Source organism: Actinophytocola sp. NPDC049390 (genome assembly GCF_044466355.1).
Classification (GTDB): domain Bacteria; phylum Actinomycetota; class Actinomycetes; order Mycobacteriales; family Pseudonocardiaceae; genus Actinophytocola.
On sequence record NZ_JBITMQ010000003.1, the window covers coordinates 1 to 56,415 of the forward strand.

The 56,415-nt window shown below is 68.9% G+C and carries 56 protein-coding genes and 2 tRNA genes (1 of these 58 only partly in view); 46 read left to right on the forward strand and 12 right to left on the reverse strand.

Annotation, left to right across the window (positions count from 1 at the left end; all coding sequences use genetic code 11):
* Positions 1-155: 155 nt before the first annotated feature.
* A complete protein-coding gene (locus ACIBVP_RS10925; RefSeq protein ID WP_396105873.1) occupies positions 156-2,570 on the forward strand; it encodes a hypothetical protein in 2,415 nt (804 codons plus the stop codon).
* Positions 2,571-2,658: 88 nt separating this feature from the next.
* Complete coding sequence (locus tag ACIBVP_RS10930; protein WP_396105874.1) at positions 2,659-3,144, forward strand: HD domain-containing protein; 486 nt, start codon at positions 2,659-2,661, stop codon at positions 3,142-3,144.
* On the opposite strand, the gene ACIBVP_RS10935 is transcribed toward ACIBVP_RS10930, so the two are convergent.
* Positions 3,135-3,605, reverse strand: coding sequence for an NUDIX hydrolase (locus tag ACIBVP_RS10935; protein ID WP_396105875.1), 471 nt, complete (start codon positions 3,603-3,605; stop codon positions 3,135-3,137). The two genes, ACIBVP_RS10930 and ACIBVP_RS10935, sit on opposite strands and share 10 nt — an antisense overlap.
* Before the next feature lie 9 nt (positions 3,606-3,614).
* Positions 3,615-4,358, reverse strand: a complete 744-nt coding sequence (locus ACIBVP_RS10940; protein ID WP_396105876.1) for a DUF5919 domain-containing protein — start codon at positions 4,356-4,358, stop codon at positions 3,615-3,617.
* Positions 4,359-4,513: 155 nt separating this feature from the next.
* Here ACIBVP_RS10940 and ACIBVP_RS10945 point away from each other — a divergent pair, with 155 nt between their 5' ends.
* From ACIBVP_RS10945 to ACIBVP_RS10990, 10 genes are all read left to right on the forward strand, one after another.
* Positions 4,514-4,930, forward strand: a complete 417-nt coding sequence (locus ACIBVP_RS10945) for a plasmid replication, integration and excision activator (RefSeq protein ID WP_396105877.1) — start codon at positions 4,514-4,516, stop codon at positions 4,928-4,930.
* 17 nt (positions 4,931-4,947) lie between these two features.
* The gene (locus tag ACIBVP_RS10950) at positions 4,948-5,157 is read left to right on the forward strand and encodes a hypothetical protein (RefSeq protein ID WP_396105878.1); all 210 of its coding nucleotides are present in this window, start codon (positions 4,948-4,950) and stop codon (positions 5,155-5,157) included.
* On the forward strand, positions 5,154-5,450 hold the full coding sequence (locus ACIBVP_RS10955) for a hypothetical protein (RefSeq protein ID WP_396105879.1): 297 nt from the start codon (positions 5,154-5,156) through the stop codon (positions 5,448-5,450). Before ACIBVP_RS10950 ends, ACIBVP_RS10955 begins: the two co-directional genes overlap by 4 nt.
* Positions 5,450-5,701, forward strand: coding sequence for an AMED_5909 family protein (locus tag ACIBVP_RS10960; protein WP_396105880.1), 252 nt, complete (start codon positions 5,450-5,452; stop codon positions 5,699-5,701). The genes ACIBVP_RS10955 and ACIBVP_RS10960 overlap by 1 nt, the downstream gene beginning before the upstream one ends.
* A gap of 79 nt (positions 5,702-5,780) precedes the next feature.
* Entirely contained in the window at positions 5,781-6,287 is a 507-nt protein-coding gene (locus tag ACIBVP_RS10965; protein ID WP_396105881.1) for a helix-turn-helix domain-containing protein, read from the forward strand.
* A 409-nt stretch (positions 6,288-6,696) separates the two neighbouring features.
* Positions 6,697-8,118: an FtsK/SpoIIIE domain-containing protein gene (locus tag ACIBVP_RS10970; protein ID WP_396105882.1), complete on the forward strand. Its 1,422-nt coding sequence runs from the start codon at positions 6,697-6,699 to the stop codon at positions 8,116-8,118.
* On the forward strand, positions 8,115-8,522 hold the full coding sequence (locus tag ACIBVP_RS10975) for a hypothetical protein (protein WP_396105883.1): 408 nt from the start codon (positions 8,115-8,117) through the stop codon (positions 8,520-8,522). The genes ACIBVP_RS10970 and ACIBVP_RS10975 overlap by 4 nt, the downstream gene beginning before the upstream one ends.
* Positions 8,519-10,111, forward strand: a complete 1,593-nt coding sequence (locus tag ACIBVP_RS10980) for a replication initiator (protein WP_396105884.1) — start codon at positions 8,519-8,521, stop codon at positions 10,109-10,111. The genes ACIBVP_RS10975 and ACIBVP_RS10980 overlap by 4 nt, the downstream gene beginning before the upstream one ends.
* 13 nt (positions 10,112-10,124) lie before the next feature.
* Entirely contained in the window at positions 10,125-10,340 is a 216-nt protein-coding gene (locus tag ACIBVP_RS10985; RefSeq protein ID WP_396105885.1) for a helix-turn-helix domain-containing protein, read from the forward strand.
* Positions 10,337-11,641, forward strand: a complete 1,305-nt coding sequence (locus ACIBVP_RS10990; RefSeq protein ID WP_396105886.1) for a tyrosine-type recombinase/integrase — start codon at positions 10,337-10,339, stop codon at positions 11,639-11,641. Before ACIBVP_RS10985 ends, ACIBVP_RS10990 begins: the two co-directional genes overlap by 4 nt.
* Here ACIBVP_RS10990 and ACIBVP_RS10995 read toward each other — a convergent pair.
* Positions 11,613-11,683 (reverse strand) — tRNA-Gly (locus ACIBVP_RS10995). The genes ACIBVP_RS10990 and ACIBVP_RS10995 overlap by 29 nt on opposite strands.
* 81 nt (positions 11,684-11,764) lie before the next feature.
* On the opposite strand from ACIBVP_RS10995, the gene ACIBVP_RS11000 reads away from it, so the two are divergent.
* The 5 genes from ACIBVP_RS11000 to clpX all read left to right on the forward strand — a co-directional run bounded on the left by ACIBVP_RS11000 (position 11,765) and on the right by clpX (position 16,281).
* Positions 11,765-11,838, forward strand: a tRNA-Pro gene (locus ACIBVP_RS11000).
* Positions 11,839-11,963: 125 nt separating this feature from the next.
* Positions 11,964-13,355, forward strand: coding sequence for a trigger factor (gene tig / locus ACIBVP_RS11005; RefSeq protein WP_396105887.1), 1,392 nt, complete (start codon positions 11,964-11,966; stop codon positions 13,353-13,355).
* Positions 13,356-13,465: 110 nt separating this feature from the next.
* Positions 13,466-14,083 carry an ATP-dependent Clp protease proteolytic subunit gene (locus ACIBVP_RS11010; protein ID WP_396105888.1) on the forward strand — a complete coding sequence of 206 codons (618 nt, stop codon included), beginning with the start codon at positions 13,466-13,468 and terminating at the stop codon, positions 14,081-14,083.
* A 32-nt stretch (positions 14,084-14,115) separates the two neighbouring features.
* Complete coding sequence (locus ACIBVP_RS11015) at positions 14,116-14,748, forward strand: ATP-dependent Clp protease proteolytic subunit (protein WP_396105889.1); 633 nt, start codon at positions 14,116-14,118, stop codon at positions 14,746-14,748.
* A gap of 231 nt (positions 14,749-14,979) precedes the next feature.
* Positions 14,980-16,281, forward strand: coding sequence for an ATP-dependent Clp protease ATP-binding subunit ClpX (clpX, locus tag ACIBVP_RS11020; RefSeq protein ID WP_396105890.1), 1,302 nt, complete (start codon positions 14,980-14,982; stop codon positions 16,279-16,281).
* A 54-nt stretch (positions 16,282-16,335) separates the two neighbouring features.
* Here clpX and ACIBVP_RS11025 read toward each other — a convergent pair whose 3' ends face one another.
* The gene (locus ACIBVP_RS11025; RefSeq protein WP_396105891.1) at positions 16,336-17,166 is read right to left on the reverse strand and encodes an alpha/beta fold hydrolase; all 831 of its coding nucleotides are present in this window, start codon (positions 17,164-17,166) and stop codon (positions 16,336-16,338) included.
* A gap of 30 nt (positions 17,167-17,196) precedes the next feature.
* Here ACIBVP_RS11025 and ACIBVP_RS11030 point away from each other — a divergent pair, with 30 nt between their 5' ends.
* A complete protein-coding gene (locus tag ACIBVP_RS11030) occupies positions 17,197-17,787 on the forward strand; it encodes an RBBP9/YdeN family alpha/beta hydrolase (RefSeq protein WP_396105892.1) in 591 nt (196 codons plus the stop codon).
* Here the strand turns inward: ACIBVP_RS11030 and fdhD are convergent.
* Complete coding sequence (gene fdhD / locus ACIBVP_RS11035; protein WP_396105893.1) at positions 17,774-18,601, reverse strand: formate dehydrogenase accessory sulfurtransferase FdhD; 828 nt, start codon at positions 18,599-18,601, stop codon at positions 17,774-17,776. The two genes, ACIBVP_RS11030 and fdhD, sit on opposite strands and share 14 nt — an antisense overlap.
* Before the next feature lie 85 nt (positions 18,602-18,686).
* Between fdhD and ACIBVP_RS11040 the strand changes: the two genes are divergently transcribed.
* From ACIBVP_RS11040 to ACIBVP_RS11050, 3 genes are all read left to right on the forward strand, one after another.
* Positions 18,687-19,256, forward strand: coding sequence for a helix-turn-helix domain-containing protein (locus ACIBVP_RS11040; protein WP_396105894.1), 570 nt, complete (start codon positions 18,687-18,689; stop codon positions 19,254-19,256).
* 65 nt (positions 19,257-19,321) lie between these two features.
* Positions 19,322-19,495 carry a hypothetical protein gene (locus ACIBVP_RS11045; RefSeq protein ID WP_396105895.1) on the forward strand — a complete coding sequence of 58 codons (174 nt, stop codon included), beginning with the start codon at positions 19,322-19,324 and terminating at the stop codon, positions 19,493-19,495.
* Between the two features lie 10 nt (positions 19,496-19,505).
* On the forward strand, positions 19,506-21,050 hold the full coding sequence (locus ACIBVP_RS11050; RefSeq protein WP_396105897.1) for a phytoene desaturase family protein: 1,545 nt from the start codon (positions 19,506-19,508) through the stop codon (positions 21,048-21,050).
* On the opposite strand, the gene ACIBVP_RS11055 is transcribed toward ACIBVP_RS11050, so the two are convergent.
* Complete coding sequence (locus ACIBVP_RS11055; protein ID WP_396105898.1) at positions 21,031-21,279, reverse strand: mycoredoxin; 249 nt, start codon at positions 21,277-21,279, stop codon at positions 21,031-21,033. The two genes, ACIBVP_RS11050 and ACIBVP_RS11055, sit on opposite strands and share 20 nt — an antisense overlap.
* Before the next feature lie 68 nt (positions 21,280-21,347).
* Positions 21,348-22,310, reverse strand: coding sequence for a hypothetical protein (locus tag ACIBVP_RS11060; RefSeq protein ID WP_396105899.1), 963 nt, complete (start codon positions 22,308-22,310; stop codon positions 21,348-21,350).
* A gap of 145 nt (positions 22,311-22,455) precedes the next feature.
* Between ACIBVP_RS11060 and ACIBVP_RS11065 the strand changes: the two genes are divergently transcribed.
* From ACIBVP_RS11065 to ACIBVP_RS11090, 6 genes are all read left to right on the forward strand, one after another.
* Positions 22,456-25,083: a valine--tRNA ligase gene (locus tag ACIBVP_RS11065; RefSeq protein ID WP_396105900.1), complete on the forward strand. Its 2,628-nt coding sequence runs from the start codon at positions 22,456-22,458 to the stop codon at positions 25,081-25,083.
* Positions 25,076-26,431 (forward strand): bifunctional folylpolyglutamate synthase/dihydrofolate synthase, encoded by a 1,356-nt coding sequence (locus tag ACIBVP_RS11070; RefSeq protein WP_396105901.1) that lies wholly within the window; start codon positions 25,076-25,078, stop codon positions 26,429-26,431. The genes ACIBVP_RS11065 and ACIBVP_RS11070 overlap by 8 nt, the downstream gene beginning before the upstream one ends.
* Positions 26,428-26,814, forward strand: coding sequence for a DUF4233 domain-containing protein (locus ACIBVP_RS11075; protein WP_396105902.1), 387 nt, complete (start codon positions 26,428-26,430; stop codon positions 26,812-26,814). Before ACIBVP_RS11070 ends, ACIBVP_RS11075 begins: the two co-directional genes overlap by 4 nt.
* A gap of 61 nt (positions 26,815-26,875) precedes the next feature.
* Positions 26,876-27,283: a nucleoside-diphosphate kinase gene (gene ndk, locus ACIBVP_RS11080; RefSeq protein ID WP_396105903.1), complete on the forward strand. Its 408-nt coding sequence runs from the start codon at positions 26,876-26,878 to the stop codon at positions 27,281-27,283.
* 103 nt (positions 27,284-27,386) lie between these two features.
* Positions 27,387-28,667: a hypothetical protein gene (locus ACIBVP_RS11085; RefSeq protein WP_396105904.1), complete on the forward strand. Its 1,281-nt coding sequence runs from the start codon at positions 27,387-27,389 to the stop codon at positions 28,665-28,667.
* 40 nt (positions 28,668-28,707) lie between these two features.
* The gene (locus tag ACIBVP_RS11090) at positions 28,708-29,637 is read left to right on the forward strand and encodes an ABC transporter ATP-binding protein (protein ID WP_396105905.1); all 930 of its coding nucleotides are present in this window, start codon (positions 28,708-28,710) and stop codon (positions 29,635-29,637) included.
* 72 nt (positions 29,638-29,709) lie between these two features.
* Here ACIBVP_RS11090 and ACIBVP_RS11095 read toward each other — a convergent pair whose 3' ends face one another.
* Positions 29,710-30,672: a hypothetical protein gene (locus ACIBVP_RS11095; RefSeq protein ID WP_396105906.1), complete on the reverse strand. Its 963-nt coding sequence runs from the start codon at positions 30,670-30,672 to the stop codon at positions 29,710-29,712.
* Between ACIBVP_RS11095 and ACIBVP_RS11100 the strand changes: the two genes are divergently transcribed.
* Together ACIBVP_RS11100 and ACIBVP_RS11105 are read left to right on the forward strand one after the other, a co-directional pair.
* Positions 30,660-31,460: an ABC transporter permease gene (locus ACIBVP_RS11100; protein ID WP_396105908.1), complete on the forward strand. Its 801-nt coding sequence runs from the start codon at positions 30,660-30,662 to the stop codon at positions 31,458-31,460. The two genes, ACIBVP_RS11095 and ACIBVP_RS11100, sit on opposite strands and share 13 nt — an antisense overlap.
* Before the next feature lie 41 nt (positions 31,461-31,501).
* Positions 31,502-32,269 carry an ABC transporter permease gene (locus tag ACIBVP_RS11105; protein ID WP_396106406.1) on the forward strand — a complete coding sequence of 256 codons (768 nt, stop codon included), beginning with the start codon at positions 31,502-31,504 and terminating at the stop codon, positions 32,267-32,269.
* Positions 32,270-32,295: 26 nt separating this feature from the next.
* Here ACIBVP_RS11105 and ACIBVP_RS11110 read toward each other — a convergent pair whose 3' ends face one another.
* Positions 32,296-32,706, reverse strand: coding sequence for a DoxX family protein (locus ACIBVP_RS11110; RefSeq protein ID WP_396105909.1), 411 nt, complete (start codon positions 32,704-32,706; stop codon positions 32,296-32,298).
* A gap of 156 nt (positions 32,707-32,862) precedes the next feature.
* On the opposite strand from ACIBVP_RS11110, the gene ACIBVP_RS11115 reads away from it, so the two are divergent.
* The gene (locus ACIBVP_RS11115; protein WP_396105910.1) at positions 32,863-34,785 is read left to right on the forward strand and encodes a TIGR03960 family B12-binding radical SAM protein; all 1,923 of its coding nucleotides are present in this window, start codon (positions 32,863-32,865) and stop codon (positions 34,783-34,785) included.
* Here the strand turns inward: ACIBVP_RS11115 and ACIBVP_RS11120 are convergent, their stop codons facing one another.
* Entirely contained in the window at positions 34,786-36,234 is a 1,449-nt protein-coding gene (locus ACIBVP_RS11120) for a S8 family peptidase (protein WP_396106408.1), read from the reverse strand.
* 293 nt (positions 36,235-36,527) lie between these two features.
* Here ACIBVP_RS11120 and ACIBVP_RS11125 point away from each other — a divergent pair, with 293 nt between their 5' ends.
* The 7 genes from ACIBVP_RS11125 (at position 36,528) to ACIBVP_RS11155 (ending at position 45,520) form a co-directional block, all read left to right on the forward strand.
* The gene (locus ACIBVP_RS11125; protein WP_396105911.1) at positions 36,528-37,277 is read left to right on the forward strand and encodes a TIGR03936 family radical SAM-associated protein; all 750 of its coding nucleotides are present in this window, start codon (positions 36,528-36,530) and stop codon (positions 37,275-37,277) included.
* A gap of 221 nt (positions 37,278-37,498) precedes the next feature.
* On the forward strand, positions 37,499-40,654 hold the full coding sequence (locus ACIBVP_RS11130) for a translation initiation factor IF-2 N-terminal domain-containing protein (RefSeq protein ID WP_396105912.1): 3,156 nt from the start codon (positions 37,499-37,501) through the stop codon (positions 40,652-40,654).
* 156 nt (positions 40,655-40,810) lie between these two features.
* A complete protein-coding gene (rplU, locus tag ACIBVP_RS11135; protein WP_396105913.1) occupies positions 40,811-41,122 on the forward strand; it encodes a 50S ribosomal protein L21 in 312 nt (103 codons plus the stop codon).
* Positions 41,123-41,135: 13 nt separating this feature from the next.
* Positions 41,136-41,393, forward strand: a complete 258-nt coding sequence (rpmA, locus tag ACIBVP_RS11140; protein WP_396105914.1) for a 50S ribosomal protein L27 — start codon at positions 41,136-41,138, stop codon at positions 41,391-41,393.
* Between the two features lie 87 nt (positions 41,394-41,480).
* Complete coding sequence (obgE, locus tag ACIBVP_RS11145) at positions 41,481-42,956, forward strand: GTPase ObgE (RefSeq protein ID WP_396105915.1); 1,476 nt, start codon at positions 41,481-41,483, stop codon at positions 42,954-42,956.
* An 8-nt stretch (positions 42,957-42,964) separates the two neighbouring features.
* Positions 42,965-44,074 carry a glutamate 5-kinase gene (proB, locus tag ACIBVP_RS11150; RefSeq protein WP_396106409.1) on the forward strand — a complete coding sequence of 370 codons (1,110 nt, stop codon included), beginning with the start codon at positions 42,965-42,967 and terminating at the stop codon, positions 44,072-44,074.
* Positions 44,075-44,197: 123 nt separating this feature from the next.
* On the forward strand, positions 44,198-45,520 hold the full coding sequence (locus ACIBVP_RS11155; RefSeq protein ID WP_396105916.1) for an FAD-dependent oxidoreductase: 1,323 nt from the start codon (positions 44,198-44,200) through the stop codon (positions 45,518-45,520).
* Between the two features lie 37 nt (positions 45,521-45,557).
* On the opposite strand, the gene ACIBVP_RS11160 is transcribed toward ACIBVP_RS11155, so the two are convergent.
* A complete protein-coding gene (locus ACIBVP_RS11160) occupies positions 45,558-46,010 on the reverse strand; it encodes a MarR family winged helix-turn-helix transcriptional regulator (RefSeq protein WP_396105917.1) in 453 nt (150 codons plus the stop codon).
* 156 nt (positions 46,011-46,166) lie between these two features.
* Here ACIBVP_RS11160 and ACIBVP_RS11165 point away from each other — a divergent pair, with 156 nt between their 5' ends.
* Complete coding sequence (locus ACIBVP_RS11165) at positions 46,167-46,739, forward strand: hypothetical protein (RefSeq protein WP_396105918.1); 573 nt, start codon at positions 46,167-46,169, stop codon at positions 46,737-46,739.
* Positions 46,740-46,930: 191 nt separating this feature from the next.
* On the opposite strand, the gene ACIBVP_RS11170 is transcribed toward ACIBVP_RS11165, so the two are convergent.
* Positions 46,931-49,033, reverse strand: coding sequence for a RecQ family ATP-dependent DNA helicase (locus ACIBVP_RS11170; protein WP_396105919.1), 2,103 nt, complete (start codon positions 49,031-49,033; stop codon positions 46,931-46,933).
* Between the two features lie 124 nt (positions 49,034-49,157).
* Here ACIBVP_RS11170 and nadD point away from each other — a divergent pair, with 124 nt between their 5' ends.
* The 8 genes from nadD to ACIBVP_RS11210 all read left to right on the forward strand — a co-directional run.
* On the forward strand, positions 49,158-49,748 hold the full coding sequence (gene nadD, locus ACIBVP_RS11175) for a nicotinate-nucleotide adenylyltransferase (protein WP_396105920.1): 591 nt from the start codon (positions 49,158-49,160) through the stop codon (positions 49,746-49,748).
* A 66-nt stretch (positions 49,749-49,814) separates the two neighbouring features.
* Positions 49,815-50,216: a ribosome silencing factor gene (gene rsfS / locus ACIBVP_RS11180; protein ID WP_396105921.1), complete on the forward strand. Its 402-nt coding sequence runs from the start codon at positions 49,815-49,817 to the stop codon at positions 50,214-50,216.
* A complete protein-coding gene (locus tag ACIBVP_RS11185; RefSeq protein ID WP_396105923.1) occupies positions 50,213-50,827 on the forward strand; it encodes a histidine phosphatase family protein in 615 nt (204 codons plus the stop codon). Before rsfS ends, ACIBVP_RS11185 begins: the two co-directional genes overlap by 4 nt.
* Before the next feature lie 6 nt (positions 50,828-50,833).
* Positions 50,834-51,553, forward strand: a complete 720-nt coding sequence (gene octT, locus ACIBVP_RS11190; protein ID WP_396105924.1) for a diglucosylglycerate octanoyltransferase — start codon at positions 50,834-50,836, stop codon at positions 51,551-51,553.
* A gap of 36 nt (positions 51,554-51,589) precedes the next feature.
* Positions 51,590-52,447, forward strand: a complete 858-nt coding sequence (locus tag ACIBVP_RS11195; protein ID WP_396105925.1) for a DegV family protein — start codon at positions 51,590-51,592, stop codon at positions 52,445-52,447.
* A gap of 141 nt (positions 52,448-52,588) precedes the next feature.
* Positions 52,589-53,416, forward strand: a complete 828-nt coding sequence (locus ACIBVP_RS11200; protein WP_396105926.1) for a helix-hairpin-helix domain-containing protein — start codon at positions 52,589-52,591, stop codon at positions 53,414-53,416.
* Positions 53,413-55,830: a DNA internalization-related competence protein ComEC/Rec2 gene (locus ACIBVP_RS11205; RefSeq protein ID WP_396105927.1), complete on the forward strand. Its 2,418-nt coding sequence runs from the start codon at positions 53,413-53,415 to the stop codon at positions 55,828-55,830. Before ACIBVP_RS11200 ends, ACIBVP_RS11205 begins: the two co-directional genes overlap by 4 nt.
* Positions 55,831-55,885: 55 nt before the next feature.
* On the forward strand, positions 55,886-56,415 hold the 5' portion of the coding sequence (locus ACIBVP_RS11210) for a hypothetical protein (RefSeq protein WP_396105928.1). The gene runs 37 nt beyond the window's last position; only the first 530 of its 567 coding nucleotides appear in the window; it begins with the start codon at positions 55,886-55,888; the stop codon falls past the right edge of the window.

Consider the following 56,415-nt stretch of genomic DNA (forward strand, 5'->3'; position numbering starts at 1 on the left):
GACCCACAGACCCAAGACGAGTGCCCTATGAAACCTAGGCCAACCGTCAACCATCACCTGGGATCGAACCGTCAAGCATCAGGTGGGACTAGACAACAGGCCAGACGGTGGCAAACCATGGCCGGACCGTTGCGGGTAGCACGCCGGGAGTCGTCGTGGACAATGAGCACGTGGATGCCTACACCACCGGACGTGCTCGGCTCGTTGAGCTGATCGAGTCGGCGCGCCCAGGAGTTCGCAATGAAGACACGACAAGGTTTCAGATCATCGACCAACTGCTTCTTTCGGTGTTGGGCTGGCAGCCGGAGGATATAGAGACCGAGTCGTACGAGGCGGGCGATTATGTTGACTACGCTATAGGGAAGCCAGCGACTCGAGCGATACTGGAAGCAAAACGCGAAGGCATCCACTTTGATTTCCCTGCGGGATCTGAGCAGAGTGAAAGTTGTGCCGTTAAGTCGCTAGTTGTGGTTGAATCGACCAAGCGCGCAGTAGAGCAGGTAATTCGATACTGTCAGACCAGGGGTGTCCCCGTAGCTATCCTGTGCAATGGAGCCCAGTTCATTGCATTTCTGGCTTCGAGGCAGGATGGAATATCGCCACTCGAAGGAAAGGCTGTTCTCTTCCACTCTCTCGAAGATATTCGTGACCGCTTCAGAGAGTTTTGGGATTTCTTTTCAAAAGATGGATTCGCGTTGTCGAACCTACAGCGTTTCCTGGCAAGTAAGCAATCGCGCAAGCTGCCGCCGGAGAAGTTGAGTCAAAGGATTTTGAACTACCCAGGATTTCGATCGCGGACTGGGCACGAGACCGATTTGAAGATCCTGGGCGAACTCTTCTTGCAAGATCTGCAGAACGAACGAGAGGTTAGTGACGAGTTCCTTCGCGATTGCTACACCCCAGCAGGCGCATTGCCGCAGTATGCGGCTGTAAGCAAAGAAATACTGCGGACTCGATACGAAGCATTGAAGTCGCACGTGAGTAGTACGGAGTCCGTCTATCAGCGAACTGGTGTTTCGGCTGTCCTCCGCGCGGACACAATCGCGGCAACATTATCTAGCAAGCCAGTTGTTTTGCTTGGAGACGTGGGCGTCGGCAAGACCATCTTCATTCGGCATCTTATTAGAATTGAAGCCGCGGAGATGTTGGACGACGCTATTGTTTTGTATGTTGACTTCGGGCGCGAGCCGACCTTTGCTGCCGGACTGGATCACTATGTCACGCAAAGGCTATTGGCACAGCTACGTGACGTCTATGAACTCGACTTATTTGAGAATAGATTAGTAAGGGCTGTCTACAATAGTGAGATAAACCGTTTCAAGCGTTCGCCGTCAGGTGTCCTCGCGGAGGACGATCCGCGGGAATTTCGTCGTCGTGAGCTAGACATGCTCGATGCACTCATGAACGACAGTGCGGAGCATGTTAGACGGTGCCTGGAGCATCTTAGAGCTACAGCGAAGCGGTTGGTTGTAATAGTTCTGGATAATGTTGACCAGCGGCCCGTCGAGTTTCAGGAGGCTGTATTCCTGATAGCTCAATCGTTTGCTCAGACGTGGCCTGCCGCCGTTTTCCTAGCGCTCAGGCCGACGACGTTTTATGAGTCCAAATCGTCGGGCTCCCTTGCTGCATATCAACCCCGCGTCTTTACGGTTACGCCAGCACGAAGTGACGAAGTTATACAACGGCGACTCCGGCATGCCCGTAAGCAACTTGCCGACAAAGGCCGACTCGATTCATTCCCGTCGGAACTCCATCTTAATGCGCCAAATCTCGTCAAGTACTTAGACGTTCTGATCGACGCCTTCCAAGACAATGCTGCGATTAAGGAGCTCTTCGAAAATCTCAGTGGGGGAAATCTGCGCATTGCCCTCGATCTGCTTGGAACATTCGTTGGAAGTGGGTATGTCTCCACAGCAAGGATTTTGGACGCCGATCGGTACGATATTCCGATGCACGAAGTCATTCGGGCGATAACATTCGGCGAATTTGATTACTACGACCCATCGAAGAGTGTAGTCGCAAACTTGTTCGATATCACTTCTGATGACGGCAGGGAGCACTTCCTTCTCCCGTCGTTACTTGTGCGAGCACAGCGATCGGGTGAGACTGCGGGAAGAAGCGGATATATTGAAATCGCTGAACTGTATGATCATGGCATTTCCCTAGGTTTTGATCACGAGGTTGTCGGCCAGCATCTGGAACGGGCGTTTAGTAAGAGGTTGCTGGAGTCGAAAGGCTATGGTCCGGGTGCCCCGTGTCGGATAACGACCGTAGGTGCGTACATGCATAAAGAAATGGTTCATAAGTTCTCGTATGTAGACGCTATGGTGGTGGATACTCCAGTTGTGTCGCTGCCAGAAAGGGTTGAGATTCGAGTCGTCTGGGCGATCCTTGATCGGCTGGATCGAGCTGCCGCCTTCCGATCTTACCTTGATTCGCAATGGAAATTAGTGGATCGGCAATCTTGCGAATTCGATTGGTCCTATCATAGTTTGCAGTTGCTGAGAGAAATAACCTTTGCGAGGACGCGAGCCGAGCGTGCGGCTGCCAATTATGATCGGGAGACTTGATCGTATGCCTGAGGGTCGGCGATTGAGTTGGGCGCGGAGTCAAGCATCCCTACTTCTTAGGGGCGAGTTGCCGCGCCGTTGGGAGCATGTGCAAGGCGTTGCGGAACGAGCACGGCTTGTTGGACCGCTGTTTTGTCGCGCCGACAATGAATTGTTAGAGGCCGTCGCCTTGCTTCATGACGTTGGATATTCGCCGAGCATCGTAAAAACAGGATTCCACCCGCTGGATGGTGCGATATATCTGCGGGATGCGGGAGCGGAGCCTCGACTATGTGCGTTGGTTGCCCACCATTCGTGCGCCTACCGCGAGGCAGAATTGCGCGGCTTTTCCACGGATCTTGCCGAATGGCTTGATGAGAAAACCTCGCTACGAGACGCGTTGTGGTGGGCCGACATGACCACATCGCCAAATGGAATAGCAGTCTCGTTTGAGGAAAGAATTCGCGAGATCGAGGAACGCTACGGATCGCTGAATCTGGTGACGACCTTTATTCGGCAAGCTGAGTCCGAATTGCGTGAAGCTGTTAACCGTACGGAGGCGCGGTTGCGAGCCGCGGGGGCCTTCTACGAGTAGTACAGCTCGGCTCGCTCTTTGAGACCGTGGTTGATGCGCAGCCGGATCGTCGGGTGGATGTTCAGTTCGTCCAGGTCATCGGGGGTCACCCAGAGGACTTCCTTGCTCTCATCGCTCGTGCGCAGCTCGCCGCCGGTGGGGTCGGCTCGGAAGCAGATCGAGAACTCCTGTCGGACCTCGCCGTCGCTGAACTCGATCACGTGCTCGGGGTCGCTGTAGATGCCGATCAGGCCCGTGACCTCGACCGCGATGCCCGTCTCCTCCATGACCTCGCGTTTCACGGTCTGTGTCAGCGTCTCGCCCAACTCCAGCGCGCCGCCGGGGATGGCGTACAGGTCGTTGTCGGTACGGCGGATCATCAGGATGCGGCCGTTGGCGTCGCGAACGAACGCGGTCACGGCCACGACGATGCTGTTAGCCGCGGGAGCGTCAGGGCTGCGGTAGTGATCGATGCGGGCCATGATCCCTGCCTACCAGTTCGGCGGCTTCGCCGTGTTCCACACGTTGTCGAAGCTCTCCGAGAACGTCTCGAACAGGTCGCCACCCGACAGACGGCGTAGGTGGAGTAGCGGGGAATGCGCGGCCATGAATCCGTAGACGTGGGTGTTGACCAGCATGTCGTCATCAAAGCGGTAAATCGAGTTGTAGAGCGTCGTCCCGTGGCAGCGGATCGTCACGCCTGGCACACCGTCCAGCGGCTTGAAAAACACCAGTGCGTTGCGGACCTTCGCCGCGAGGATGCCCTTGCCTAGGCCCTCCTCATCGCTGCGGCGGGCTACCGCGCGGCTCGCCGGGTCGCCGAGCAGGAGGCGGATCTTGACCCCTGCCTCGGCCTTGGCGCGGAGCTTCTTGATCAGCGCCGGGTTGTCGGTGAGGAACATCCCCGAGTAGTTCAGCAGCTCGATGTGCGTCTCCGCGCCCTCGATCAGGTGCTCCCACATGTCGGCAGGCATGTCGTAGCGGTGCGGGTACAGCTTCACCAGCTCTGAGCTGGCGATCTCGGCCTTCCGCTCCGGGGCGATCGCGTCCGGCCACAGGTAGGTCTCGGACTCGCGGACCAGCGTCGCGATAGTGCGCCGGTGGCGTGGGTACGGAGTTCGGCCCTTGGTGATCCAGCGCTCGACGGTCTTCGGGTCGACGGCGGTCGCCTTGGCCACCCTCTCAAGGTCAAGACCGCTTCTAAGTAAGGCATCACGGAGTCGTTCGTTGGCCATATCGCCGCGTTTCCCCAGGTGGTGTGACGAGTAGGGACGTCTTCAAGGTAGCAGAGACGTCCTTAGAAGTCCCGCCGTGCGGTGTGTACGTCCTCCTTTTCGGACGAAATTGGTAGGTGCCCGGAACAGGCCGGGCGCTGAACCAGGAGGCAGACATGCCACTCATCCCGACGCGGTTCCCGGTCGAGTTCGGGGAGGTGTTCCCGTTCGGTGCGTTCGTGCTCGGCGTGGAACCGTCCATGGCGTTCTCGGCCGACCCTGCCGCGCCGAAGCAGCAGGAGCGGGACAAGGAGACCGGTCAGCTCGTGTGGACCGTTCGCGCTCTGGATGCGAACGAAGAGGCCGCGAAGTTCGGTGCGGAGTTCAAGGTCAAGATCTCCGCTGATCATCAGCCGGTGCCGCCCGCGAAGCTCGCTGGGTTCCCGTTCGCCCCGGTCGAGTTCGATGGGCTGACCATCACCCCGTACGCGAACAACAAGGGCCGCATCGCCCACAGCTTCCGTGCGTCGGGCCTGCGGGCTCCGGCTGGTGCCGGTCGTGGCAAGCCCGCGGCCGACAAGTCGGCGGCGTGAGCGCGGGGAGGGTCGAGGTGCGGGACATCGTCCACGTTCATGTGACGGCCGACCTGCCGATACGGACACAGGCCCTGCCGTTCGCCGACCGGGTGGAGATCCGGTTCGGCAAGGCGTTCCCGGTCGCGCTGATCGTGGACCGTCCCGCCCTCGCCCAACTCGGCGCCGCGATCGCCACCGGGCAGGCCGCCCTGGATGAGGCAGACCAGAAAGGGCGGGCTGAGTGATGGGCTTCAACATCTCGTGCTCGCCGGGTCGGGACGCCGCTGCGGGCTTCGTGCAGGTGACTCCGCAGTTACCCGCGCTCGTGCTCTACCTCGACCCGGTCAACCTCGCGATCCAGTTGCCGTCGTTCCCCGGCGGTGACGTGGTGCTTGCGAGGTTCTGTCGTGAGCTGGCTCGTGAGGCTGCAAGGCTGGCCGCGGAGATCGACCCGGACGGGGAACCCGCGCCGCCGGAGCGTAGGCCCCGTCACCTGCTGGTCACCGGTGACGATGGTGACTCGGGTGGTGGGTACTGATGGCACCGCAGCGGGTTGCGCCGTCGTCGCTGTTCGACGCGCATGAGGAGCTGTGGCGGCGCAGGCCCAGTCATGACGCGGCTCCTGCGGAGTGGATGGCGTTTCACCGGCGCAGTGCGGAGGTGTACGCGGCGGCGGCGAAGGTCGACGTGCCGAATCGGGGTGAGGCGTCGCAGTATGCGGCGTTCGCGATCCGTCGGGCTCGGGAGATCGAGCACCGGCTGGCCCTCACGCTCGACTGTGAAGCCTGATTGGCTGACTGCGGCAGGGATGGCGGATGTGATGGCTACAGACGTGCCGATGAGCGCCCCGCGCCTGGACGGTGTTGACGTGACCGACGAGGCCACGGCTGGCGTGATCGCGCGGGCGTTGGGTGAGGAGTTGCGCCGGGCCCGCGAGGCTCGGGGTTGGTCGCGGGCTCAGTTCGTGAAGGGCCTGCCGTCCCAGATCGGCGACCGCACCCTGTTGGCCTATGAACATGGGCTGCGCCAGATCACGATGCTGCGGCTGCTGGAGCTGGCTGAGGGGCTGGGGGTGCCTGCGTCGGTGCTCGTGGCTCAGGCGATGCAGCGCGCCCGTCTGTATCTACAGAACCTGGTGTTGCGAGTGGATCTGCGGCAGTTGCTCCAGGACAACAACATGAACTACCGGCCGTTGTCCTCCTGGGCGCGCAACCGGCTCAACCGTGCCCCGGGCGGCGTGATCGAGGTAACGCCGTCGGGAGTGTGGGAGCTGGCCGCCGTGCTTGGTCGCACACCGCAGGAACTGTCCGCCTACTTCGCCAAGTTCACCCCTGACGACGCGACCGAAGGGGAGGTGGAAGCCGTTCCCGCATAGGGGAAACGACAGGCTGGCATACACGCCAGCGACAGAAATCTGATCAGACCGTGCACATGTGTTGTGCGGCGATGTCGCGCGCCTTTGTTGCGTGGCAACGAATTCGTAAAGACGCAGAAGCGGAACGCCTGGCTACCAACCTGTTTCCGCTCCTGCGCTGCTCACCCGGAAGGCAAGCAATGACAAGGCTAGAACCAACCCCTGTCACGGCACCAGTAGGGGTCACCCGAATGCGCTGCACCCGATGCAAGCGCTTCGCCCGGCTGTTGCCCGGCGAGACCCTGTGCGGTCGCTGCTCCGGAACTCTTCCGCTGGACTTCGGGCGGGGTGGTCGGTGATGGTGCGTGAATCGCGCTGGGTTGACCCAGCTCCGTTGGAGGTGTCGCGGCCTCGGTTGCCGTGGTGGACGATGCTGCCCGGCTGGGTCAAGCTCGTTCTGTCTCCGGTTGCGGCCCTGGTGCTGCTGTGCTGGCTGGGCTACCAGCTCGGCCGGGTCGTCTACCGCTATCCGCTCTCCCTGATCCTGCTGGTTGTCGCGTGGTGGTCGTACTCGGGTCTGGGACCGTGGTGGTTCTGCGCGCTCCTGGCCCTCCTGCTCGGTCTGCTCGCTCTCTGGTGGTGGAAGCACCGGGCCTCCTTCGAACGATTCGCCGTGCCGCGCGTCCGAACGGAGTGCCGCCGGTTCTTCGTTTACGCCTGGGAGTGGCGCTCAGTCATGCGGCTCTCGGAGCTGACCAAAGACAAGCGCGGACGGGAGTACCGACCCAAGCTCGGGCGGGTTCGTGCCGAGGGCTGGCGTGACCTCGTGCGAGTGCGGATGGTCAAGGGCCAGGCCCCCGAGCAGTGGGAGCTACACGCCTCCGGGCTGGCGCACGCCTTCAACGCCGAGTCCTGCCGTATCCGGGTCCGCAAGCCCGGTCGTCTGGAACTGGACTTCATTCACTCCGACCCGCTCGCCCGCTCCATCCCTGTGCCCGAGTTGGCCGAGGAGTCCGTGGTGGACCTGCGGCGCGTCACCGTCGGACGGACCGAGACCGGCAGGCCGCTGCGCCTTCAGCTCCTCGGCACACACGTTCTGACCGTCGGCGTCTCCGGTGCAGGCAAGGGCTCCCTGTTGTGGTCGGTGGCCTGGGCGCTCGCTCCGGCGATCAAGGCCGGGCGGGTGAAGCTGTTCGGCATCGATCCCAAGGGCGGGATGGAACTCGGTCAGGCACCCGAGGTGTTCGAACGCGTTGTCTATGACAACGGGTCGCACGCGGTCACGTTGTTGGAGTGGTTGGCGCAGGAAGTGAAGCGTCGCGCCGAGTCCTACCGTGGTCGTCGTCGCATGTGGACCCCGGAGTCGGGTGATCCGTTCATCCTGCTCGTGGTTGACGAGCTGGCGGATGTGATCGCCTACCAGACCGACAAGAACCTTCGCGACCGTGCCACCCGCGCCGTGCAGGCCATCACATCACAGGGACGCGCTCCGGGCGTGTGCGTGCTGGGGCTGTTGCAGGACCCACGTAAGGAGATCATCGCCTTCCGCCACCTGTTCTCCACCCGCATCGCGATGCGGCTCGACGAACCGGCCCAGGTGGACATGGTGCTCGGCGACGGTGTGCGCAAACGGGGCGCTGCCGCGCATGAGATCCCGGAGAGCACGCCAGGTGTGGCGTGGGTGAAGGAGGACGGCAAGCGGGAACCATTGCGGGCACGGGTCTTCCACGTCACCGACGACCACCTGACCCAGCTCGTCGGCTACCTCACCGGTCGTTCGGCTCTGAGTACCTCGGCGGAAATCGTCGACTTCCCGACGGGTGTCGATCAGCAGCGTGGGGGTGCGGCATGACCAGCCCTGACACGATGCTGCGGTTGCTCGGGTCGATCCGCGAGCACCTCGCCACGCACGCACTGACGACTCCGCTCGCGTCGGTCACGGTCGCTGACAACCTGATCGACGGCGAACACGTCACCGTGCACCTGCGGACGTCGCCGCTGGCTGACCTTTCGTCGGCACTGCTGGCGTGGGTCGACACGCTCACGAAGGTCACCGTGACGGCGTGGCGGCCGTCGCACGGCGAGACCGTGCACCTCACCGTGACCGGCGCGCGGCACGACGCCACACGTGTCCTCGTGTATGGCGGCGTCGACTTCTCGGACGTGTTCAGAGACCTCCAGCCCGGTGGACGACACAGCGTCGCGCTCTCGGTGCTGCGGTCCTGGGCGGCCGGATCGGCGGAGGTGGCGGCATGACGCACCAGACCCGCGCCGAGCGGATGACGATGCCGCTCGCGATCGATGTCGTCACCGCGACCGCCGAGCAGCACGGTGTGTGCGTCCGTCCATTCACGATGGAGGTCGGCGACCTGGACACCGGCGAACTGCGGCACGTCGCCGTGCCCTGCGGGGCCACTGTGGAGTCGGTCTGCGGGCCATGTGCTCGGAAGGCTCGCGCGCTGCGGATCGCCCAGTGCCGCGAGGGGTGGCACCTGACGGAGGAACCGGACTTCACGCCGGAACCGCCGAGCGATGACCACACCGCGCTGTTGACGCTGCGGGCCGACTTGGTGAAGGCCTACCGGGACGCTGAGGACGCGGACGCCGATGATCTGCGGGACGAGATCCGTTCCGTGGATGAGGAGCTGCGCGGGCTCGGCATGCGAGGTCGGCTGCCGTCGCCGGAGCTGGAGACGCAGAAGGCCGCGCCGAAGCGGTCAACCAAGCGGCGGCAGGACGCTCCCGACCTGCCTCGACGACGGGTGGAGAGGCGAACTGTCGGCCGTGAGTTCGCAGGCCGGTTCCGACCCTCCATGTTCGTGACGCTCACCTGCGACAGCTACGGGCGGGTGCGTGACGATGGGACGCCGGTCGACGAGTCGACTTATGACTACCGCCGTGCCGCGCGGGACGCTGTGCACTTCGCGTCGCTGGTGGATCGGTGGTGGCAGAACCTCCGGCGCTGTGTCGGCTGGGACGTGCAGTACTTCGCGACCGTGGAGCCGCAGAAGCGGGTGGCTCCGCACCTGCATGCGGCGATCCGCGGTTCCATCCCGCATGAGGTCCTGCGGGCCGTCACCGCCGCTACCTACCTCCAGGTCTGGTGGCCTCGGCATGACGAGATGGTCTACGGCGGCGATCGTCTGCCGGTGTGGGACGGCGGGCAGTTCGTCGACCCGGATACCCGTGCGCCGCTCACGCCATGGCGGGATGCGCTCGAGGACGTGGCCGAGCCTGCGCACGTCGCCACCTTCGGACGGCAGGTGCACTCCAAGGGCATCCTCGGCGGCTCCGAGGAGGCCGGGCGGCACATCGGCTACCTGACCAAGTACCTCACGAAGTCGCTCGGGGAGGTCGTCGAGGCGAACACCGAGCGACAGCGGCGGCACCATGACCGGCTGCACGCCGAGCTGGAGGTCACGCCGTGTTCGCCCCGGTGTGCGGTCTGGCTGCTCTACGGCGTCCAACCGCTCGGAGTGAGCAGTAAGACAACGCCCGGTCACTGCAAGGGGCGGGCACACCGTCGCACCACTCTGGGCCTTCCCGGTCGACGCGTGCTGGTGTCGCGGAAGTGGTCGGGCAAGACGCTCGCCGACCACCGCGCCGACCGGCGGGCCTTCGTGCTCCAGGCCCTCGCCGACGTCGGGATCGAGAAACCTGCCCAGGAACCTCGACGGCTGGTCTGGCACAAGGTCCAGCCCGGTGACCCGCACGTCCCGCCGAGGGCTCACCTGCTCATGCACGCCATCGCCGAGCGGATCCGGTGGCGCGCTGAGTACGACAAGGCGTTACTCGCCGCTGGTGAGTCGCCTCCGGATGTTTCAGCAACTCGGGTAGCGGCGTGACCAGGGGGAGACGATGAAGGCCTTTCTGACGGTCGCTGAGGCGGCCGAGTACATGAACACGACGGTCCGGTTCGTTCGCCGGTTGATCGCCGAGCGGCGCATCCCGTTCCACAAGGTCGGCCGGTACGTCCGGCTGAAGGTGCAGGACGTGGAGGCATTCGTCGAGGCTGGCCGTGTCGAGGCGTTCGACCCGATGGCGGTCCGGCGGTACCTGCGGCGGGCGTCATGAGCGACAAGCGGCGGAGGTTCGGAAGAGTTCGGCAACTCTCGTCAGGCAGGTGGCAGGCGCGGTACCCGGGGCCTGATGGTCAGCTCCGTCCCGCTCCGCACACCTTCGAGCGGGAGAAGGACGCTGATCAGTGGCTGTCAGAGGTCGAGACCGACCTACGGCGGGGTGACTGGACGGACCCGGACGCCGGGAAGATCCCGCTCGGGCTCTACGCGAAAGCCTGGATCGAGGAGCGACCTGGCCTCGCGGTACGCACAAAGGAGCTGTACCAGGGGTTGCTGCGGAATCACATCGATCCGTACCTCGGTCACGTGGTGCTCTCCGACCTGTCACCGGCCAAGGTGCGGCGGTGGCGCAAGGAGAGGCTGGACGCTGAGGTCGGGTCGGTGACCGTCGCCAAGGCGTACCGCTTCCTCAAAGCGGTCATGAACACGGCGTGGCTCGACGACAAGATGATCAAGTCCAACCCGTGCACCATCAAGGGGGCGGGCAAGGAGGAGAGTCCGGAGCGACCCATCGCGACCATCGAGCAGGCGTTGACCGCTGCCGACAAGATCCAGCCGCGTTACCGCCTGGTCGTACTGCTCGCCACCTTCGCAAGCCTGCGGTTCGCCGAGATGATCGGGCTCCAACGGGGTGACTTCGACCTGGAGGACGGCGTGGTCCACGTCCGGCGGCAGGCGGTCCAGCCCGACCACGGGGACATCTTCGAGGACGATCCGAAGTCGGACGCGGGCAAGCGGCGGGTCGTGGTGCCGTCGTTCCTGCTGCCGGAGATCCGGGCGCACCTGAACAGGTACGTCAAGCCGGACGACACGGCCTGGGTGTTCGTCGGGCCGAAGGGTGCTCGGCCGACGCGGAACAACTTCCACACGGTCTGGGACAAGGCCCGCACGGCGGCGGGCATCCCGGGCCTGCACCTGCACGACCTGCGGCACACCGGCAACACCCTCGCGGCGGAGACAGGCGCGACGCTCCGCGAGCTGATGGACCGCATGGGCCACGCCAGTACCCGCGCGGCACTGATCTACCTGCACGCGAGGGACCAGAGAGGCAAGGTGATCGCCGCCGGTATCGACAGCATGGTCAAGCAGGCCAGGAAGCCCGCCAAGAAGGGCAGGAAGGGGCACGCGAGGGGCACGAACGAGTCGGGAGGCCACGTACGGGGGTCCGGGGGCGAAGCCCTCCGGGCGGGGCGCGGGGGTTGCACCCCCGAGGAAATGGCGAGTGACCAGGGCGAGCGCTCTCCGCGAGCAGGGGAGGCCCAGAACGAGCGGGTGACGGGAATCGAACCCGCATGACCAGCTTGGAAGGCTGGGGCTCTGCCATTGAGCTACACCCGCGTGCGCCGTGAAACGTGGCGGCGCGAGGACAGCCTAGCGTGCCGCGTTAAGCTGTGGCCGGTGTCCTCGGTGAGGGGCCGCCGGGATGTGGCGCAGCTTGGTAGCGCATCCGCTTTGGGAGCGGAGGGTCGCAGGTTCAAATCCTGTCATCCCGACCGTCGCGTGGCCGGCCTGCAGATGTGTCAGAGCAGCAGGTCGGCCCCGCTCGCCTCGCCTGGCCGTGAGTTCCATACACTCGCGAGAGCCCATACCGGTCAATCCAGCTACCCAGGAGATCACGTTGAAGAGCACCGTCGAGCACCTGAGCCCGACGCGGGTCCGGATCAACGTCGAGGTGCCGTTCGACGAGCTCAAGCCGAACTTCGACCGCGCGTACAAGAAGCTCGCCTCGCAGGTCCGCATCCCCGGCTTCCGTCCCGGCAAGGCGCCCGCCCGGGTCATCGAGTCCCGTATCGGCCGTGCGCCGATCCTCGACGAGGTCGTCAACGAGGCCATTCCGGCCAAGTACATGGAGGCGATCACGGAGGGCGAGGTCCGCACGCTGGGCCAGCCGAACATCGAGGTCACGAAGCTGGAGGACGGCGACCACATCGCGTTCACGGCCGAGGTGGACATCCGCCCGGAGATCACGGTCCCGGCGTTCGGTGAGCTGTCGGTGTCGGTGGACGACCTGGAGCTGGCCGACGACGAGGTGAACGAGCAGCTGGACGAGCTGCGCGCCCGGTTCGGCACGCTGACGGGTGTCGAGCGCGCCGCGGAGAACGGTGACTTCGTCTCGATCGACCTGTCGGCCACGGTCGACGGGCAGGAGGTCGAGGAGGCCAAGACCAGCGGCCTGTCCTACGAGGTCGGCTCGGGCGAGATGATCGAGGGCATCGACGAGGCGATCATCGGCACGTCGGCGGGTGAGTCGGCGACGTTCACGACGAAGCTGGTGGCCGGCGACTTCGCGGGCCAGGACGCCGAGGTCACCGTGACGGTGAACACGGTGAAGGTGCGTGAGCTGCCCGAGCCGGACGACGAGTTCGCCCAGCTGGCGTCGGAGTTCGACACGATCGACGAGCTGAAGACCGACCTGCGTGAGCGCCTGACTCGCGTCAAGAAGATGCAGCAGGGCGTCCAGGCCCGGGACAAGGTCCTGGAGGCGTTGCTCGAGGTCACCGAGGTGCCGCTGCCGGAGAAGGTCGTCGAGTCCGAGGTCGAGGTCCGCAAGCACGACGCGGTCCACGCCTTCGACCACGACGAGGCCAAGTTCGAGGAGTTCCTCACCTCGCAGGGGCAGACCCTGGAGCAGTTCAACACCGACGTGCAGGAAGAGGCCGAGAAGGCCGTCAAGACCCAGCTGGTCCTGGACTCGATCGCGGACGCCGAGAACGTGAGCGTCGACGACAACGAGCTGACCGAGCGGATCATCTACCAGGCGCAGCGCTTCGGCATCAGCCCGGACGAGTACGTGCAGCGTGCGCAGCAGTCCGGCCAGCTCGGCGCCATCTTCGCGGACGTGCGCCGGGGCAAGGCGCTGGCGTCGGTCGTGCGCATGGCGACGGTCACGGACGCGAGCGGCAACACCGTGGACCTCGAGGAGCTGTTCGGTCCTCGGGAGGCCGCGGCCGAGGCGGCGCCGGTGGAGCAGGCGGCTGACGCACCGGTCGAGGACGCAGACGCCAAGTGACGCTCTGAGCGAACTCGGGCGGTGTCGGGCATTCGATGCCGCCCACCTTCGTTAATGTCGGACGTGACACCAGATCAACCTCGCAACCAGAGCGGAGAAGGCAGGCAGACGTGACGCATCCACGGCAGACGCCCGACATGCGGTCGGGCACCGCAGGGCTCACCCTGAACGACTCGGTGTACGAGCGGCTGCTCCGTGAGCGCATCGTGTTCCTCGGTTCCGAGGTCGACGACGAGATCGCCAACCGGATCACGGCGCAGCTGCTGCTGCTCGCTGCCGAGGACGCCGAGAAGGACATCGTCTTCTACATCAACTCGCCGGGCGGTTCCGTCTCGGCGGGCATGGCGATCTACGACACGATGATGCTCATCGAGCCGGACGTCCAGACCTGGGCGATGGGCATGGCGGCCTCCATGGGCCAGTTCCTGCTCAGCGCGGGTACGCCCGGCAAGCGCTACGCCCTGCCACACGCGCGGATCATGATGCACCAGCCGTCGGGTGGTGTCGGCGGTACGGCCTCCGACATCGCGATCCGGGCCGAGGTGCTCAACAAGTGGAAGCGTGAGATGGCGGAGCTCACCGCGGAGCAGACCGGCCAGACCGTGGACCAGATCACCCAGGACGCCGACCGTGACCGGTGGTTCACGGCCGAGGAAGCCCGCCAGTACGGCTTCGTCGACCAGGTGGTCACCCGCGCGAGCCAGACCCCCAACGGCAGCCGCAGCTGACGCCGGGTCACGAGACCTAGGAGAATGACACCGTGAGCAACCCTTACGCTCCGCAGTCCCGTTACGTGCTGCCGTCCTTCGTCGAGCGCACGAGCTACGGGGTCAAGGAGTCGAACCCGTACAACAAGCTGTTCGAAGAGCGGATCATCTTCGTCGGCGTGCAGATCGACGACGCGTCGGCCAACGACGTGATGGCGCAGCTGCTGTACCTGGAGTCGGTCGACCCCGACCGCGACATCACCATGTACATCAACTCGCCCGGTGGCTCGTTCACGTCGCTGATGGCGATCTACGACACCATGCAGTTCGCCCGGCCCGACGTGCAGACCTTCTGCCTCGGCCAGGCCGCCTCCGCGGCCGCGGTGCTGCTGGCGGCGGGCACCCCCGGCAAGCGTTTCGCGCTGCCGAACGCCCGCGTGCTGATCCACCAGCCGGCCATGGAGGGCGTCTACGGGCAGGTCTCCGACCTGGAGATCCAGGCCAACGAAATCCAGCGCGTGCGTCGTCTCATGGAGGAGACGCTGGCCCGGCACACCAACCGGGACGCGGACCAGATCCGCAAGGACATCGAGCGCGACAAGATTCTGACGGCCGAGGAGGCCAAGGCGTACGGCATCGTCGACGACGTGCTTCCGTACCGGAAGCTGTCGGCGAACCGGCCCTGATCCGGTCGCGGGTGGCTCCGGACCGTGTTTCCGGGGCCACCTGATCGGCCGAATCCGACAACTCGGCGGTCAGGTTCTCCCATTGAGTGGGGGTTGGCAGGTACCGTCGAGGGCAACAGGCACCACCGGGCCTGGAGCGGAGTGCGCGACACTTGGACTCCAAGCCCGTAACAGGCCACAGATCCAGGCTCGTTTCCCGGAGCGGGCCGGAGGGGACAGAGGTCAGCGGTCATGGCGCGTATCGGCGACGGCGGAGACCTGCTGAAGTGCTCTTTCTGCGGGAAGAGCCAGAAGCAGGTGAAGAAACTCATCGCCGGCCCCGGCGTGTACATCTGCGACGAGTGCATCGACCTCTGCAACGAGATCATCGAGGAGGAGCTGGCCGAGGCCGGCGACGTCAAGCTCGACGAGCTGCCCAAGCCCGCCGAGATCGACGAGTTCCTCGACCAGTACGTGATCGGCCAGGACGAGGCCAAGCGCACGCTGGCCGTGGCCGTCTACAACCACTACAAGCGCATCCAGGCCGGTGACCGTGCCCGGCCGGAGGGGCGTGAGGGCCGCGAGTCCCGCGAGGAGACCGTCGAGCTCACCAAGTCGAACATCCTGCTGCTCGGCCCGACGGGCTGCGGCAAGACGTACCTGGCGCAGACGCTCGCGAAGCTGCTGAACGTGCCGTTCGCCATCGCCGACGCGACCGCGCTGACCGAGGCGGGCTACGTCGGTGAGGACGTCGAGAACATCCTCCTGAAGCTGATCCAGGCCGCCGACTACGACGTGAAGCGCGCCGAGACCGGCATCATCTACATCGACGAGGTCGACAAGATCGCCCGCAAGTCCGAGAACCCGTCCATCACCAGGGACGTCTCGGGCGAGGGTGTGCAGCAGGCGCTGCTGAAGATCCTGGAGGGCACGACCGCGTCGGTGCCGCCGCAGGGTGGTCGCAAGCATCCGCACCAGGAGTTCATCCAGATCGACACCACGAACGTGCTGTTCATCGTGGCGGGCGCGTTCGCGGGGCTGGAGAAGATCATCCAGGACCGCGTCGGCAAGCGCGGCCTCGGTTTCGGCGCCGAGATCCGGTCGAAGGCGGAGATCGACACCGCCGACTTCTTCGCCGACACCATGCCGGAGGACCTGATCAAGTTCGGCCTGATCCCCGAGTTCATCGGGCGTCTGCCGGTCGTGGCCTCCGTGACGAACCTCGACAAGGCGTCGCTGGTGCAGATCCTCACCACGCCCCGCAACGCACTGTCGAAGCAGTACCAGAAGCTGTTCGAGATGGACGGCGTCGAGTTGGAGTTCACCGACGCCGCGCTCGAGGCCATCGCTGACCAGGCGATTCTCCGTGGCACCGGCGCCCGTGGGCTCCGGGCCATCATGGAGGAGGTCCTCCAGCCGGTCATGTACGACATTCCGTCGCGGTCGGACGTCGCCAAGGTGGTCATCACCGAGCAGACGGTGCGCGAGAACGTGAACCCGACGATCGTGGCCCGGCAGCCGTCGCGCCGGGAGCGTCGCGAGAAGTCGGCCTGATCGTTCGCTGAGCTTGGCCCGAGGGGCGTGGGTGACCACGCCCCTCGTCGCTGTTCAGGGCCCGGTTACGAACGGGTCGGCGGCCCTGCGGAACGACTCCGGCTGTTCCACCCACGGGTAGTGGCCGCAGTCGTCGATCACGACGGCCTCACCGTGGGGGAAGAGCCCCGCCGCCGCGAGCACCGGGGCCAGGCCCGTGGCCGCGTCCTCGGCGCCCGCGATGACCCGGACCTTCGCCGTCACCGTGGCCAGCCGGTCCCGCAGGTCGTCCGGTGGGGCGACGCTCAGGAACGCCTGGACCGTGGACCGCAGCGTGTGACCGATCTTCGCGTGCGCCTGCTCCTTCTCGGTCCACGCCGCGTACGTGGCCGGGGCGGTCAGCGCCTGCCACGCCTCGAAGGTCTCCTGCGTGGAGTCCCGCGGGCCTTCTCGCATGGCCGCCATCGCGGTGTCGAAGACGGGGTCCCCGACGCGGTGGGCGGTGATCTCCTCCACGTCCGACGGGGTGTCGGTCAGGTACGCCACCGGCGGGGTGATCAGCAGCATGCTCGCCACTCGGTCCGGGTACTGGGCGGCGTACGCGATCGCGGCTCGCGTGCCCGCCGAGTGGGCCACCAGGGCGAGCTTTTCGAGGCCCAAGTGGGCGCGCAGGGCTTCCAGGTCGTGCGCCTGGTGCCAGTACGAGCCGGCCTCCGTCGTCGGCGCGGCCGGGGTGTTGCCCGCGCCTCGGAAGTGGACGGTCACGCGGTGGCCCGGCAGGCCGGCCAGATCGCCGAGGTAGTCCGGGTGCCTGCCCGCGCCTCCCGGCAGGACGACCAGGGTCCTGCCCTCGCCTGCCTCGTCGACATGGAGCTTCGTTCCGTCCGCGGCAAGGAAAGCAGGCACACCACACCCTAACGGTGCGAGGATGGCCGCATGCCGTACGTTCTGCTGCTCCACGGGCACATGGGCGCCGCGCCCCCGCACTGGCAGAGCTGGCTCGCCCACGAACTCGCGGAGACGGGGATCGTGGTCGAGGTGCCCCAGCTGTCCGAGCCGGACCGGCCCCGGCTGGACCTCTGGCTCGCCGAACTGCGGCACCACCTGGAGGCCGCGCCCGCCGACGAGGAGCGGATCGTGCTCGCGCACTCCTGCGGCGCCGCTCTGTGGCTGCACCACGCCGCCCAGCTCGTCGACTCCGACCGCCACCCGCTGCGGTTCGACCGGGTCATGCTGGTGTCGCCGCCCGGACCGCGCTGGCACCACCCCGACGTGCACGGGTTCACGCCCGCGCCGCTCGACGCGGCGGGCCTGCGGCGCGCGGCGGGGTGGACGCAGCTGGTGGTCGGGGACGACGACGAGGCGTGCTCGGTCGACGAGGCGGTCGACATGGCGGCCGAGCTGAAGATCGACCTCGACATCATCCCCGGCGGTGCTCACCTGGACGGGCACGCGGGCTACGGGCCGTGGCCCGCTGTGCGGGACTGGGTCGCCGACCGGCACACCAGGATGGTCACGAACCGGTGATGCGCTCCGCGTGCGTGTAGACGTTCATGCTGGTGCCGCGCAGGAAACCGATCAGCGTGATGCCCTGTTCGTCCGCCAGCTCCGCGGCCAGTGACGACGGCGCGGACACCGCCGCCAGGATCGGGATGCCCGCCATGGCGGCCTTCTGCACCAGCTCGAAGCTCGCCCTGCCCGACACCATCAGCACCGAGCCACCGACCGGTACGTGGCCGTTCATGAGCGCCCACCCGGTCGCCTTGTCGACCGCGTTGTGGCGGCCGACGTCCTCCCGGACCACCAGCAGGTCGCCGTCGGTGGTGAAGAGGCCCGCCGCGTGCAGGCCGCCCGTCGACTCGAACACCTTCTGCTGCGCACGCAGCCTGTCGGGGAACGTCACCAGCGTCTCCGGAGCCACCCGGCGCTCGTCCGCGGCGGGGGAGAACCGGGTCTTCAGCTTCACCGCGTCCAGTGCGGCCTTGCCGCACACCCCGCACGACGACGTCGTGTAGAACGTGCGTGCCACGCCGGTGTCCGGCGGTTCGACGCCCGGTGCGAGGGCCACGTCGAGCACGTTGTACGTGTTGCGGCCCTGGTCGTCGACGCCGTCGCAGTAGCGCGCGGTGCTGATGTCCCGCGCGTCGCCGATCACGCCTTCGGTGAGGAGGAAGCCGTGGGCCAGCTCCACGTCGTGGCCGGGGGTGCGCATCGTGACCGCGAGTGCCGTGCCGTTGACCCGCAACTCGAGTGGCTCCTCGGCCGCGAGTGCGTCCTGACGCCGCCTGCTGCCGTCCTCGGACAGCCGCAGGACCGGGCGCCGCACGGTGACTCGTCCCACACGCACAGCCTACCGTCGGGCATAACAAGAAACCTTTAGAAAGAAGTCTTGCTAAACAAGCCTTTAGCAAGATACCTTGTTAAGCATGGAGGAGCAGCGCAAGATCACCGATCCCAAGGCGCTCCGAGCGCTCGCCCACCCCGTGCGGTGGAAGCTGCTGGAGATCATCGGACGGGAGGGGACCGCCACCGCGACCCAGTGCGCCCAGGAGACCGGCGAGAGCGTCGCCAACTGCTCGTACCACCTCAACCTGCTCGCCAAGTACCGGTACGTGGAGAAGGCGGAGGGCGGGCAAGGCCGGGAGAAGCCCTGGCGGCTGTTGAGCCAGAGTCAGAGCATCAGCAGCATCGGAATGGACGCTGATGGCGTGCTCGCGGTTCAGGCCGCCTCTGGCGCCTTCCTGGATCACGCGCTCACCCAGATCAGGGAACGTCACCTGACCTCCCATCTCGAGTCGGAGGAGTGGGGCGAGGTCATCGGGGTCGACAACGCCAACGAGTTCATGACCGTCGACGAGGTCGTGGAGGTCCACCGGGTGGTGCGCGCACTCATGGACAAGTACAAGGAGCGGCGCACCAGGCCCGAACTGCGCCCGGAAGGTGCGCGTGCCGTGAACCTCTTCTTCTCGGTCACGGTCGCGCCGCAGAAGGACTGAACACCACTGAACCAGCCGTCGTGCGGCGACGGCTCTCTTCAACCTGCCCGGAAACGGAGATTGTCATGGATGTCTTCAGCGCCAGAGCACTCGTCGAAGCACGGCACGCGGACCTCGTCCGGGACGCCGACGAGTCCCGGCTCGCCAGGGCCGCTCGCGAGTCGCGCGACGAGCCGAAGCCCGCGCCCCGGCCCGCGCCCCGGGCGGTTCGGGCTCGCAGGCTCGGCGTTGCCCGGTAGCGTGATCCGGGTGACCGAACGCTACGACGTGGTGGTGGTCGGCGGTGGCCACAACGGACTGGTCGCCGCCGCTTACCTGGCCCGTGCAGGCAAGTCCGTGCTCGTGCTCGAACGGCTCGGCCGGGTCGGCGGCGCGGCCGTCAGCGCCACCCCGTTCCCGGGGGTCGGGGCACGGCTGTCCCGGTACTCGTACCTGGTGAGCCTCTTGCCCAGCGCGATCGTCCGCGATCTCGGGCTGCGGATCGCGTTGCGGTCGCGTGCCGTGTCGTCGTACACGCCGGTCGAGCGGGACGGACGCCCGGCCGGGCTGTTGGTGGAGCGCGAACCGGGGGAGGCGACTGCCGCCTCGTTCCGGGAACTCACCGGTTCGGACGACGAGTTCGCCCGGTGGATGTCGTGGTACTCGTCGCTGTCTGCGATGGCCCAGGTGGTCGCGCCCACGATGCTGGAGCCGGTGCCCTCGCGTGCCGAGTTCCGGTCGCGCGTGGTCGAGGCGGCCGGGGAACGCTTGTGGGAGCAGGTGTTCGAGCAGCCGATCGGCGTCGCCATCGAGGAGACGTTCGCCGACGACGTGGTCCGCGGCGTGGTCGCGACCGACGCGTTGATCGGCACGCACACGTCGCTGCGTTCGCCGTCGCTGCTCGCCAACCGCTGCTTCCTGTATCACCTGATCGGTGACGGCACCGGCGAGTGGCGGGTGCCCGTGGGCGGCATGGGCGCCGTGACCGGGGAACTCGCGAGGGTCGCGTGTGAGGCGGGTGCGGTGCTGCGGACGTCGGCCGAGGTGTCCCGCGTGGACGCCGACGGCGCGGTGGCCGAGGTGACCTATGTGTCCGGCGACACCGAGCGCACGGTGGCCGCCTCGTACGTGCTGTCCGGCGTGGCACCCGCCGTGTTCGACCGCCTGCGGGGCCGTGCCACGACCGCGCCGGCCGGAGCCCAGTTGAAGATCAACATGTTGTTGTCCCGGCTGCCCCGGTTGCGCAGCGGGGTCGACCCGAGGCAGGCGTTCGCGGGCACGCTCCACCTCGACGAGTCCTATGCGGAGCTGGAGAACGCCTACGAGGCAAGCGTTTCCGGTGCCGTGCCGGACCCGCTGCCCGGCGAGATGTACTGTCACACGCTGACCGACGACTCCATTGTGGATGGTCAGCTCCACACGCTGACCCTGTTCGGCCTGCACACGCCGGCGGACCTGTTCACATCGGACAACACCGGCAGACGAGCCGACCTGTGCGCGCGGTACCTGGCAGGCCTGAACCGCCACCTGGCCGAACCGGTCGAGGACTGCGTCGCGGCCGACGAGGACGGCAGGCCGTGCGTCGAGGCGCGGACCCCGCTCGACATCGAGGACGAGTTGGCCATGCCAGGCGGCCACATCTTCCACGGCGACCTGGCATGGCCGTTCAGCGACCACGGCGGTGGCTGGGGTGTCGAGACCGACGTGCCCAACCTCCTGCTGTGCGGCAGTGGCGCACGCCGCGGCGGCGGCGTCAGCGGCCTCGGCGGCCACAACGCCGCGCAGGCGGTGCTTGCTAGTTCAGCTCGGCCTTGACCTGCGCGAGCGTGGGGTTCGTCAGTGCCTTGCCGTTGGGGAAGTGGAGCGTCGGCACGGTCTGGTTACCGCCGTTGACGCTCATCACGAACTCGGCCGCGCCCGGCGTCCGCTCGATGTCGACCTCGGCGTAGTCGATGCCGTCGCGATCCATCTGCGACTTCAGGCGCCGGCAGTAGCCGCACCAGGTGGTCGAGTACATCGTCAGCTTCGCGGGGGCCTCGGTCATCACCACTCCTGTCGGGAAGGAACCGTCTCGGTCATCTCAACGCGGGACGGTCCCGAAACATGCCCGGTTCAGGGATGGCACCCGCCTGCCGCCGGTAGCGGCGCGGTCGGGTCGAAGAACGCGTCCGGGCGACCGTCGTCGGCCGGGGCGGTCACGGAGGGTTCAGCGGCGACCGGAGCGAGGAACCCTTTCCGGTAGGCGTCGCACCCGATCGAGTAGCCGAAGCCGGACGCGTCGCCGAACCACAGACCGCGGCTGCCCGGCGTCCACCGCTCGCCGCTGCGCAGGACGTAGTCCACGTCCGACCGCACCACGACGATCACGTCCATCGCGTCCGCGGGCTTCGTCGGCCGGTCGGGCCGGAACGCGTACGCGAACACGTAGTTGGTGTGCACGACCAGCTCACCCGGCCCGCCCGCGCGCACCGACATCGACCCGGACACCTTCGGATCGACCGGCAGCAGCTCGGTCCCGGACGCGACCATGCTGACGAGCGACTGGACCTGCGGCTCGTGCCCGTCGCCGAACAGCGGCTGGAGCTGGCGCCGCGCGTCCGGCGCCAGCAGGCCCAGGTAGCCCGTGGGGTCGTGCCCGACCACCAGCCGGGTGTCGATCCTGCTCGCGACCAGCGCCTCCCGCACCAGCCCGGTCGCCTCCGCGACCTGCGCGGCGCTGAACTCGCGGATCGCCTTCGGCGCGGGCGCCGTGATGCCGGCCGCCCCGTCGGCCCAGTCGGCGGCGGGGGTGGACGCGAACGGCTTCGTGAGGTCGAGCTGGGCCGCGGACCGCGACGGCGTGTCGTCGGACACCGGGTCGCCGGGTACCGGCGTGAACAGGCTGCTCCTGACCAGCAGCGTCACCACCGCGGCGACCGCGAGCACGACGAGCCCGCCCGCGAGCCTGCGGCCGCGGCGACGCCGTTGTTCGACGCGCAACAGTTCCCGCACGTCCTCGCTGGCCGCGCGTTCGACGGTGTGCGCCCAGTCGGCCTCGGGGGCCGGCTGTTCCTGGGCACGCTGCCGAGCCTTCACCTGCTCCCCTACCTTGCCCCGCAACCAGGCAGAACACGAATCTTCCAGTGCTCAGCTCATCGATTCGACCGACCCGCGCGTTAACAATGTGTGGGCTGCGGAACTCGAATGCAGGCGTCCGGTCGCGGTTCGTAGACTTTTGGGCGTGACTGACACCGCATCGCAGCAGCCCACAGACCTCCCGCCGGCCTGGGAGCCGGCCACGGTAGAGGCGGAGCTGTACGAGCGGTGGGTAGACGCGGGCTACTTCTCCCCGGACCCGCACGGTGACGCTCCGGCGTTCTGCATCGTCCTGCCGCCACCGAACGTGACGGGCAGCCTGCACATGGGGCACGCGCTCGACCACACCCTGATGGACGCGCTGACCAGGCGCCGCCGCATGCAGGGGTACGCGACGCTGTGGCAGCCCGGCATGGACCACGCGGGCATCGCCACCCAGAACGTCGTCGAGCGGGAGCTGTCCCGCGAGGGCAAGACCCGGCACGACCTGGGGCGCGAGGCGTTCGTCGAGCGGGTCTGGGAGTGGAAGGCCGAGTACGGCGGCAGGATCCTCGGCCAGATGCGCCGCCTCGGCGACGGCGTCGACTGGAGCCGTGACCGGTTCACCATGGACGAGGGGCTGTCCAAGGCGGTCCAGACGATCTTCAAACGCCTCTACGAGGACGGCCTGATCTACCGGGCCGAGCGGATCATCAACTGGTGCCCGCGCTGCATGACCGCGCTGTCCGACATCGAGGTCGAGTACGCCGACGACGAGGGCGAGCTCGTCTCCATCCGCTACGGCGAGGGTGACAACTCGATCGTCGTGGCCACCACGCGGGCCGAGACGATGCTGGGTGACACCGCGGTCGCCGTCCACCCCGACGACGAGCGGTACGCCCACCTGGTCGGCACCGAGGTCGAACTGCCGCTGACCGGCCGGATGATCCCGATCGTGGCCGACGAGCACGTCGACCCCGAGTTCGGCACGGGTGCGGTCAAGGTCACCCCCGCGCACGACCCGAACGACTTCGAGATCGGCCAGCGCCACGACCTGCCCGCCATCACGATCATGGACGAGCGGGCGAACATCATCGCGCACGGCCCGTTCGAGGGGCTGGACCGGTTCGAGGCGCGGCCCGCGATCGTCGCCGCGCTGCGCGAGCAGGGCCGGATCGTCGCCGAGAAGCGGCCGTATGTCCACTCCGTCGGCCACTGCTCGCGCTGCGACACCGTGGTCGAGCCTCGGCTGTCGCTGCAGTGGTTCGTCAAGGTCGAGCCGCTCGCGCGGGAGGCGGGCAACGCGGTCCGCGACGGCCGCACCACGATCCACCCGGCCGACCTGTCCAAGCGGTACTTCGACTGGGTCGACAACATGCACGACTGGACCATCTCGCGTCAGCTGTGGTGGGGTCACCGCATTCCCGTCTGGTACGGCCCGAACGACAAGGTCGTCTGCGTCGGCCCGGACGAGGAGCCGCCGGCGGGTGACGGGTGGACGCAGGACCCCGACGTCCTCGACACGTGGTTCTCGTCCGCGCTGTGGCCGTTCTCCACGCTCGGCTGGCCGGAGAAGACCGCGCACCTGGACAAGTTCTATCCGAACAGCGTCCTCGTCACCGGCTACGACATCCTCTTCTTCTGGGTCGTGCGGATGATGATGTTCGGCCTGTACGCGATGGACGGCAAGCAGCCGTTCGACAACGTGTACCTGCACGGGCTCATCCGCGACGCGTCCGGCAAGAAGATGTCGAAGTCGCGCGGCAACGTCATCGACCCGCTCGACTGGCTCGACCGCTTCGGCGCCGACGCGGTCCGGTTCACCCTCGCCCGCGGCGCCAACCCGGGCAGCGACATGGCGCTCGCCGAGGAGTGGGCGGCCGGTTCGCGCAACTTCGGCAACAAGCTGTGGAACGCGACCAGGTTCGCGCTGATGAACGGTGCGACCGTGGCCAGCGAGGTGCCGCCGCGCGACCAGCTCACCGACGCCGACCGCTGGATTCTCGACCTGACCGACGCCGTCGTGTCCGAAGTGGACGGCCTGTTCGAGGACTACCAGTTCGCGAAGCTCTCCGACGCGCTGTACCACTTCACGTGGGACGAGCTGTGCGACTGGTACCTGGAGATCGCGAAGGTCCAGATCGGTGAGGGCGGCGCCCGCGCGGACGCGACGCGTGCCGTCCTCGGGCACGTGTTCGACGCTGTGCTGCGGCTGCTGCACCCGCTGGTCCCGTTCGTCACCGAGCGGTTGTGGACCACGCTGACCGGCGAGGAATCGCTGGTCGTCGCATCGTGGCCGAAGCCGTCCGGCGCCGAGGCGGACACCGACGCGGCCCGGCGGATCGCGGGTGTGCAGAAGCTGGTCACCGAGGTCCGGCGGTTCCGGTCCGACCAGGGTGTCAAGCCCGGTCAGCGGGTGAAGGCCAAGCTGGTCGGCGTCGAGGAGGCCGGGCTCGGCTCGCTCGCGACCGCGGTCTCGTCGCTGGCGCGGCTGGAGGCGCCGGGTGAGTCGTTCACGCCGAGCGCCTCGATCGAGGTGTCGCTGCCGGACGGCAACGTCCACGTCGAGCTGGACCTGTCCGGCACGGTCGACCTCGTGGCGGAGCGCAAGCGGCTCGAGAAGGACCTCGCCGTCGCGGAGAAGGAGCTGAAGGGCTGCGACGCGAAGCTGAACAACCCGAACTTCACCGACAAGGCACCGGCCGACGTCGTCGCGAAGATCAAGGGCCGTCGTGACGTGGCGGTCGCCGACATCGCCAGGATCACGGCGCGGCTGGAGTCGTTCGGTGGCTGACGAGTCCACACTGGACGATCTCCGGCAGGTCGAGTCGGAGCTCAACACCCGTTGGCCCGAAACGAAGATCGAGCCGACGCTGGCGCGGATCCGGCTGCTCGTGGACCTGCTCGGCGACCCGCACAAGGCGTACCCGGTCCTCCACGTGGCCGGTACCAACGGGAAGGGATCGGTCGCCCGCATGATCGATGCGCTGCTCACGCGCATCGGTCTGCGGACCGGCCGGTACACCAGTCCGCATCTGCAGCTGGTGACCGAGCGGATCGCCGTCGACAACGCACCGATCTCGCCGGAGCGGTACGTCGAGGTGTACCGCGACATCGAGCCGTACATCGCGATGATCGACCGCGGCTCCGACGTGGCGATGAGCAAGTTCGAGGTGCTCACCGGCATGGCGTTCGCCGCGTTCGCCGACGCCCCGGTCGACGCGGCGGTGGTGGAGGTCGGTCTCGGGGGCACCTGGGACGCCACCAACGTCGCCGACGCCAAGGTCGCGATCGTGACGCCCATCAGCGTCGACCACGTCGAGTTCCTCGGCTCGGAGATCACCGGCATCGCGGCCGAGAAGGCCGGGATCATCAAGCAGGGCTCGATCGCGCTGCTCGCCGAGCAGACACCCGAGGTGGCCGAGGTGCTGCTGCGGCGGGCCGTCGAGGTGGACGCGACGGTCGCCAGGGCGGGCCTGGAGTTCGGCGTGCTGCGCCGGGACGTGGCGGTCGGCGGGCAGATGCTGAAGCTGCAGGGTCTCGGCGGTGCGTACGACGACGTCTTCCTTCCGCTGCACGGGCCGCACCAGGCGAACAACGCGGCACTCGCGCTCGCGGCGGTGGAGGCGTTCTTCGGTGCCGGGGCGCAGCGGATGCTCGACCCGGAGGCCATCCGCGAGGGCTTCGCGTCGGTGGCCGTGCCCGGCAGGTTGGAGCGGGTCCGTTCCGCGCCGAGCGTGTTCGTCGACGCCGCGCACAACCCGCACGGGGCACAGGCGCTCGCGGACGCGCTCGACGCGGACTTCGGCTTCCGCAACCTCGTCGGTGTCGTCGGCGTGATGCAGGACAAGGACGTACGCGGCATCCTGTCGGCCCTGGAGCCGGCGTTCCACGAGCTGGTGGTGACGACCAACTCGTCCGAACGCGCCATGCCGGCGGAGGAGCTGGGCGACATCGCGACGGAGATCTTCGGTCCGGACCGCGTCGACGTGCGCCCCCGGCTGGACGACGCGATCGACGCCGCCCTGGCCCTGGCGGAGGCCGACGCCGAGGAACCGCTGTCCGGTGTCGGTGTCGTGGTGACCGGCTCCGTGGTCACCGCGGGCGAGGCGAGGGCGTTGCTCGGCAAGGAACCGGCATGAGCGCGAAACCGGTCGATCCGATGCGGTCGTTCGTCGGCGTGATGTCCGCGACGCTCGTCCTCGAGGTGATCGTGGTCCTGCTGGCGCTGCCGGTGGTCGCGAAGCTGGGCGAGGGCATCGGGACGTGGCAGGGCGTGCTGGTCGGCGCGCTGGCGCTGGCGTTGCTCGTGACCTGCGCGTTCCTGCGCAAGCCGTGGGGCAGGTGGGTGGCCGCCGGCCTGCAGGTCGTGATGATCGCCTGCTGGTTCGCGGTCGTCGCGCTCGGCGTTCTGGGCCTCGTGTTCGGCCTGGTGTGGGCGGTGCTGCTGTGGATGCGCCACGACGTCGCCAAACGCATGGCCGAGGGACGCCTGCCCAGCCAGCAGGCGACCCCGTCGGAGTAGCGAAATCCGCCAGCTACGCTTTTCGCGCAGTAACTTCCCCCATGAAGGAGTACCCACAGTCGTGAGCGAGCGCACCCTGGTCCTGGTCAAGCCGGACGGCGTCAGCCGTGGCCTGGTCGGTGAGGTCATCTCCCGCATCGAGCGCAAGGGCCTGAAGCTGGCCGCGCTGGAGCTGCGCAACGTCGAGCGGAGCGTCGCCGAGCAGCACTACGCCGAGCACGCCGAGAAGCCGTTCTTCGAGTCGCTGCTGGAGTTCATCACGTCCGGCCCGGTTGCCGCCATGGTCGTCGAGGGCGAGAACGCCATCGCCGCGTTCCGCCAGCTGGCGGGCGCCACCAACCCGGTGCAGGCCAACAACGGCAGCATCCGCGGCGACTTCGCCCTCGAGGTCCAGTACAACATCGTCCACGGTTCCGACTCCCCGGAGTCCGCGAAGCGCGAGATCGACCTCTGGTTCCCGGGCGTCTGAGCCCACCGGCGGGGCTCGGCCACGCCGAGCCCCGCGATTCGCCCCTTTCGCCGCTGGTGAGGCCGCTATTGTGAGCGCGCCATCCGGAGTGGGGGAGTGACAAATGCCAGATATCGGCGGGTTCGGTCGTGGGCTGCTCAAGGGCGCCCTGTCGGCGACGGAGAAAGCGGCCGAGAAGGTCAAGGACGCGGCGGAAGCCGCCTCCCGCCGCATGTCCACCGACGACGACCCGGACGCCACACAGGTCGTGAAGACGGGTGCCGCGCCCGCCGACACCGACGATCCGGAGATCACCCAGGTGATCCCCGGCTCGCCCCGCCCGTCCGCCACACCCCAGAACGCCGGCCCTCAGGCCCAAGCCCTGCGAGCACCGCAGGCCCCGCACGCCGGGCGTCCCGGACCGCACGGTGACCAGCGAGGCCCCTTCGCCGGCCCTCAGGCCCCGCTCACCGGCGCGCCTGTCCCGCACGGTGGTCCGGCACGGCCTGGCGGCCCACAGGCCACCTTCAGGGGCACGACAGCGCCGCCCGGTGCTCCCGCCGCGTTCGCGGGCAACCTCGGCGCCCCTCCTGCCCCGTCGAACCCGGGCGGTCCCCAGGTCGCGGCGCCAGGCCCAGCTCAGCCGACGCCGGTGGCCGACAAGGCCCCCGAAGGCGAGCCCAGCCTCGCCGACGAGCCCGAGGACCACGCCGACGCGTCCGAGGTGCAGGAACTCGTCGAGATGTTCCAGAAGCTCCTCGCCGCGCGCAGGCCGCCCGTCGGTCCCATCCCGGGTGACTGGTCCATCGGTGTCGGTGACCTGCTCGGCGAACACCCCAAGGTGCCCCAGCGTGTCCGCGGTCTCGTCGTCAGGCTGAACCGCTTCGGCGGCATCGCCTACTCGCCGCAGGAGATCGCCTTCGACGGGGACGACGTCGAATGGGAGAAGGTCACCGAACTGCGGACCCGCCACATCGTCGACTACCTCGTCGGTGACGCGGTTCAGCAGCAGGTCGAGAACCTGCCTGTGCCGTGGTTCCCCGGCCGCAAGCGGCTCCTCGACGCGCTCGGGCAGGCCCTGCTCACCATCACCATCGCCACCGCCAAGGACCAGCTCGAGAAGTTCGAGCTCGACCTGCGGATCCCCGCCGAGATCGCCTACAAGGCGTCGTTCGGGCGCACCAAGGAGCTCAGCGCGGGTGTGGTGTCCGCGCTGGTGCTCGCCGACCCGGCGGTCAACCAGTCGGTCCTCGCCACCGCGCGGGCCCGTGGCATCACCGTGACCACCGGCGACGACGAGATGCTGGCGAACGCGGACGAGCGTGCCGACCAGATCCGCGAGAAGGTGCAGGCGCTGGAGGCCGAGCTCGAGCGCTTCACCAAGCGATTCGGCCGCTCGGGTTAACGAGCAGGGCACGTCGAGCCCCGCGGCTTACGCTCCGAGCGTGGGAGACGCACTGGTCGTGGCGCGGGGGCTCGTCAAGCGGTTCGGCCGCCTGCCCGCGGTGGACGGGATCGACGTGATGGTGCGGCGCGGGGAGGCCTTCGGCTTCCTCGGCCCGAACGGCGCGGGCAAGTCGTCCACCATGCGCATGATCGGTTGTGTGTCCCCACGCACCGGCGGTGAGCTGCGGGTGCTGGGGATGGACCCCGACCACGACGGCCCCAGCGTCCGCGCACGGCTCGGTGTCGTGCCGCAGCAGGACAACCTCGACACCGAGCTGACGGTCCGCCAGAACCTGCACGTCTACGGCCGCTACTTCGGCCTCTCGAAGGCACACGTCCGTGCCAAGGCGACCGAGCTGCTCGCGTTCGCCCAGCTCGCCGAGCGCGCCAACGACGAGGTCGAGTCGTTGTCCGGCGGCATGAAACGGCGCCTCACCATCGCCCGCTCGCTCATCAACGACCCCGAACTGCTCCTCCTCGACGAGCCGACCACCGGCCTCGACCCGCAGGCCCGCCACCTGCTGTGGGACCGGCTGTTCCGGCTCAAGCAGAACGGCGTCACCCTCATCATCACCACCCACTACATGGACGAAGCCGAGCAGCTCTGCGATCGCCTCGTCGTGATGGACCGCGGCCGCGTCGCCGCGGAGGGCAGCCCGTCGGCGCTGATCAGCCGCTACTCCACCAAGGAGGTGGTGGAACTGCGGTTTCCACCCGGTCAGGACAACGCCTCGGTGGAACAACGGCTCAGCGGCCTCGCCGACCGCGTCGAGGCGCTGCCCGACCGCGTGCTGCTCTACGCCGCCGACGGGGAGGCCGTGCTCGGCGCGGTGCACCGACGCGGTGTGGACCCGGTCTCGAGCCTGGTGCGGCGCAGCACCCTCGAGGACGTGTTCCTGCGCCTCACCGGCCGCACGCTCGTCGACTGAGCGCCGGTGGGAAATCCGCGACGGATTTCCCCACCGGAATTTGCCGCCGGAAGAAATGGGTGACCGCGGTAATCAGAAAGGACGCACCGGCTGCGGTGTCGTGAACCTGTCAATTGCCGCCCGTCCTGACATTCCGGTCAGATCCCAGTCGACCGCGCCGAGCAGCAACGCGATCACCGCGTCCGCGAGCATGTTCGCGTCCTGCCAGCCCTGGCGTTGGTGGCGTCGCGGCTCCACCCGGTGCCGGAGCACGAAACCGTCCACCATGGCCTGCAACACCGAGGTCAGGCGCTTGAACGTCCACTCGGGACGCAGCACGAGGTCGAGGCCGTCCGCGAGTCTGCGGTAGACGCCCGCCCAGGCCTGGGCCGCCGGCCGCGAACCCGGCGCGAACGCGGCCGCGAGGTTCGGATGGCGGGGCAGCAGCGGAGCGAGGTGCAGCACGAGGTAGCTCCTCGGATGGTGCACCAGGTTCGTCAACAGGTCGTCGGTCACGTCGGCGATGTACCGCGAGAGCGGCACGTCCTGGTCGCGCCGGGGGGACGGGATCGCCGGTTGTTCCCGCAGTAGCGCGTAGACCACGGCATCTGCCAGGAAGTCGCCACGCGTGGCCCACCGGCTGAAGAACGCGCGCCGGCGCGCGGCCTCCCCGGACCACGACGGGGCCAGCCGGATGACGTCGTCGGTCCGCAGCCAGTCCAGCGCCGTGGGAAAGCTGATGTGGCCGAGACGCTGGGGCTGTGTGTCATCGACTGGGTCCGCCTGCAGGAAGGCGTCCAGCAGATCCGCTGCGACGGAAAGGAACTGGACAGCCGTCGTGTCGTGACGTGAGGGACGTGCGCGCAGGGCCACGGCGGTTTTCCTCCAAGGCAAATGAAACCACCAGAAAGTGTCGCCTGTGTGCCCGAGCGAGAGCAGCCCGCGAAAGAGTGAAGCTTCAGGTGCGGAATGTGGTTCGTCATCCGGATGGTCCTTTTGCCATCCCCCGATCGGCGGTGATGATGGGGCGAGGAGGACCAGCAATGGCGCGAGCACGTGGCCGGGTCGTCAACCCGGCACACGCGGCGTACATCGTCGTCGAGGGGATGTGGACCTGGTACCGGCGCAACTGGCGGGCGACCGTGGTGTCCAGCGTGGGCCAGCCGGTCCTGTTCCTGCTCGCCCTCGGGTACGGCCTCGGTTCGCAGGTCCGGTCGAGCCCGGCGATCGGCGGTCTCGAGTACGTGGTCTACCTGGCGCCTGCGCTGCTCGCGGCCAGTTCCGTGCAGATCGCCGCGTTCGAGTCCACCTACCCGATCCTGTCCGCGTTCAAGTGGCAGCAGACCTATCTCGGCATCGCCGCGTCGCCCATCACGCCAGGTCAGATCTTCGCCGGGCACATGGTGTGGGTGGGCTTGCGGCTGGCGTCGTCGGGCGCCGCCTATCTGGTGGTGGCGGCCGCGCTCGGCGCGGTCACGGGGTTCGGTGTGCTGGGCTCGCTGGCGGTGGCGATCCTCGCCGGGCTGTCGTTCGCCGCCCCGATCGCCGCGTACTCGGCGACGCTGCGGACCGAAGGGCAGCAGTTCAACGCACTGTTCCGCTTCGTCGTGATGCCGATGACCCTGTTCGCGGGCACGTTCTTCCCGGTCGAGCACCTGCCTGTCTGGCTGCGGCCGCTCGCGTGGGTCACGCCGTTGTGGCACGGCACGGAGCTGAGCCGGGGCGCCGCCTTCGGGGACCTCCCGCCGCTGGCCGCGGCCGGTCACGTCGCCTACCTGCTGGTGCTGCTGGCGATCGGCTGGTGGTTCGGTGTCCGCACGTTCACCAGGAGGCTGGCGGCGTGACGGCCGGGGGTGGGTTGCTGCTGCGTGTGCTCCCGACCGGCATGTACGCCGGCCGCGCACGCGCGCTCGTCGAGCGGTCGCTGCTGGTGAACCGCCGTGCCTGGCTCGCGGTCGTGTCCGGGTTCTGCGAGCCGCTGTTCTACCTGTTCGCCATGAGCGTCGGGTTCGGAGTCCTGGTCGGCGACGTGATCGGGCCCGGGGGCGAGCCGGTCAGCTACGTCGCCTTCGTCGCGCCCGCGCTGCTGGCCGCGTCCGCGATGAACGGCGCGGTGTACGACGCGACGTTCAACATCTTCTTCAAGTTCAAGTACGCCAAGCTGTACGACGCGATGCTGGCGACCCCGCTGGGACCGGTCGACGTCGCCGTCGGCGAGATCGCGTGGGCGCTGCTGCGCGGCGGCCTGTACGCGGGCGGGTTTCTGACGGTGATGCTGTCGATGGGCCTGCTCACCTCGCCCTGGGCGTTGCTCGCACTGCCCGCCGCGCTGCTGGTGGCGTTCTCGTTCGCGGCCGTGGGCATGGCCTGCACGACGTTCATGCGTTCCTGGCAGGACTTCGACTTGATCCAGCTCTTCCTGATGCCGATGTTCCTGTTCTCGACGACGTTCTTCCCGCTGGACGTCTACCCCTCGGTCGTCCAGGCCGTGGTGCGGTGCCTCCCGCTGTACCACGCGATCGAGCTGATGCGGCGGCTGTGCGGCGGTGTGGTCGAGGTGGGCATGCTCTGGCACGTCGGGTACTTCGCGGTGATGGCCGCGCTGGGTGTCGTGGTGTCGGCCCGCAGGCTGGGCGCCCTGCTGCTGCGCTGACCACGCGGCAGCAGGGCGCGTGTGCCTCAGAACAGGGGACCGGTGATCGTGATCCCGAGCCCGGGGCCGTAACCCGCGTACAGCGCGAGGATCAGCAGTGCCGCACCGGCGAGCGCGATGTCCTTCTGGAAGGAGATCATCTCCGTCTGCTTGGCCATCGCGTCGGTCTCCTTCCAGAACGGGTGCATGAGGAGCGCCGTCGGGACGAGGAAGATCACGAGCAGGAGCGCGCCGAGGTCGAGCCAGATCCCGAGCAGCACCATCAGCGCGCCGATGAGCATCAGCACACCGCTGCCGAGCACGGCGAGCTTGGCCTGCGGCACGCCGCGGGACGAGGCGTACCCGGCCATGGCATCGGCCTGGGTGAGGTGGCCGAAGGCCGACCCGAGGAACAGGAGCACGAACAGAATCCGGCCGATGAGAGCGACGACGTCCATACCGAACCTCCGTCGAAAGGGATTGTTCAAGGCTCAACTATCCGCTGGTGGGATCACGTTGGCAACACGTCCGGCCACGTCGTGTGGCTGGCCGGCCCAGTGCGAGGAGAGCCGCCGCCGTGCGTCCTCACCTGCGGGGGTTACGCTTGGACCACTATGAGTGTCGAGTCCCTCTTTCCCCGTCTGGAGCCGTTGCTGCCGCGGGTGTCGAAGCCCGTCCAGTACGTCGGAGGGGAGCTGAACTCCACCGTCAAGGACTGGGACGCCACCACGGTCCGCTGGGCGTTGATGTACCCGGACGCGTACGAGGTGGGCCTGCCCAACCAGGGCATCATGATCCTCTACGAGGTGCTCAACGAGCTCGAGGACGTCCTGGCCGAGCGCACCTACGCCGTGTGGCCGGACCTCGAGGCGCTGATGCGCGAGCACGGTGTGCCGCAGTTCACCGTGGACGCGCACCGCCCGCTCGGCGCCTTCGACCTGATCGGCATCAGCTTCGCGACCGAGCTCGGGTACACCAACCTGCTGACCGCGCTCGACCTGGCCGGTATCCCGCTGCACGCCGAGGACCGCACCGACGAGCACCCGCTCGTCATCGCGGGCGGCCACGCCGCGTTCAACCCGGAACCGATCGCCGACTTCCTCGACGCCGCCGTCCTCGGCGACGGCGAGGAGGCGGTCCTCGAGATCACCGCCATCGTCCGCGCCTGGAAGCAGGAGGGCTGCCCCGGCGGCCGCGACGAGGTGCTGACCCGGCTCGCCGAGACCGGCGGCGTCTACGTGCCGCGGTTCTACGACGTCACGTTCGACGACACAGGCGCCCTCAACCCGATCGTCCCCAACCGCGACCGCGTGCCCGCGACGGTGGCCAAGCGCACCACCATGGACCTCGACGCGTGGCCGTACCCGAAGCAGCCGCTGGTCCCGCTCGCCGAGAGCGTGCACGAGCGGATGAGCGTCGAGATCTTCCGCGGCTGCACCCGCGGCTGCCGGTTCTGCCAGGCCGGCATGATCACCCGCCCCGTGCGTGAGCGGTCCATCCAGGGCATCGGCGAGATGGTCCACAAGGGCCTGGAGGCGAGCGGGTTCGAGGAGGTCGGCCTCCTGTCGCTGTCCAGTGCGGACCACTCGGAGATCGCCGACATCACCAAGGGCCTCGCGGACCGGTACGAGGGCACCAACACCGGCCTCTCGCTGCCGTCCACCCGCGTCGACGCGTTCAACATCGACCTCGCGAACGAGCTGTCCCGCAACGGCCGCCGCTCCGGGCTGACCTTCGCACCCGAGGGCGGCAGTGAGCGGATCCGCCGGGTCATCAACAAGACCGTGTCCGAGGCCGACCTCATCCGCACGGTCAGCGCCGCGTACGCCAACGGCTGGCGGCAGGTGAAGCTGTACTTCATGTGCGGTCTGCCGACCGAGACCGACGACGACGTGCTGCAGATCGCCGCGATGGCCCAGGAGGTCATCCGTGCTGGCCGGAAGGCCAGTGGCCGCAAGGACATCCGCTGCACCATCTCCATCGGCGGGTTCGTCCCCAAGCCGCACACGCCGTTCCAGTGGGCCGCACAGTGCGACCCGGACACGGTGGACGCACGCCTGCGGAAGCTGCGCGACGCCGTGAACTCCGACCGCGGCCTCGGTCGCAACATCGGGATGCGCTACCACGACGGCAAACCCAGCCTCATCGAAGGACTGCTGTCCAGGGGCGACCGTCGCGTGGGGCGTGTCATCGAGCGCGTGTGGCGTGCGGGCGGCCGGTTCGACGGCTGGAGCGAGCACTTCTCCTACGAGCGCTGGACCGACGCCGCGGCGGCGGAGCTGGTGCCGCTCGGTGTGAGCCTCGACTGGTTCACCACGCGGGAGCGCAGCGAGGACGAGGTCCTGCCGTGGGACCACCTCGACTCCGGCCTCGACAAGGGCTGGCTGTGGGACGACTGGCAGGACGCACTGTCCGAACAGGAGCTCGACGACTGCCGCTGGACCCCGTGCTTCGACTGTGGTGTCTGCCCGGCGATGGGCACCGACATCGAGATCGGTCCCACCGGCAGGAAGCTGCTGCCGCTGACGCCCGTGTAGTCACTCGTCGGTGGGCGCCTGGCCGGCGACGTTGTCACCGGTCACGGCGGCCAGCGCGTCGACCAGGCCGTGGCCGTAGAACCCGTTGTAGGGCTTGTAGCCCGTGCAGTAGGCGTCCTGGGCCCCCGTGCCGTCGAGGTCGTAGTCGGCCGGACACGGCAGCGGTTCGGCCTTCTCCGTCAGCATCTTCGTGATCTTCTGCGGGGACGCCTCCGGATGTTCGGAGGCGATGAGGGCGGCCACGCCGGCGACGTGCGGCGTGGCCATCGACGTGCCGCATAACCGGTCGTAGCCGCCCGGCACGGTGGACAGCACGCAGGAGTCCTCCTCCTGCTTGACACCGGTCGGGTCGTACGCCTTCGGTTTCGTCTCACCGCCGGGCGCGGTCACGTCGATCACGCCGAGCCCGTAGGAGCTGTAGCTGGCCTTCAGCCCGTTGCTGCCCACCGCCGACACGGCCACCACGCTGCGCAGCCCGGCGGGCAGGACCTTGCAGCTGCCGTCGAGCGTGCGCCGTTCGGCCCGGCCCTCCGCCGCGACCGGGTTCTCCGCGGTCCGTCCACTCGGGTCGGCCAGGTCGGCAGCCTCGTTCGTCGCCGCCGCGACCGTCAGCACCCCGTTCTGCGTCGCGTAGTCCACGGCGCGCCGGACCGCTTCGAAAACGACGTGCTCGCTGTCCCGGTCACACGTCATCAGCCACGGGTCGACGAAGTAGCTGTTGTTGGTCACCCTCATCTTGTTGGCGGTGGCCCACATCAGCCCGCACACCGCGTACTCGGGGAGGATGTAGCCCTGGTCGTCGACCACTTTCACCGACGCGACCCGCACACCGGGCGCCACCCCGGTCGTGCCGCGCCCGTCGTCGGCGGCAGCGATCGTGCCCGCGACGTGCGTCCCGTGTGGCGAGGTCGTCGGCTCCCACGCGGCCGGGGTCTTGTCCGGTTTGCCGGACAGGCAGCCCGCGGACGCCGCGGGGTCGAGCGCCGCGGTGAGGTCGGGGTGGTTGGGGTCGATCCCCGAGTCGAGGACACCCACCACGACGTCCTTGCTGCCCGGATTGATCCGCCGTGCCTCGTCCGCCCCGATCATGGCCATGTCCCACTGACTGCCGGTCAAGTCCTTTTGGTCCACTTCGGCCGGATCGGTGGTGGCGCCGCGGACGGCCGCTGTCTCGTCCTTGCGGGGGCCCTGCTTCGCCGCCAGAGCGCCCTCCGCGCTGAACGCCCGGTCCGTGCCCATCCGCTCGGTGAACCGGTCGTCGGCCGAGCCGGCGACCGCGACGGAGATCTGCGGGTAGTACGCGGTGAGCGCGCCGCAGGCCGCGGCGATCTCGTCTGCGGCCTCCGGCTGGGGGGTGCCGGGGTCGAGCACGACCAGGTACCGAAGCTCGGTGCTGCTGCTCGAGCACACGTCGGACGGTGGGTCGGCGACCTGGGCGCTCGCGGTCATACCGGTCGTCACCAGGGATGTCGCGAACACCGCGGCGCTGACCGCTGCCGCCGGCAGACGGCGCAGCAGAGGCACGGGTGACCTCCATTTGTTGGGGCGGCCGGTTCGGGGGCGCCGGCACTCCAATGTCCGGACGGTAGCCAGCTTGCCGCTCCACAGACAAGCTCACCGCCGGAATTGGACCTGGGGGTACGGTGCCAGCATCCGCAAGTGAACACCACCGGACCAGCCCGATACCACCAGAAGGAGTAACGCTGACCCGCGACGACCGCCCGAACCCTTCCGCTCCCGCGGTGCAGAAGCTGCGGCTTCGGTACGCGAAGCGCGGCCCGCTGAGGTTCACCTCACACCGGGACGTGGCTCGCGCGTTCGAGCGCGCCCTGCGCCGGGCACGGGTGCCGATGGCGTATTCCCAGGGCTTCAACCCCCATCCGAAGATCTCGTGGATCGGCGCATCGCCGACGGGGGTAGCGAGCGAGGCGGAGTACGTCGAGATACAGCTGGTCGAGGCGCTCGAACCGGACGAGCTGGTCCGCGTGCTGGACGCGGCGATGCCGCCCGGCCTGGACCTGCTCGAGGCGGTCGGCCTGCCGGTGGGGGCGGGAGGGGACGCGCTGGCGGACCGCATGGAGGCGAGCCGGTGGCGGATCGAACTTCCCGGCGTGGCGTCGGACACGCTGAAAGCCGCGTGGGAGCGGTTGGTCGCCGCCGAGGTCGTCGAGGTCGAGCGCCTGACCAAGCACGGAATGCGCACCATCGACGCACGCTCCGCGATCGTCACCGGATGGGTCGAAGATGACCCGGTCGTGTCTCCTTCAACCACACCAGTCGAGCCATGTGGGATACTCGTCGTGGTTGTCCGGCAGCTGACACCTGCCGTTCGACCGGACGACGTGCTGAGCGCGCTCCGCGTCGTCGCCGCCCTGGAACCGCCGGTGCCCGCGAAGGCGACCCGGATGGCCCAGGGGCGGCTCGACGACAGCGGAGGTCTGTCCGACCCGTTGGCCCCGGACCGGGCCGAACGGGCTTCGGCATGCGGGTGACGCTCGGCGCGACGTTGTGACTGACCTGCCGTGGTCGCCGGCCTGGCCCGGTGCACACGGCGAGAGGCGAGGATTCCCGCCGCCCAGCGGCGGAACGACAACACGCTTCACCCCGAGGAGCGCGGTGAAGCGAGGACAACGAGGCCCCCGTGTGGCCGCGTCCGAGAGTGCTGGTGCGTCGCGCCGGTGCTGATGGACGCGCCCGGGGGTGAAGGAGCTGCATGTCGGATATGTCGACGCCTGCCGGAAACACCGGCGGGGACACCACCACACCCATCGCCGCGGCACTCGCGGACCTGCCGGCCAGGATCCGCGTGCACGCCCTCGCCAAGCTGCTGGGGCGCAGCAGTCGTGAGGTGCTCGCGGCCGTCACGGAGCTCGGCGTGGACGGCCGCAGCGTGCAGTCCAGCATCGATCGTGAGCTGGCGCTGCGGGTCGCCGAGGCAATGGGCGTTCTCACGGCCGACCCGGCCGACGCGGAGGAGGCCGCCGCGGAAGCGGCCGCGCCGGACTCCACCCGCGCCGGTGCCGAGGCCCCGGTCGAGACGACCGAGCCGCAGGCCCCTGCCGCCCAGCAGGGCGCGCCCCGGGTCGCGGGCACGCCGGGCTTCAGCGAACCGGTCGGCGCACGTGTACAGACCGTCGAGCAGTCCCAGTCCTCCCGGGTCACGCCGCCCACCCCGGTGTTCGCCTCGGCGTCGCCGCTGTTCCTCCCGCCGGAGCCCACCGCGGGCCCGTCCCGCCCGGTCGCCCGGCCCAAGGACGAGCCGGAGCCGGTCGAGGACGAAACGGACGAGACCGACGAAACGGTTGGTGACGACTCGGAGGAGGGCAGGCCGCGCCGCCGCCGTGGCCGCCGTGGTCGTGGCCGCGGCAAGGGCGGTCAGGACGAGGGCGTTGCTGACGAGCCGTCCGAGGACGAGCCGAAGCCGGCGGCCAAGCAGGACAAGGCCGACAAGACGGACAAGTCCACCAAGCGCAAGGGCAAGGAGGAGTCCGAGGCCGAGGACGCCGACGAGCAGGACCAGGGCGACGAGGACGGCGCCACCCGCAGGCGTCGCCGCAGGCGCAGGCGTCGCGGCGGTGCCGACGACGAGACCGGCGCCCCGACCGACGACGACCCGCCGAACACGGTGGTTCACGTCCGCGAGGCCCGCGAGGACAAGGACAAGAACGAGTCGGACGGCCGCGACGAGGTGCGCAGCGTCCGCGGCTCGACCCGCCTGGAGGCCAAGCGCCAGCGCCGCCGCGACGGTCGTGAGGCCGGCCGCCGCCGTGCGCCGATCCTGTCCGAGGCCGAGTTCCTCGCCCGCCGGGAAGCCGTCGACCGGGCCATGGTCGTGCGCGAGCGCGGTGACCGGGTCCAGATCGGCGTGCTCGAGGACGGCGTGCTCGTCGAGCACTTCGTCACCTCGTCGGGCTCCGGCTCCCTCGTCGGCAACGTGTACCTCGGCCGCGTCCAGAACGTGCTGCCGTCGATGGAGGCCGCGTTCGTCGACATCGGCCGGGGCCGCAACGCCGTGCTCTACGCGGGTGAGGTCGACTGGGACGCCGCCGGTCTCGAGGGCAAGGCCCGCAAGATCGAGCAGGCCCTGTCGACCGGTGACAGCGTGCTCGTCCAGGTCACCAAGGACCCGGTCGGCCACAAGGGCGCCCGCCTGACCACCCAGATCAGCCTCCCCGGCCGTTTCCTCGTGTACGTGCCAGGTGGCGGCGCCACCGGCATCTCGCGCAAGCTGCCGGAGAACGAGCGCCGCCGTCTCAAAGACGTGCTCAAGCGGGTCGTCCCCGAGGACGCCGGCGTGATCATCCGCACCGCCTCGGAGGGCATCAGCGAGGAGGAGTTGGCGCGCGACGTCCGCCGCCTCCAGGCCCAGTGGCAGGTCATCAAGGACAAGACCGAGGGCTCAGGCGGCACCCGCAAGGTCAACGCGCCATCCCTCGTCTACGAGGAGCCCGACCTGCTGGTGAAGGTCGTCCGCGACCTGTTCACCGAGGACTTCTCCGCGCTCGTGGTCCAGGGTGGCACCGCCTGGGAGACCGTCGACGCGTACGTCAGCCACGTCGCGCCCGAGCTCGCCGACCGTCTCCGCAAGCATGTCGGGAACACCGACGTCTTCGCCGAGTACCGCATCGAGGAGCAGCTGCTCAAGGCGCTGGACCGCAAGGTCTGGCTGCCCTCCGGCGGCTACCTGGTCATCGACCGCACCGAGGCGATGACCGTCATCGACGTCAACACCGGCAAGTTCACCGGCTCTGGGGGCAACCTCGAGGAGACGGTGACCAGGAACAACCTGGAGTCGGCCGAGGAGATCGTCCGCCAGCTCCGGCTGCGCGACATCGGCGGCATCATCGTCATCGACTTCATCGACATGGTGCTGGAGTCCAACCGCGACCTGGTCCTCCGCAGGCTGACGGAGTGCCTGGGCCGCGACCGCACCCGTCACCAGGTCGCCGAGGTCACCTCCCTCGGGCTGGTGCAGATGACCCGCAAGCGGGTCGGCACCGGCCTCCTCGAGGCGTTCGGCACCACCTGCGAGCACTGCAAGGGCCGGGGCGTCCTGGTCTCCACCGAGCCGGTCACCAAGCCCGGCAACGGGAACGGCCACACCCACACCGAGTCGCCCCGGGGCGGTACCCGCCGCTCCCGCGGCCGCGGCGAGGAGGGCAAGGACAAGGGCGCCAACAAGGACCAGGCCAAGGAAGCCGCCGCCCAGGCCGCGAAGGAGGCCGTCCGCGACATCGCCAAGGCCACCACCAAGGTCGCCGTGGTCGAGCAGGCGGAGTCCGAGACCGCCGAGCCGGACACCCAGCCGGAGGCCAAGGACACCCAGCCGCAGGCCGGCGCTGAGGAGCCGACGCGCGAGCGCAGCCGTCACCGCACCCGCAACCGGGGCGAGGCCCGTGCCGCGAGCCACGCCAACGGCACGGAGGTCGCCGCGAGCCGCGCGGAGACCAACGGCGTCCACGCCGGCCCGGCCCCGTCGACCGGCCCCGAGCCGACCACCCCGGAGCCCGCCGAGCCGACCACGGCCGAAAGCGCGACGACCTCGCCTGGCGAGCCTGGGGCCGCCGTGGCGGAGGAAGCCGAGCCTGCGACCGCCGAGCCCGGTGTCGAGACGGAAGCCGAGCCCGTGACCAGCGGTTACCCGGCCGCCGAGGTCGAGACCGAGGAGTCGGCCGCGGCCGGTCCCGACGCCGACCAGGCGAGCGAGCCGGGCGAGCGCCCGCGGGAGCGAACCAACGGCACGGCCGGCCAGTCCGAGTCCTCGCTCGCTCCGTCGGTGCCCGCGCCCGCGACACCGCCCCGCAGGCAGCCGCGCCGCGCGGCCTCGCGTCCGGCCGGGCCTCCGGTCACCGTCCAGCACGATGGCTGACCCCGGTTTGGTCCCCGTTCCGGCAGGCACGTATCCTGGGGGTCGGCCCGCCGCGTTGGTGGGCCGACTCGTGCGCGAGCCCGGTGTCATCTCGCCCGGTCGCCGCGTAGCCCCAAGGTTTTCCGAAGCAGTCGAGTAGCAGGAGAGTTGCGTCCGATGTACGCGATCGTCAAGACCGGCGGCAAGCAGTACAAGGTCGCCGTTGGCGACATCGTCGAGGTCGAGAAGCTCGACGGTGAGCCGGGCGCCGAGCTCACGTTCCCCGCACTGCTCGTCGTCGACGGGGACCAGGTCACCACGGACGCCGACGCCCTGGCGAAGGTGTCCGTGAACGGTGTCATCAAGGCCCAGACCAAGGGCCCGAAGATCCGTATCCACAAGTTCAAGAACAAGACCGGCTACCACAAGCGGCAGGGTCACCGCCAGAAGCTGACCCGCGTCGAGGTCACCGGCATCAAGACCAAGTAGGAGCTGAACAGCCATGGCACACAAGAAGGGTGCGTCCAGCTCCCGCAACGGACGCGACTCCAACGCCCAGCGCCTCGGTGTGAAGCGCTTCGGCGGCCAGCAGGTCAACGCCGGTGAGATCCTGGTCCGCCAGCGCGGCACCAAGTTCCACCCGGGCGTCAACGTCGGCCGCGGCGGTGACGACACTCTGTTCGCCCTGGCCGCGGGTGCGGTCCAGTTCGGCGAGAAGCGCGGTCGCAAGACCGTGAACATCGTCCCGGTCGAGGGCTGAAGCCCGCGACCGAAGCAAGACCCCACGAGGGGCGGGCCGACGAGTTAGCGGCCCGTCCCTCTTTTGCGTTCCAGGAAGGTTTTCGCAGTGTCCCGATTCGTTGATCGTGTGGTCATCCACGCGGCCGCCGGCAACGGTGGCAACGGCTGCGCTTCGGTGCACCGCGAAAAGTTCAAGCCTCTCGGTGGCCCGGACGGCGGCAACGGTGGCAACGGCGGCGACATCGTGCTGGTCGTCGACTCCGGGGTGCACACGTTGCTCGACTTCCACTTCCGCCCCCACTCCCGCGCCTCCAACGGCAAGCAGGGGCAGGGCAGCAACCGCGACGGCGCGACGGGCGAGTCGCTCGAACTCAAGGTGCCCGACGGCACCGTCGTGCTCACCGAGGACGGTGAGGTGCTCGCCGACCTCATCGGCAACGGCTCCCGCTTCGTCGCCGCTCGGGGCGGCCGAGGCGGTCTCGGCAACGCGGCCCTCGCGTCCAAGGCCCGCAAGGCCCCCGGCTTCGCCCTCCTCGGCGAGCCGGGCGAGATCGCGGACCTCGTACTCGAACTGCGGTCGGTCGCCGACGTCGGTCTCGTCGGCTTCCCGTCGGCGGGCAAGTCGTCCCTGATCTCGGTGCTGTCCTCGGCACGCCCCAAGATCGCCGAGTACCCGTTCACCACGCTCGTGCCCAACCTCGGCGTCGTCACCGCGGGCGAGTCCACCTTCACCGTCGCCGACGTGCCGGGCCTCATCCCGGGCGCGAGCCAGGGCAAGGGACTCGGACTCGACTTCCTCCGCCACATCGAACGATGCTCGGTGCTCGTCCACGTCGTCGACTGCGCGACCTACGAGTCCGGCCGCGACCCGGTCTCGGACATGGACGCCCTCGAGGAGGAACTGGCCCGCTACACGCCCGGCCTCGGCGGCAGCCTCGCCGAACGGCCGCGCGTCGTGGTCCTCAACAAGATCGACGTGCCGGATGCCCGGGATCTCGCGGAGATCGTCCGCCCCGACTTCGAGGCACGCGGCCTCCCCGTCTTCGCCGTGTCCACCGCCAGCCACGAAGGCCTCCGCGAGCTGTCCTACGCGCTCGCGAAGATCGTCGAGGAGGACCGTGCGACCCGCCCGTCGCTCGAGGCGAGCCGCATCGTCCTACGCCCGCCCGCGGTCGACGACGTCGGTTTCACGGTGGTCGAGGACCCCGAACAGGAGGGCGGCTTCATCATCCGCGGCGAGCGGCCGGAACGCTGGGTCCGCCAGACTGCCTTCGACAACGACGAGGCCGTCGGCTACCTCGCCGACCGCCTGAACCGGCTCGGTGTCGAGAAGGAGCTCGCGGAACTCGGCGCCAAGCCGGGCTGCCCGGTCACCATCGGCGGCGTGACCTTCGACTGGGAGCCGTCCACCCCGGCCGGTGTCGACGTGGTGATGCACAACCGCGGCAGCGACCCCCGGCTCGAGCGCAACAACCGTGTCGGTGCGGCAGAACGCAAGGCGGCCAAGATCGCGCGCCGCACGCCGTCGAGCCAGGAGCCGGCCGACGAGACCGACGAGCAGGAAGACGACGAGTTGTCGTGACCGGAGTGCTGTCCGCGACCAGGTCGCAGGTGGCGGCCGCCCGACGGATCGTGGTGAAGGTCGGCTCGTCCTCCCTCACCACCGCGGAGGGCGGCCTGGACCCGGCCCGCCTCGACGCCCTTGTCGACGCGCTGGCCGCCCGCCGCACCGCGGGCAGCCAGGTGGTGCTGGTGTCCTCCGGTGCCATCGCCTCCGGTCTCGCGCCGCTCGGCATCAGCCGCCGCCCCCGCGACCTGGCGACCCAGCAGGCCTCCGCCAGCGTCGGCCAGCTGGTGCTCGGCCACGCCTACGTGTCGTCGTTCGCCCGCTACGGTCTCCGTGTCGGCCAGGTCCTGCTCACGTCGGACGACGTCGTCCGACGTGCCCACTACCGCAACGCACAGCGCACCTTGTCCCGCCTGCTCGCGCTGGGCGTGGTCCCGGTCGTCAACGAGAACGACACGGTGGCGACCGAGGAGATCCGGTTCGGCGACAACGACCGCCTCGCCGCGCTCGTCGCCTACCTCGTCGGCGCGGACGCGCTGGTCCTCCTCTCCGACGTCGACGCCCTGTACGACGGCAACCCCCGCCGGACCGACGCGAAGCGCATCGCCGAAGTGCTCGACCACTCCGACCTGGCACACGTGGACGCCGACGACGTCGGTTCGGACGTCGGCACCGGAGGAATGGCCACCAAGCTCGCCTCCGCCCGGCTCGCGTCGGCCTCCGGTGTTCCCGTGCTGCTCGCCGCCGCCGCTGACGCCGCCAGAGCCCTCGGCACCGCCGACGTCGGCACCGCCTTCGCGGCCGTGGGCCGCCGACTGACGCCACGCCGCTTCTGGCTGGCCTACGCCGCCGACCCCCGGGGAAAACTCCAGCTCGACGACGGTGCCGTCAAGGCGGTCGTCGACCGTCGCCGTTCTCTGCTGGCCGCGGGCATCACCTCGGTCACCGGTGAGTTCGAGGCGGGCGACGTGGTCGAGCTGACCAACCCGCGGGGCAACGTCGTGGCGCGCGGAGTGGTGGCCTTCGACGCCGCCGAGCTGCCCATGCTGATCGGCCACTCGAGCGAGGACCTCGCCCCGGAACACCGGCGAGAGGTCGTCCACGCCGACGACCTCGTGCCACTGCGCCTCTGATCCGTTCTGCCCGGAGAGCCTCTCGGTGGGGAAGCATGCCCAAAGAATCAACTAAAGGTTTGACTTAGTCAACCAGATGATTGATTATCGCTCTGTCGCGATCGACGAGACGGAGGGATCGACATGGGTGGTCAGTTCCGGGTGGGAATCATCGGTGGGGGAACCGGAGGGCTCTGTCTTGCGCAGGCCCTGCGCAAGGCCGGCGTGTCCGTCGCCGTCTACGAGCGCAGCGGGGTTCGGAGCGACCGGCTCCAGGGCTATCGCGTGCACATCAACCCCAAGGGCGCAGCTGCCCTGCACGAATGCCTGCCGTCGGACCAGTGGCGGGCATTCGTCGACACGTGCGGGAGCCCGGGTGGTGCCTTCGGGTTCGTCGACGAACAGTTCAAGGACCTGCTGGTGATCGAGGACGACGTCACCTCCGGGGCCGAGCGGGACCCGGCCCGTTCGCACCACTCGGTCAGCCGGATCACCCTGCACCAGGTGCTGTCGGCCGGGCTGGCCGACGTGCTGCACCTGGACAAGGAGTTCGAACGCTACGAACGGGCCGAGGACGGCACTGTCACGTGCCACTTCGCCGACGGCACCACCGCGACCGCCGACGTCCTCGTGGGCGCCGACGGGGCCAACTCGCGGGTGCGCCGCCAGTACCTGCCCGAGGCACGACGGATCGACACCGGGATCCGCGCGATCGCGGGCAAGCTCCCGCTCACCGACGAAGTCCAGCGCTGGCTGCCGCGCCGGATGCAGGACGGACCGAACAACGTGCTGCCGCCCTCCGGTTGCGGCATGTTCATGGCCCCGCACGACCTCAGTGACAGCCTGTTGTCCGCCGCGGCGAACAGCGTCGGTGGCAACGACGAGTCCGCACGGCTCGGACTCCACTTCGACAACACCACCAGCTATCTCATGTGGGCCTATGCCGCGAACCAGGACGCGTTCTCGTGTGGCGCCACTCAGCTGTCCACACTGGACGGCAGTGGCCTCCGGGACCTGGCCGGGCGCCAGGTCGCCGGGTGGCACCCGGACCTGCGGCGGATGGTGGCGGAAACGCCGGGGGAGACCGTGACCCTCCTGCCGATCCGCACCTCGGTGCCGGTGAACCAGTGGGATACGACGAACGTCACCGTCCTCGGCGACGCGATCCACAGCATGACGCCCTTCCGCGGCATCGGTGCGAACACCGCGCTCCGGGACGCCCAGTTGTTGGCCCGCAACCTGATCGACGCCGCGGAGGGCGGGCGGGAACTGCTCGCCGCCATTCGGGACTACGAGACCCAGATGATCGACTACGGATTCGCCGCCGTCCGCCTGTCCCTGCGCACCGCCGAGCAGACGGTCTCGAACAACCGGCTGGGCCGCTCGATGTTCAAGTTCGCGCTGCGGGTGTTCACCCTCGTGCCTCCGTTGAAGCGCAAGGTGTTCGCCGACCTGGGCAACGACTGACACGCCGTACCGGCGACCTCGACGTGCCGTTGGTCGCTCACTGGTCGCTGAGCCGCGCCATGATCACCGCGAACTGCTCTTGTTGAGTCGGCGACAGGGGAGCGAGCAGTTCCTGCTGGATGCCGTCGAGCACCGCGTCGAGTTTGCGTAGCTTCGTTGTGCCGGATTTCGTGATCGACACGATCTTGCGCCGCCGATGGCCGGGGTCGGTTTCGCGCGTGACCAGGTCGAGTGCTTCGAGTTCGGTGAGGGCGGCGGTCACGTCGCTGCGGTCGATGCCGGTGTCGCGGCCGAGATCGGCTTGGCTGGCGGGTCCCCATTGTTCGAGTGCGGCGAGCAGGCGGTAGTGGTATCCGCGCAGCCCGTCACCGTGGGCGGCGAATCCGGCGGCCAGCAGTGCGGATGCTCGTGCGGCGGCTTGGCCCAGCAGCCACGTTGGGCGGTCCTTGAGCCGGTCCGGGGTGCGGCGGGGATTGGCGTGCTCGCGCATGCCGCGGAGTGTACGTGATTGTTGGTCAAGCCAACGATCTGTTAGTGTTGGTCGCGCCAACATTGGAGCGGCCAACAAGGAGTTGAGATGTCGGACAGAGCGAGGCGCGTACTGATCGTCGGACGCAGCGGATCAGTGCTCGTCGACACTGTCGCGATGCTGCGCGACCGCGGATACGGCGCGAACGCGAGCAACCAGTTCGACCGGCTGCTCGACGACTACGACATGCGCGAGGTCGATCTCGTGATCTTGGGCGGCATGGTGCCGCAGGACAAGAAGGAGTATCTGCGGGCGGAGATCGGCACGCTCAATCCGAGTGCGCGTGTCATGCAGGGGCTGGGCGGTATCGCGCCGTTGCTCGTCGCACAGGTGGAGGAGTTCTTTGCGGGAGGGGCACCCGGTGTCGAGTACGACGCCGCGGCGCGGGCGTTTCGTGTCACGCTCGCGGACGCCGAGTCCGTTGTGGTCGAAGGACTCTGGGCCACGTTCGTGCCGCCGGAGCCGGTTGCCCAGTCGGCGATCGCGGTCGACGACGAACTCACCCCCGGCGTACACGAGATCGCCATCCCCGCCGACGTGCCGCTGGAAGGCTCATACGCCACCGTCCGCGTCGGGGAACGGGTGTCCGCGTTCCAGATCGGTGAGACGCCGCAGTCGGTCAAGCGCCTGGCCGCAGCACAGTCACTGCCCGCCCCCGAGCCGGTGACGACGCGCTTCCCGTGGGAATGAGCACCCTGGCAGGGCCGGGATGGTTTCACACTGTGTAGTTGTCAAGGAGCGAGCGCACCCGGCGGATGCTTGCGTGCTTGAGCAGCCGCGCACCACTCATCGCCCGGAGGCGCCTCGAGGCCGCCAACCGGGTTCCCGTGACCAGCACCGGCCCGTCGACGGTGCTGGTCACGCGTGCCTTTACGGGGTTCTCAGGTGGTGGTCGCCAGAACGAACGGAAGGACTGCCGGCACACCTGCCTCCCGCAGCAGCTTGGCCGCGACCGTCATCGTCCAGCCTGTCTCGATGCGGTCGTCGACCAGCAACACCGGCCCGTTCACGGTGAACAACCGCTCCGTCAGGTGTGCGTCGACGGTCAGTTTCCGCCACACCTGGGCCAGGCGTAAGGCACTGTTGGCGCGGTGCTCGCCGGACGGTTCCGAGCCGATCTGGCCTAGGAACTCCAGCCGGCCGATCGTCGCGAGCCGTTCACCGAGGCTGGACACGAGCTTCGGCCTGCTCTGCGAACCGATCGTCACCACGCCGACCGGACGCGCCTCCCAGTCCCACGACGCCAGCACCTTGATGCACGCGTTCACCACGTCGTCCGGCACCGGGCCGTCGTCGGTGGCCGGGGCGAACATGTCGCGCAAACGGTTGCCCCACCCGACATCCGTCAGCCGGCCCAGTGCCCTACCAGGTGCCGCGACCACCTCCGCGCCGATTCGACCGGAAAGAGGCACGTCCAGCCGCGCCATGCCGCTTGGCCATTGACGACGCGGATCGACCTCGACGCCGGGACGACGTAACCGCTCGCTCGCCTCCTCGATCCGGTCCGACGACACCTCGGTGCTCCACCTGGGTCCTGAACAGTTGTCGCAGCGTCCGCACGGCGCGGCATGCGGATCATCCAGCTGCCGCAACAGGAACTCCATGCGGCACCGGTCGGTCGACTGGTAGTCGAGCATCGTCTGCTGCTCGGCCTGCCTCGCCTCCGCGATGCCGCGGTAGCGCTCGCTGTCGTACCGCCACTCACCGCCGGTGGCGGTCCAGCCGCCCTTGACCCGACGCACCGCGCCGTCGACGTCCAACACCTTCAGCACCATCTCGAGCCGCGACCGGGACAGGTCGCACTGCGGTTCGAGGGCCACTGTGGACAGCGGACGGTCGGCCGCGGCCAGAGCGTCGACCACCTGCCGCACAGCGGGTTCCGGTGGGAACGCCAGCGACGCGAAGTACTTCCAGATCGCCCGGTCCTCGATGCCGGGGAGGAGCAGTACCTCCGCCCGCTCGACGCCGCGTCCCGCACGGCCGATCTGCTGGTAGTACGCGATCGGGGACGACGGCGAGCCGAGGTGGATGACGAACCCCAGGTCCGGTTTGTCGAAACCCATGCCCAGCGCCGAGGTCGCCGCGACGGCCTTGATCCGGTTGGCCAGCAGGTCCTGCTCGATCCGTTCTCGCTCGGCGGGTTCGGTCCTGCCGGAGTACGCGGCGACCTCGAACCCGCTGTCCCGCAGGTACGACGCCACTTCGTGCGCCGAGGCGACCGTCAACGTGTAGATGATGCCGGAACCCGGCAGCTCGCCGAGGTGCTCGGCCAGCCACGCCAACCTCGCCTGCGGTGTCGGCATGTCCAGCACACCGAGGTGCAGGCTGGCCCGGTCGAGTTCGCCGCGCAGCACGAGCGTGTCCTGGTTGCCCAGGTCGAGCTGGTCGGCGACGTCGCGGACCACGCGGTCGTTCGCGGTCGCCGTGGTGGCCAGGACCGGCACGCCGTCCGGGAGCTTGGTGAGCAGCGTGCGAAGCCTGCGGTAGTCCGGCCGGAAGTCGTGGCCCCAGTCGGAGATGCAGTGCGCCTCGTCGACCACCAGCATCCCGGCCGACGCCGTCAGCTCCGGCAACACGGTCTCGCGGAAGTCCGGGTTGTTCAACCGTTCGGGGCTGACCAACAGCACGTCGGTCCGGCCCTCGAGGACGTCGGCCTGGACGTCCAGCCACTGGTCGAGGTTCGCGGAGTTGATGGTCGCCGCGTTCACCCCCGCCCGCGCCGCCGCGTCGATCTGGTTGCGCATCAGGGCGAGCAGCGGCGAGACGATCACCGTCGGTCCGTTGCCCAGTTCCCTTAACAGTGCGGTGGCGAGGAAGTACACGGCCGACTTGCCCCACCCGGTGCGTTGCACGACCAGCGCCCGCCTGCGGTCGACCACCAGCGCCTTGATCGCTGTCCACTGGTCGTCCCGCAACGTCGCGCCGTCGCCCGCGAGGGCACGGAGTCGGTTTTCTGCTGAGTTGCGAAGTGCTTGCTCGTCCACGAGATCCACGATGACGCATTCGGCGTGAGTGGGCCAGAACAAGCCCGAGCGAATGGGACTTTCGCTCGGACACGTGGTGGGTGACACATCCGCGCCGGAGTCGCTACACGTACGCTGACCAGCTATGACGCGTCGTCGGATCGGGATCATGGGTGGCACCTTCGATCCCGTGCACCACGGGCACCTCGTTGCCGCCAGCGAGGTCCAGGCCAAGTTCGACCTCGACGAGGTGATCTTCGTGCCGACGGGGCAGCCCTGGCAGAAGAGCAACCGGAAGGTCAGCGCCGCCGAGGACCGCTACCTCATGACGGTGATCGCCACGGCGTCCAACCCGCGCTTCTCGGTCAGCAGAGTGGACGTCGAGCGCGGCGGCACCACCTACACGATCGACACGCTCCACGACCTGCGCGAGATCCACCCGGACGCCGAGCTGTTCTTCATCACAGGCGCGGACGCTCTGGAGCAGATCCTGTCCTGGCGGCAGGCGGCGGAACTGTTCTCGCTCGCCCATTTCGTCGGCGTGACCAGGCCCGGCTACCGGCTGGACAGCCGTCACCTGCCCGCCGGTTCGGTAAGTCTCATCGACGTGCCCGCGATGGCGATATCCTCGACAGCGTGCCGTGAACGGGTCGCTTCCGGCCTCCCGGTGTGGTACCTGGTTCCCGACGGCGTGGTCCAGTACATCAGCAAGAGGGACCTGTACCGGGAGGCTTAACCCGGTTGGCCTCCGCACGGGTACTCTCTCAGGGTTGAACTGCCGCTTTGACGAACGAGGAGTGACGTGGCCGCTACGCACGACGCACGCGAGTTGGCGCTGGTCGCCGCCAATGCGGCAGCTGACAAGAAGGCCAGCGACGTGATCGTGCTGGACGTGTCGGACCAGCTGGTCATCACGGACTGCTTCGTGATCGCCTCGGCGCCGAACGAGCGGCAGGTCGGCGCCATCGTCGACAACGTCGAGGAGAAGATGCGCGCGGCGGGCACGAAGCCGGTGCGCCGCGAGGGCGCACGTGAAGGCCGCTGGGTGCTGCTCGACTTCGTCGACGTGGTGGTACACGTGCAGCACGCCGAGGAACGCGCCTTCTACGGCCTCGAGCGGCTGTGGAAGGACTGCCCGCGCATCGAGTTCGTCCCGGACGGGATGCCGGCCGAGACGAACGGTACCGAGGGCGGTCCGACGTGACACTGCGCCGGCTCGTCCTGTGGCGACATGGCGAGACCGACTACAACGCGTCGAGCCGGATGCAGGGCCAGCTGGATTCGGTGCTCACCGACGTGGGGCGCAACCAGGCCAAGTTCGCGGTACCGGCGCTGGCCAGGTTCTCGCCGGACGTCGTCGTCGCGTCGGACCTGAAACGGGCCACGGACACCGCGACGATCTTCACCGAGACCACCGGCGTGCCGCTGCGGTTCGACAAGCGGCTGCGGGAGACGCACCTCGGCCTCTGGCAGGGCATGACCGGTCCCGAGGTCGACGAGCAGTGGCCGGGCGCGCGGCAGGTCTGGCAGACCGACCCGACCTGGACACCGCCGGGTGGCGAGGCTCGGGTCGAGGTCGCCGCGCGTGCCGCCGAGGTGGTCGCGGACCTCGACCAGTCCACTGAGGACACGGCGGTCCTGTGTGCACACGGTGGGCTGATCACGGCGCTGACCGGGCACCTCCTCGAGTTGCCGGTCACCACCTGGGCGAAGCTGGGCGGCATCGGGAACTGCCACTGGGTGGTGCTCGCGCGCCGCGCCACGAGCGGTCTGGCGTGGCGCCTGATCGTGTACAACGCCGGCATCACCGGCTGACCCGCCTTGACGACCCTGCTGGTGTTCGGGGACTCGCTGAGCTTCCACGGACCGGATGGCGCCTATCCAGCCGACGACGAGCGGCTGTGGCCCAACCGTGCCGCCGCCGCCCTGAACGGTCAGGCAGAGCTGTTCGCGCGACCGGGCTGGACTGCCCGGGACGCGTTCTGGGCGCTCACCAGCGATCCGAAGGTGTGGGCACAGCTGCCCAAAGCCGACGTGCTGGTGCTCGCGGTCGGCAGTATGGACACCCTGCCTTCACCACTGCCCACCTACCTGCGTGAAGGCCTGCGTTACCTGCGTCCCGACCCGCTGCGCCGGTGGGCGCGGGACCGGTACGTCGCCGCCCAGCCGTGGCTGGCCAGGGCCTTTCGCGGTCGTCCGGTGGCGCTGCCGCCCGCGCTGACCGTCCGCTACCTGGACCGGGTGCTCGGGTCGATCCGTGCGTTGCGGCCCGACCTGCCTGCCGTGGGCGTCCTGCCACCGGTGCACAAGTCCAGCTCGTACGGCTTCGTGCACACCGGACGGGTCACCGGAGCCGCTGCGATCCAGGCATGGGGCGACGCGGCCGGCGTGCCGCTACTGGACCTGGCGTCGCTGGTCGGCGAGCACGTGCTGGGCGGCCGGGGCAACCCGGACGGCATGCACTGGGGCTGGGAGGCGCACGAGCGCGTGGGCGAGGCCCTGGCCGACGCGGCCGGTGCGCTGCTCGACCGGCCGCGATGACGGTCGTTTCCCCGCCGACAACGTAGGCTCCCGACCGTGCCGGTCGCCGTGGTCACCGATTCGAGTGCGTACCTGCCGGATGGCTTCGCCAACCGGCATGCGGTGCACGTCGTGCCGCTGCACGTGCTGATCGACGACCGGTCCGGGCTGGACGGCGTCGACTTCGGGCCGGTCGAGGTGGCGACCGCGCTGTCCGGCAGGCACACGGTGACGACCTCCCGGCCCAACCCGGACGAGTTCGTGCGGACCTACCGGCGGCTGCTCGACGACGGGGCGGAGGGCATCGTGTCGGTGCACCTCTCCCGGGAGCTGTCCGGGACCTGGGAGTCGGCGCGGTTGGCGGCCCAGGAGGTCGGGGTTGACCGGGTCCGGGTCGTCGACTCACGGACGACGGTCATGGGGCTGGGCTTCGCGGTGCTGCGTGCCGCGACGGTGGCGGCGGCCGGCGGCACGGGTGAGTCGGTGGAGGAGGCCGCGGTGGCGGCGGCCGTGCGAACCACAGCGTTCTTCATGGTCGAAACCCTCGAGTACCTGCGCAGAGGTGGGCGGATCGGGTCGGCTGCCGCGTTCTTCGGCACGGCTCTCGCGGTGAAGCCGGTGTTGCACGTGAAGGACGGTCACATCGTGCCGTTGGAGAAGGTGCGCACCACGAACCGGGCGGTCGCCCGCCTCGTTGACCTGGCAGAACAGGCCACCGCGGCCAGCGGGTCGGACGGTGTCGAACTGGCGGTGCACCACCTGGCCGCCCACGACCGGGCGGTCGAGCTCGCGACGCGGCTGGACGAGCGGATCTCCCCGTCGTCGGGGTGTCTGGTGTCGGAGCTCGGTGCGGCGATCGGCGCGCACACCGGTCCGGGCATGCTCGCGGTCGTCGTGTGCCCGGTCGACCGCTGAACCTTCCATTCTCCCGCGACGCACCGACAATTCGCGGCCGACATCCGTTCGCCACGGGCAGTTGTCCACAGCCCTCCGACTTGTCCACAGCGAACGCCCATCGGCCCGCCCGTCCGCTCGCTCCCGCATATCGTCGAACCCGTGATCGAAACGACTGCACGCCGCGAGCGCAGAACTGACGAGACCCGGCACCGGCTCGCGAGCCTGATGGACCAGGCACGCGCCGAACCGCAGGCGGAGCCAGCCGAGCTGCCGCCGGATCAGGGGTGGGAGGACGTCTCGGCGGACCCACCCGACCCGCCACCGCGTGAGCCGTGGTGGCGGCGCGGCCGCGCGGGCCGGTTGGTGGCGGAGTGGACGCCCGAGTCGGCCGGTGCTCGTCGGCGGAAGCTGGCCGTCGCCGTGGTCGGCGGGCTCGTGCTCGCCGTCATGATCGCCCTCGGTGTCGCGGTGACATCGGGCGGCACAGGTGGCACGGAGCACGAGCCGCCGCCGGTGCTGCCGGTCGCGGCGGCGAACGAGTCCGAGGAGACGACCGAGACGTCCATCGTGGTCAGTGTGGTGGGGCGGGTCGCCCGGCCCGGTCTGGTCACGCTGTCGCAGGGCGCACGCGTGGCTGATGCCCTGCGCGTGTCCGGCGGGCCGGTGGCCGGCGCCGATCTCGGCGCGCTCAACCTCGCCCGCAAGCTCGCCGACGGAGAACAGATCTACGTCGGCGTGCCACCGCCGCCCGGGGCCGAACCGGTGAGCGGGGCGACGGCACCCGGCGAGCCGGCGAAGATCGACCTGAACTCGGCCACGTTGACCGACCTCGACACGTTGCCGGGGGTGGGACCGGTGACCGCGCAGAGCATTGTGGACTGGCGCACCGAGCACGGCCGGTTCGACAGCGTCGACCAGCTGCGGGAGATCGACGGCATCGGGCCGAGCCGCTTCGCGAAGCTCCAGGACCTGGTCGTCACGCGATGATCAGCGGGTGGGGGCTCGAGGTCGGCGGCAGACAGGACTGGCGGCTGGTGCCCGCGGCGCTCGTGGTGTGGCCCGCCACGATGGCGGGGCTGCTGCTCGGCTGGTGGTGGACTGCCGTCGCCGGGCTCGTCGGAGTCGCCGTGGGCGTCGTGGTGCTGGTCCGGTTCCGTGGGCGTTCGGCACTCGCTCGGTGGTGGTGCCGGGGCATGGCCTGGTCGTTGCTCGTGTGCGGCCTGCTGGTGACGTTGGCCGGCACGGTGCGGCTGCGCGCCGTCGCCGAGGACCCGATCCGGGCGCTGGCGGGCGCGGGTGCGTCGGCGGTCGTCCGGGTCGAGGTCACCGAACGGCCGAAGCCGGTGTTCTCGGCCGGGTTCGGCGGGCAGCAGGGTGGCGTCTGGTCGGTGGTGGTGCCGGCCCGGGTGGTGAGCGCGGTGGTTGCTGGCCGTCCTGTGGACTCCACGGGAGCGGTGGTGGTGATCGCGTCGGCCGACCGGTGGCGGGCACTGCTTCCTGGGCAGTTGGTGACCGCGACCGCGGCGATGGCGCCGGCCAAGCCGGGCGGCATGACGGTGGCGGTGCTGCGGGTACGGGGACCGCCGGAGGCGGTGACCGAGGCCCCGGTGTGGCAGCGGGTCGCGCAGACGCTGCGTGCCGGGCTGACGGACGCGGCGGCTGTGCTGGACCCGGAGCCGCGGGGGTTGCTGCCCGCGCTGGTGGTCGGCGACACGGACGAACTGCCGCAGCACGTGGTGGAGGAGTTCCAGGCGGCGGGGCTGGCGCATCTGCTAGCCGTGAGCGGTAGCAACCTGGCGATCGTCTGCGTGGCGGTGCTGCTGCTACTGCGAACGCTGCGCTGCGGGCCGAGGACCGCGGCCGCCGGGGCGATGCTCGCCCTGGCCGGGTTCGTGGTGCTGGCGGGGCCTGAGCCGAGCGTGTTGCGTGCGGGCGTGATGGGAGCTGTCGGGCTGCTCGCGCTCGCCGTCGGGCGGCAGCGGGCGGCGTTGCCCGCGCTGGCCGTCGCGGTGATCGTGCTGGTGCTGTGGGACCCGGCGATGGCCGTGAGCATCGGGTTCGCGCTGTCGGTGCTTGCGACCGGCGGGCTCGTGCTGATCGCCCCGAGGTGGGCGGACCGGCTCGCGGCCCGGGGTGTGCCACGCGGGCTCGCCGAGGCGCTGGCCGTGCCCGCGGCCGCCCACCTCGTGACGGCGCCGGTGGTGGCTGGGTTCGCGGGCGAGGTCAGCCTCGTCGCGGTCGTCGCGAACCTGCTGGCCGCGCCGGTGGTCGCGCCGGCGACCGTGCTCGGCGTGCTGGCGGCCGTGGTCGCGCCGGTGACCTCGTGGCCGGCCGAGGTGCTGGTCCGGGTGGCCGGTCCGGAGGCGGAATGGCTGATCCTCGTCGCCCGGCACGCGTCCGGGGTGCCGGGTGCGGTGATCGGTTGGCCGGGCGGCTGGCTCGGCGGGGTGCTGCTCGCCGGATGCGTCGGCCTGCTGGTGGCGGCGTTGCGCAGACGGTGGCTGCGGACGCTCGTCGGTGTGCTGCTGACCGGGCTGCTGGTGGTCGTGGTGCCGTTGCGGGTGATCGCGCCGGGGTGGCCGCCGGACGGTTGGGCGGTCGTGGCGTGTGACGTCGGACAGGGTGACGCGCTGGTGCTCGCGACGGGTGACGCCGGTCGTGCGGTCGTGGTCGACACCGGGCCCGAGGCGGCGCCGTTGGACGGGTGTCTGGACCGGTTGGACGTCTCGCGGGTGCCGTTGGTGGTGCTGAGCCACCTGCACGCGGACCACGTCGGTGGGCTGGACGCGGTGCTGGCGGACCGGGCGGTGGGCGCGGTGGGGCTCAGCAGGGCCCGGGAGCCGCGTTGGGCATGGGAGGAGGTACGGAGCAAGGCACATGAGGCAGGGGTGTCGGTGGTCCAGTTGACCGCTGGGCAGCGGCTGGCATGGCCTGAGCTGGTGATCGAGGTGTTGGCGCCCGATGAGGAGGAGGTGATGCCACGGGCGGAGTCGGACGGTACGGAGATCAACAACGCGTCGTTGGTGCTGCGGGCGACCACGCCTGCCGGGCGGGTGTTGCTGAGTGGGGACGTGGAGCTGTCCGCGCAGGCGCGGTTGCTGGACGCGCGGGTGGACCTGTCCGCGGACGTGATCAAGGTGCCGCACCACGGCTCGCGGTACACCTCGCCGGAGCTGTTCTCGGCGGCACGGGCGAGGATCGCGCTGGTGAGTGTCGGGGCGGGGAACCGTTACGGGCATCCCAGCCCGTTCACGCTGCGGCTGCTGGCGCGGACTGGGGCTCTGGTGTTGCGGACCGACAAGGGCGGGGACACCGCGATCGTGGCGACGGAGGCCGGGCCGAAGGCGGTCACCCGTGGTGCGTCGCGGGCGCCGCCTGGGCGGGCCGCGAAACCTCCCTAGGACGTGCCGTGCCATGGGCGACGGCGTGCCGGGGCGGGTCGGCTAGCGTTGCCGGGTGTTCGACAAGCTGCGGAAAGCCATCCTCGGTGCGGACCTGCCCACTGAACCGGTGGTGGTCCGGATCCAGGATCCTCGGTTCGGCGTGTTCACGGTGACGGGTGCGTGGGATCCGCGCGTCGTCACGGTGCACGGGCCGTGGCCGGCGGTGGTGAGGTTGAGCGCACAGTTGCAACTGCCCGACGCGGTGAAACGACGGCTCGTGTGGCTTGCCCGGCCGCCGCGGATCGTGCCCAACGACCGGCACGCGGTGACGTTGACGGTCGACGGGCAGCCGGTGCCGCTGGACTGCGGGCGGCGTGCGATGCGCCGGGCGACGTTCAACGTCCGTGCCACCGTGGCGGGCCGGGAGTACCTGCTGCGTCACACAAGGCGGTGGCGGGCGCGGTTGGAGCGCAACGGCCAACCGGTGTCGCGACTGTCCACATCGGATCGTGGGGACACGGTGCACGCGGTGCACGAGCCAGGTGCCGACGTCGTCGACGCGACGGTGGGCGTTGCGCTCGGGTTGGTGCTCGGCGTTGGCGC

Excerpts from the sequence above, each read along its gene's own strand:
- ACIBVP_RS11105 (WP_396106406.1), top strand. The coding sequence starts at position 31,502 with ATGTACGCCGGCCGCGCACGCGCGCTCGTCGAGCGGTCGCTGCTGGTG.
- ACIBVP_RS11155 (WP_396105916.1), top strand. The coding sequence starts at position 44,198 with ATGGGTGGTCAGTTCCGGGTGGGAATCATCGGTGGGGGAACCGGAGGG.
- ACIBVP_RS11115 (WP_396105910.1), top strand. The coding sequence starts at position 32,863 with ATGAGTGTCGAGTCCCTCTTTCCCCGTCTGGAGCCGTTGCTGCCGCGG.
- ACIBVP_RS11165 (WP_396105918.1), top strand. The coding sequence starts at position 46,167 with ATGCTGCGCGACCGCGGATACGGCGCGAACGCGAGCAACCAGTTCGAC.
- ACIBVP_RS11030 (WP_396105892.1), top strand. The coding sequence starts at position 17,197 with ATGCCGTACGTTCTGCTGCTCCACGGGCACATGGGCGCCGCGCCCCCG.
- ACIBVP_RS11085 (WP_396105904.1), top strand. The coding sequence starts at position 27,387 with ATGCCAGATATCGGCGGGTTCGGTCGTGGGCTGCTCAAGGGCGCCCTG.
- ACIBVP_RS11075 (WP_396105902.1), top strand. The coding sequence starts at position 26,428 with ATGAGCGCGAAACCGGTCGATCCGATGCGGTCGTTCGTCGGCGTGATG.
- ACIBVP_RS10985 (WP_396105885.1), top strand. The coding sequence starts at position 10,125 with ATGAAGGCCTTTCTGACGGTCGCTGAGGCGGCCGAGTACATGAACACG.
- ACIBVP_RS10960 (WP_396105880.1), top strand. The coding sequence starts at position 5,450 with ATGGCACCGCAGCGGGTTGCGCCGTCGTCGCTGTTCGACGCGCATGAG.
- ACIBVP_RS10935 (WP_396105875.1), bottom strand. The coding sequence starts at position 3,605 with ATGGCCCGCATCGATCACTACCGCAGCCCTGACGCTCCCGCGGCTAAC.
- ACIBVP_RS10945 (WP_396105877.1), top strand. The coding sequence starts at position 4,514 with ATGCCACTCATCCCGACGCGGTTCCCGGTCGAGTTCGGGGAGGTGTTC.
- ACIBVP_RS11100 (WP_396105908.1), top strand. The coding sequence starts at position 30,660 with ATGGCGCGAGCACGTGGCCGGGTCGTCAACCCGGCACACGCGGCGTAC.
- rplU (WP_396105913.1), top strand. The coding sequence starts at position 40,811 with ATGTACGCGATCGTCAAGACCGGCGGCAAGCAGTACAAGGTCGCCGTT.
- ACIBVP_RS10990 (WP_396105886.1), top strand. The coding sequence starts at position 10,337 with ATGAGCGACAAGCGGCGGAGGTTCGGAAGAGTTCGGCAACTCTCGTCA.
- ACIBVP_RS10970 (WP_396105882.1), top strand. The coding sequence starts at position 6,697 with ATGCTGCCCGGCTGGGTCAAGCTCGTTCTGTCTCCGGTTGCGGCCCTG.
- rpmA (WP_396105914.1), top strand. The coding sequence starts at position 41,136 with ATGGCACACAAGAAGGGTGCGTCCAGCTCCCGCAACGGACGCGACTCC.
- ACIBVP_RS11205 (WP_396105927.1), top strand. The coding sequence starts at position 53,413 with ATGATCAGCGGGTGGGGGCTCGAGGTCGGCGGCAGACAGGACTGGCGG.
- ACIBVP_RS11040 (WP_396105894.1), top strand. The coding sequence starts at position 18,687 with ATGGAGGAGCAGCGCAAGATCACCGATCCCAAGGCGCTCCGAGCGCTC.
- nadD (WP_396105920.1), top strand. The coding sequence starts at position 49,158 with ATGACGCGTCGTCGGATCGGGATCATGGGTGGCACCTTCGATCCCGTG.
- ACIBVP_RS10940 (WP_396105876.1), bottom strand. The coding sequence starts at position 4,358 with ATGGCCAACGAACGACTCCGTGATGCCTTACTTAGAAGCGGTCTTGAC.
- ACIBVP_RS11130 (WP_396105912.1), top strand. The coding sequence starts at position 37,499 with ATGTCGGATATGTCGACGCCTGCCGGAAACACCGGCGGGGACACCACC.
- ACIBVP_RS11160 (WP_396105917.1), bottom strand. The coding sequence starts at position 46,010 with ATGCGCGAGCACGCCAATCCCCGCCGCACCCCGGACCGGCTCAAGGAC.
- ACIBVP_RS10980 (WP_396105884.1), top strand. The coding sequence starts at position 8,519 with ATGACGCACCAGACCCGCGCCGAGCGGATGACGATGCCGCTCGCGATC.
- ACIBVP_RS11055 (WP_396105898.1), bottom strand. The coding sequence starts at position 21,279 with ATGACCGAGGCCCCCGCGAAGCTGACGATGTACTCGACCACCTGGTGC.
- clpX (WP_396105890.1), top strand. The coding sequence starts at position 14,980 with ATGGCGCGTATCGGCGACGGCGGAGACCTGCTGAAGTGCTCTTTCTGC.
- ACIBVP_RS10975 (WP_396105883.1), top strand. The coding sequence starts at position 8,115 with ATGACCAGCCCTGACACGATGCTGCGGTTGCTCGGGTCGATCCGCGAG.
- ACIBVP_RS11045 (WP_396105895.1), top strand. The coding sequence starts at position 19,322 with ATGGATGTCTTCAGCGCCAGAGCACTCGTCGAAGCACGGCACGCGGAC.
- ACIBVP_RS11110 (WP_396105909.1), bottom strand. The coding sequence starts at position 32,706 with ATGGACGTCGTCGCTCTCATCGGCCGGATTCTGTTCGTGCTCCTGTTC.
- ACIBVP_RS11120 (WP_396106408.1), bottom strand. The coding sequence starts at position 36,234 with ATGACCGCGAGCGCCCAGGTCGCCGACCCACCGTCCGACGTGTGCTCG.